Origin of the sequence: Ramlibacter sp. 2FC (assembly GCF_005503345.1) — a bacterium.
In the GTDB taxonomy this organism is placed as follows: Bacteria; Pseudomonadota; Gammaproteobacteria; order Burkholderiales; family Burkholderiaceae_C; genus SCMQ01.
Genome location: NZ_SCMM01000018.1, coordinates 1 through 53,395 on the forward strand (window position 1 = coordinate 1; position 53,395 = coordinate 53,395).

60 protein-coding genes and 1 pseudogene (1 of these 61 cut by a window edge) are annotated in these 53,395 nt (G+C 68.3%); 23 read left to right on the forward strand and 38 right to left on the reverse strand.

The window, feature by feature from the left end; all coding sequences use genetic code 11:
- Window positions 1-123 precede the first annotated feature (123 nt).
- The 7 genes from FFS10_RS09720 to FFS10_RS09750 all read left to right on the forward strand — a co-directional run bounded on the left by FFS10_RS09720 (window position 124) and on the right by FFS10_RS09750 (window position 5,072).
- The gene (locus tag FFS10_RS09720; RefSeq protein ID WP_137894021.1) at window positions 124-1,308 is read left to right on the forward strand and encodes a phage/plasmid replication protein, II/X family; all 1,185 of its coding nucleotides are present in this window, start codon (window positions 124-126) and stop codon (window positions 1,306-1,308) included.
- Window positions 1,309-1,317: 9 nt separating this feature from the next.
- Window positions 1,318-1,644 (forward strand): single-stranded DNA-binding protein, encoded by a 327-nt coding sequence (locus tag FFS10_RS09725; RefSeq protein ID WP_137894023.1) that lies wholly within the window; start codon window positions 1,318-1,320, stop codon window positions 1,642-1,644.
- 85 nt (window positions 1,645-1,729) lie between these two features.
- Window positions 1,730-1,939 carry a hypothetical protein gene (locus tag FFS10_RS09730; protein WP_137894025.1) on the forward strand — a complete coding sequence of 70 codons (210 nt, stop codon included), beginning with the start codon at window positions 1,730-1,732 and terminating at the stop codon, window positions 1,937-1,939.
- A gap of 16 nt (window positions 1,940-1,955) precedes the next feature.
- A complete protein-coding gene (locus FFS10_RS09735) occupies window positions 1,956-2,300 on the forward strand; it encodes a hypothetical protein (protein WP_137894027.1) in 345 nt (114 codons plus the stop codon).
- 2 nt (window positions 2,301-2,302) lie between these two features.
- On the forward strand, window positions 2,303-3,724 hold the full coding sequence (locus FFS10_RS09740; protein ID WP_137894029.1) for a hypothetical protein: 1,422 nt from the start codon (window positions 2,303-2,305) through the stop codon (window positions 3,722-3,724).
- The gene (locus FFS10_RS09745) at window positions 3,721-4,008 is read left to right on the forward strand and encodes a DUF2523 family protein (RefSeq protein WP_137894031.1); all 288 of its coding nucleotides are present in this window, start codon (window positions 3,721-3,723) and stop codon (window positions 4,006-4,008) included. Before FFS10_RS09740 ends, FFS10_RS09745 begins: the two co-directional genes overlap by 4 nt.
- Window positions 4,005-5,072 carry a zonular occludens toxin domain-containing protein gene (locus tag FFS10_RS09750; RefSeq protein WP_137894034.1) on the forward strand — a complete coding sequence of 356 codons (1,068 nt, stop codon included), beginning with the start codon at window positions 4,005-4,007 and terminating at the stop codon, window positions 5,070-5,072. Before FFS10_RS09745 ends, FFS10_RS09750 begins: the two co-directional genes overlap by 4 nt.
- Before the next feature lie 26 nt (window positions 5,073-5,098).
- On the opposite strand, the gene FFS10_RS09755 is transcribed toward FFS10_RS09750, so the two are convergent.
- From FFS10_RS09755 to FFS10_RS09775, 5 genes are all read right to left on the reverse strand, one after another.
- On the reverse strand, window positions 5,099-5,353 hold the full coding sequence (locus tag FFS10_RS09755; protein ID WP_137894036.1) for a hypothetical protein: 255 nt from the start codon (window positions 5,351-5,353) through the stop codon (window positions 5,099-5,101).
- Window positions 5,354-5,387: 34 nt separating this feature from the next.
- On the reverse strand, window positions 5,388-5,621 hold the full coding sequence (locus tag FFS10_RS09760) for a hypothetical protein (protein WP_137894038.1): 234 nt from the start codon (window positions 5,619-5,621) through the stop codon (window positions 5,388-5,390).
- Between the two features lie 393 nt (window positions 5,622-6,014).
- Entirely contained in the window at window positions 6,015-6,359 is a 345-nt protein-coding gene (locus FFS10_RS09765; RefSeq protein ID WP_137894040.1) for a hypothetical protein, read from the reverse strand.
- A 173-nt stretch (window positions 6,360-6,532) separates the two neighbouring features.
- Window positions 6,533-8,248, reverse strand: a complete 1,716-nt coding sequence (locus tag FFS10_RS09770; protein WP_171016083.1) for a methyl-accepting chemotaxis protein — start codon at window positions 8,246-8,248, stop codon at window positions 6,533-6,535.
- Between the two features lie 49 nt (window positions 8,249-8,297).
- Window positions 8,298-8,825 (reverse strand): chemotaxis protein CheW, encoded by a 528-nt coding sequence (locus FFS10_RS09775; RefSeq protein WP_137894044.1) that lies wholly within the window; start codon window positions 8,823-8,825, stop codon window positions 8,298-8,300.
- Window positions 8,826-9,201: 376 nt separating this feature from the next.
- Between FFS10_RS09775 and flhD (FFS10_RS09780) the strand changes: the two genes are divergently transcribed.
- From flhD (FFS10_RS09780) to FFS10_RS09800, 5 genes and pseudogenes are all read left to right on the forward strand, one after another.
- On the forward strand, window positions 9,202-9,534 hold the full coding sequence (flhD, locus tag FFS10_RS09780; protein WP_137894047.1) for a flagellar transcriptional regulator FlhD: 333 nt from the start codon (window positions 9,202-9,204) through the stop codon (window positions 9,532-9,534).
- A gap of 39 nt (window positions 9,535-9,573) precedes the next feature.
- Window positions 9,574-10,110 (forward strand): flagellar transcriptional regulator FlhC, encoded by a 537-nt coding sequence (gene flhC, locus FFS10_RS09785; protein ID WP_137894049.1) that lies wholly within the window; start codon window positions 9,574-9,576, stop codon window positions 10,108-10,110.
- Between the two features lie 505 nt (window positions 10,111-10,615).
- Window positions 10,616-10,702, forward strand: a pseudogene (locus tag FFS10_RS23850) (hypothetical protein); the annotation flags it as partial.
- A gap of 115 nt (window positions 10,703-10,817) precedes the next feature.
- Window positions 10,818-11,225: an EAL domain-containing protein gene (locus tag FFS10_RS09795; RefSeq protein ID WP_249931238.1), complete on the forward strand. Its 408-nt coding sequence runs from the start codon at window positions 10,818-10,820 to the stop codon at window positions 11,223-11,225.
- A gap of 108 nt (window positions 11,226-11,333) precedes the next feature.
- Window positions 11,334-12,545, forward strand: a complete 1,212-nt coding sequence (locus FFS10_RS09800; protein ID WP_137894053.1) for an HD-GYP domain-containing protein — start codon at window positions 11,334-11,336, stop codon at window positions 12,543-12,545.
- On the opposite strand, the gene FFS10_RS09805 is transcribed toward FFS10_RS09800, so the two are convergent.
- The 8 genes from FFS10_RS09805 to FFS10_RS09840 form a co-directional block, all read right to left on the reverse strand.
- Entirely contained in the window at window positions 12,546-14,663 is a 2,118-nt protein-coding gene (locus tag FFS10_RS09805) for a methyl-accepting chemotaxis protein (protein ID WP_249931239.1), read from the reverse strand.
- Between the two features lie 38 nt (window positions 14,664-14,701).
- The gene (locus FFS10_RS09810) at window positions 14,702-15,784 is read right to left on the reverse strand and encodes a protein-glutamate methylesterase/protein-glutamine glutaminase (protein WP_137894055.1); all 1,083 of its coding nucleotides are present in this window, start codon (window positions 15,782-15,784) and stop codon (window positions 14,702-14,704) included.
- A gap of 14 nt (window positions 15,785-15,798) precedes the next feature.
- Window positions 15,799-16,473: a chemoreceptor glutamine deamidase CheD gene (gene cheD / locus FFS10_RS09815; RefSeq protein ID WP_137894057.1), complete on the reverse strand. Its 675-nt coding sequence runs from the start codon at window positions 16,471-16,473 to the stop codon at window positions 15,799-15,801.
- Between the two features lie 50 nt (window positions 16,474-16,523).
- On the reverse strand, window positions 16,524-17,381 hold the full coding sequence (locus FFS10_RS09820; protein ID WP_137894059.1) for a CheR family methyltransferase: 858 nt from the start codon (window positions 17,379-17,381) through the stop codon (window positions 16,524-16,526).
- Between the two features lie 11 nt (window positions 17,382-17,392).
- Window positions 17,393-18,973 (reverse strand): methyl-accepting chemotaxis protein, encoded by a 1,581-nt coding sequence (locus tag FFS10_RS09825; RefSeq protein WP_137894060.1) that lies wholly within the window; start codon window positions 18,971-18,973, stop codon window positions 17,393-17,395.
- 26 nt (window positions 18,974-18,999) lie between these two features.
- Complete coding sequence (locus tag FFS10_RS09830) at window positions 19,000-19,491, reverse strand: chemotaxis protein CheW (protein WP_249931242.1); 492 nt, start codon at window positions 19,489-19,491, stop codon at window positions 19,000-19,002.
- Window positions 19,492-19,589: 98 nt separating this feature from the next.
- Window positions 19,590-21,638: a chemotaxis protein CheA gene (locus FFS10_RS09835; RefSeq protein WP_502702760.1), complete on the reverse strand. Its 2,049-nt coding sequence runs from the start codon at window positions 21,636-21,638 to the stop codon at window positions 19,590-19,592.
- A gap of 55 nt (window positions 21,639-21,693) precedes the next feature.
- Window positions 21,694-22,056: a response regulator gene (locus FFS10_RS09840; RefSeq protein ID WP_137894062.1), complete on the reverse strand. Its 363-nt coding sequence runs from the start codon at window positions 22,054-22,056 to the stop codon at window positions 21,694-21,696.
- A gap of 239 nt (window positions 22,057-22,295) precedes the next feature.
- Here FFS10_RS09840 and FFS10_RS09845 point away from each other — a divergent pair, with 239 nt between their 5' ends.
- Entirely contained in the window at window positions 22,296-23,393 is a 1,098-nt protein-coding gene (locus tag FFS10_RS09845; RefSeq protein WP_349654581.1) for a histidine kinase, read from the forward strand.
- Window positions 23,390-24,022: a response regulator gene (locus FFS10_RS09850; RefSeq protein WP_137894066.1), complete on the forward strand. Its 633-nt coding sequence runs from the start codon at window positions 23,390-23,392 to the stop codon at window positions 24,020-24,022. Before FFS10_RS09845 ends, FFS10_RS09850 begins: the two co-directional genes overlap by 4 nt.
- A gap of 100 nt (window positions 24,023-24,122) precedes the next feature.
- On the opposite strand, the gene fliR is transcribed toward FFS10_RS09850, so the two are convergent.
- From fliR to fliF, 13 genes are all read right to left on the reverse strand, one after another.
- Window positions 24,123-24,884 carry a flagellar biosynthetic protein FliR gene (gene fliR, locus FFS10_RS09855; RefSeq protein WP_137894068.1) on the reverse strand — a complete coding sequence of 254 codons (762 nt, stop codon included), beginning with the start codon at window positions 24,882-24,884 and terminating at the stop codon, window positions 24,123-24,125.
- A gap of 14 nt (window positions 24,885-24,898) precedes the next feature.
- Window positions 24,899-25,168 (reverse strand): flagellar biosynthesis protein FliQ, encoded by a 270-nt coding sequence (gene fliQ, locus FFS10_RS09860; RefSeq protein ID WP_137894070.1) that lies wholly within the window; start codon window positions 25,166-25,168, stop codon window positions 24,899-24,901.
- Window positions 25,169-25,182: 14 nt separating this feature from the next.
- The gene (gene fliP, locus FFS10_RS09865) at window positions 25,183-25,962 is read right to left on the reverse strand and encodes a flagellar type III secretion system pore protein FliP (RefSeq protein WP_137894072.1); all 780 of its coding nucleotides are present in this window, start codon (window positions 25,960-25,962) and stop codon (window positions 25,183-25,185) included.
- On the reverse strand, window positions 25,959-26,327 hold the full coding sequence (locus tag FFS10_RS09870) for a FliO/MopB family protein (protein WP_137894074.1): 369 nt from the start codon (window positions 26,325-26,327) through the stop codon (window positions 25,959-25,961). The genes fliP and FFS10_RS09870 overlap by 4 nt, the downstream gene beginning before the upstream one ends.
- Window positions 26,328-26,395: 68 nt before the next feature.
- On the reverse strand, window positions 26,396-26,842 hold the full coding sequence (gene fliN / locus FFS10_RS09875) for a flagellar motor switch protein FliN (protein WP_137894076.1): 447 nt from the start codon (window positions 26,840-26,842) through the stop codon (window positions 26,396-26,398).
- The gene (gene fliM / locus FFS10_RS09880; protein WP_137894078.1) at window positions 26,832-27,836 is read right to left on the reverse strand and encodes a flagellar motor switch protein FliM; all 1,005 of its coding nucleotides are present in this window, start codon (window positions 27,834-27,836) and stop codon (window positions 26,832-26,834) included. Before fliM ends, fliN begins: the two co-directional genes overlap by 11 nt.
- A gap of 23 nt (window positions 27,837-27,859) precedes the next feature.
- A complete protein-coding gene (locus FFS10_RS09885) occupies window positions 27,860-28,411 on the reverse strand; it encodes a flagellar basal body-associated FliL family protein (protein ID WP_171016082.1) in 552 nt (183 codons plus the stop codon).
- A gap of 159 nt (window positions 28,412-28,570) precedes the next feature.
- Window positions 28,571-29,725 (reverse strand): flagellar hook-length control protein FliK, encoded by a 1,155-nt coding sequence (locus FFS10_RS09890; RefSeq protein ID WP_137894082.1) that lies wholly within the window; start codon window positions 29,723-29,725, stop codon window positions 28,571-28,573.
- A gap of 5 nt (window positions 29,726-29,730) precedes the next feature.
- Window positions 29,731-30,210 (reverse strand): flagellar export protein FliJ, encoded by a 480-nt coding sequence (gene fliJ / locus FFS10_RS09895; protein ID WP_137894084.1) that lies wholly within the window; start codon window positions 30,208-30,210, stop codon window positions 29,731-29,733.
- Between the two features lie 34 nt (window positions 30,211-30,244).
- Window positions 30,245-31,675, reverse strand: a complete 1,431-nt coding sequence (gene fliI / locus FFS10_RS09900) for a flagellar protein export ATPase FliI (protein ID WP_502702766.1) — start codon at window positions 31,673-31,675, stop codon at window positions 30,245-30,247.
- Window positions 31,672-32,367, reverse strand: a complete 696-nt coding sequence (locus FFS10_RS09905; RefSeq protein WP_137894086.1) for a FliH/SctL family protein — start codon at window positions 32,365-32,367, stop codon at window positions 31,672-31,674. Before FFS10_RS09905 ends, fliI begins: the two co-directional genes overlap by 4 nt.
- Before the next feature lie 4 nt (window positions 32,368-32,371).
- The gene (gene fliG / locus FFS10_RS09910) at window positions 32,372-33,367 is read right to left on the reverse strand and encodes a flagellar motor switch protein FliG (RefSeq protein ID WP_137894088.1); all 996 of its coding nucleotides are present in this window, start codon (window positions 33,365-33,367) and stop codon (window positions 32,372-32,374) included.
- Between the two features lie 50 nt (window positions 33,368-33,417).
- A complete protein-coding gene (fliF, locus tag FFS10_RS09915; RefSeq protein WP_137894090.1) occupies window positions 33,418-35,127 on the reverse strand; it encodes a flagellar basal-body MS-ring/collar protein FliF in 1,710 nt (569 codons plus the stop codon).
- 243 nt (window positions 35,128-35,370) lie between these two features.
- Here fliF and fliE point away from each other — a divergent pair, with 243 nt between their 5' ends.
- Window positions 35,371-35,697, forward strand: coding sequence for a flagellar hook-basal body complex protein FliE (gene fliE / locus FFS10_RS09920; protein WP_137894092.1), 327 nt, complete (start codon window positions 35,371-35,373; stop codon window positions 35,695-35,697).
- Window positions 35,698-35,707: 10 nt separating this feature from the next.
- Here the strand turns inward: fliE and FFS10_RS09925 are convergent, their stop codons facing one another.
- The 5 genes from FFS10_RS09925 to FFS10_RS09945 all read right to left on the reverse strand — a co-directional run bounded on the left by FFS10_RS09925 (window position 35,708) and on the right by FFS10_RS09945 (window position 40,577).
- Window positions 35,708-36,031, reverse strand: a complete 324-nt coding sequence (locus tag FFS10_RS09925; protein WP_137894199.1) for a flagellar protein FliT — start codon at window positions 36,029-36,031, stop codon at window positions 35,708-35,710.
- A gap of 44 nt (window positions 36,032-36,075) precedes the next feature.
- The gene (gene fliS / locus FFS10_RS09930) at window positions 36,076-36,483 is read right to left on the reverse strand and encodes a flagellar export chaperone FliS (RefSeq protein ID WP_137894094.1); all 408 of its coding nucleotides are present in this window, start codon (window positions 36,481-36,483) and stop codon (window positions 36,076-36,078) included.
- Window positions 36,484-36,568: 85 nt separating this feature from the next.
- Entirely contained in the window at window positions 36,569-38,008 is a 1,440-nt protein-coding gene (gene fliD / locus FFS10_RS09935; RefSeq protein WP_137894096.1) for a flagellar filament capping protein FliD, read from the reverse strand.
- Between the two features lie 101 nt (window positions 38,009-38,109).
- Window positions 38,110-39,249, reverse strand: a complete 1,140-nt coding sequence (locus tag FFS10_RS09940; protein ID WP_137894098.1) for a flagellin — start codon at window positions 39,247-39,249, stop codon at window positions 38,110-38,112.
- A 191-nt stretch (window positions 39,250-39,440) separates the two neighbouring features.
- Window positions 39,441-40,577 (reverse strand): flagellin, encoded by a 1,137-nt coding sequence (locus FFS10_RS09945; protein ID WP_137894100.1) that lies wholly within the window; start codon window positions 40,575-40,577, stop codon window positions 39,441-39,443.
- A gap of 532 nt (window positions 40,578-41,109) precedes the next feature.
- On the opposite strand from FFS10_RS09945, the gene flhD (FFS10_RS09950) reads away from it, so the two are divergent.
- The gene (gene flhD, locus FFS10_RS09950) at window positions 41,110-41,439 is read left to right on the forward strand and encodes a flagellar transcriptional regulator FlhD (RefSeq protein WP_137894201.1); all 330 of its coding nucleotides are present in this window, start codon (window positions 41,110-41,112) and stop codon (window positions 41,437-41,439) included.
- Between the two features lie 39 nt (window positions 41,440-41,478).
- Window positions 41,479-42,015 (forward strand): flagellar transcriptional regulator FlhC, encoded by a 537-nt coding sequence (flhC, locus tag FFS10_RS09955; RefSeq protein WP_137894102.1) that lies wholly within the window; start codon window positions 41,479-41,481, stop codon window positions 42,013-42,015.
- Window positions 42,016-42,117: 102 nt separating this feature from the next.
- Here the strand turns inward: flhC (FFS10_RS09955) and FFS10_RS09960 are convergent, their stop codons facing one another.
- From FFS10_RS09960 to motA, 4 genes are all read right to left on the reverse strand, one after another.
- A complete protein-coding gene (locus FFS10_RS09960) occupies window positions 42,118-42,738 on the reverse strand; it encodes a protein phosphatase CheZ (protein ID WP_137894104.1) in 621 nt (206 codons plus the stop codon).
- A gap of 13 nt (window positions 42,739-42,751) precedes the next feature.
- Window positions 42,752-43,144: a chemotaxis response regulator CheY gene (gene cheY, locus FFS10_RS09965; RefSeq protein ID WP_137894106.1), complete on the reverse strand. Its 393-nt coding sequence runs from the start codon at window positions 43,142-43,144 to the stop codon at window positions 42,752-42,754.
- A gap of 69 nt (window positions 43,145-43,213) precedes the next feature.
- Window positions 43,214-44,131, reverse strand: a complete 918-nt coding sequence (motB, locus tag FFS10_RS09970; RefSeq protein ID WP_137894108.1) for a flagellar motor protein MotB — start codon at window positions 44,129-44,131, stop codon at window positions 43,214-43,216.
- A 25-nt stretch (window positions 44,132-44,156) separates the two neighbouring features.
- The gene (gene motA / locus FFS10_RS09975; protein ID WP_137894110.1) at window positions 44,157-45,020 is read right to left on the reverse strand and encodes a flagellar motor stator protein MotA; all 864 of its coding nucleotides are present in this window, start codon (window positions 45,018-45,020) and stop codon (window positions 44,157-44,159) included.
- Window positions 45,021-45,223: 203 nt separating this feature from the next.
- On the opposite strand from motA, the gene FFS10_RS09980 reads away from it, so the two are divergent.
- Genes FFS10_RS09980 through FFS10_RS10000 form a run of 5 tightly spaced genes read left to right on the forward strand, consistent with a single transcriptional unit; the run spans window position 45,224 to window position 51,314 of the window.
- The gene (locus FFS10_RS09980; RefSeq protein ID WP_137894112.1) at window positions 45,224-46,384 is read left to right on the forward strand and encodes an EscU/YscU/HrcU family type III secretion system export apparatus switch protein; all 1,161 of its coding nucleotides are present in this window, start codon (window positions 45,224-45,226) and stop codon (window positions 46,382-46,384) included.
- 17 nt (window positions 46,385-46,401) lie between these two features.
- Complete coding sequence (flhA, locus tag FFS10_RS09985; RefSeq protein WP_137894203.1) at window positions 46,402-48,486, forward strand: flagellar biosynthesis protein FlhA; 2,085 nt, start codon at window positions 46,402-46,404, stop codon at window positions 48,484-48,486.
- Window positions 48,483-49,793 (forward strand): flagellar biosynthesis GTPase FlhF, encoded by a 1,311-nt coding sequence (gene flhF / locus FFS10_RS09990; protein ID WP_137894114.1) that lies wholly within the window; start codon window positions 48,483-48,485, stop codon window positions 49,791-49,793. Before flhA ends, flhF begins: the two co-directional genes overlap by 4 nt.
- Window positions 49,786-50,583: a MinD/ParA family ATP-binding protein gene (locus FFS10_RS09995; RefSeq protein WP_137894116.1), complete on the forward strand. Its 798-nt coding sequence runs from the start codon at window positions 49,786-49,788 to the stop codon at window positions 50,581-50,583. Before flhF ends, FFS10_RS09995 begins: the two co-directional genes overlap by 8 nt.
- 17 nt (window positions 50,584-50,600) lie before the next feature.
- Window positions 50,601-51,314: an RNA polymerase sigma factor FliA gene (locus tag FFS10_RS10000; RefSeq protein ID WP_137894118.1), complete on the forward strand. Its 714-nt coding sequence runs from the start codon at window positions 50,601-50,603 to the stop codon at window positions 51,312-51,314.
- Window positions 51,315-51,338: 24 nt separating this feature from the next.
- Here FFS10_RS10000 and FFS10_RS10005 read toward each other — a convergent pair whose 3' ends face one another.
- The 3 genes from FFS10_RS10005 to flgA all read right to left on the reverse strand — a co-directional run bounded on the left by FFS10_RS10005 (window position 51,339) and on the right by flgA (window position 52,884).
- Window positions 51,339-51,692: a hypothetical protein gene (locus FFS10_RS10005; protein ID WP_137894120.1), complete on the reverse strand. Its 354-nt coding sequence runs from the start codon at window positions 51,690-51,692 to the stop codon at window positions 51,339-51,341.
- 15 nt (window positions 51,693-51,707) lie between these two features.
- On the reverse strand, window positions 51,708-52,028 hold the full coding sequence (gene flgM / locus FFS10_RS10010; protein WP_137894122.1) for a flagellar biosynthesis anti-sigma factor FlgM: 321 nt from the start codon (window positions 52,026-52,028) through the stop codon (window positions 51,708-51,710).
- Window positions 52,029-52,137: 109 nt separating this feature from the next.
- On the reverse strand, window positions 52,138-52,884 hold the full coding sequence (flgA, locus tag FFS10_RS10015) for a flagellar basal body P-ring formation chaperone FlgA (RefSeq protein WP_249931240.1): 747 nt from the start codon (window positions 52,882-52,884) through the stop codon (window positions 52,138-52,140).
- Between the two features lie 177 nt (window positions 52,885-53,061).
- Between flgA and flgB the strand changes: the two genes are divergently transcribed.
- Window positions 53,062-53,395, forward strand: the 5' portion of a protein-coding gene (flgB, locus tag FFS10_RS10020) for a flagellar basal body rod protein FlgB (RefSeq protein WP_137894126.1). The gene runs 65 nt beyond the window's last position; the window shows 334 of its 399 coding nt (coding positions 1-334); the start codon lies at window positions 53,062-53,064; the stop codon falls past the right edge of the window.

Sequence of the window (53,395 nt, forward strand, 5' to 3'; positions counted from 1 at the left end):
GCGCCGCTTCGGCCTGTTTTTCTGAGGCTCGCGCGGACCGGACTTTTTGTCAGGCGGGCGTGGTAGCACCGCCTGACAGTCTCAGCGCTGAGACTTCGCCCGTTTCGATGGGTGCCTGACCTGATGGCCTACGACACCATCAAAATCAAGTCGCCCCCGATGGACCAATCCATCATCAAGCGCATCGAGCAGCAGTGCATCCTGCGCTCCGGCTGTGACCTCAGCTCCGGTGAAGTCCTGTACGAACTCTTCACCGGCGAGCTGCTCGGCTCCTGGGATTCGCGCATCAGCGTCATCCCCAAGTACGAGGACTGGATCACCGACAAGAACGGCACGCCCAGGCTCCACGCCTGCGAGCCCTACCTGTTGATCGAGGCCAGCGTTCACAAGGCCATGCTCGGCCACAACGTGTATGGCGGGCCGACCAACTTCCAGGAGGCGGCCCGCTACCTGGTCGCCCTGGTCGAGAAGCTGCTCGACACCGAGCTGATGCCCGCTGACCTCTGGACCGTGCATCGCGTCGACGTGGCCCATGTCTACCGGCTCAGCAAGGCCAGCTGCAAGGAATTCTTCGACGGCATCCAGCTCATGAGCTTCCCACGCCGTCACAAGAACTCGGCCAAGTACGCCATGGCCGTCTACTTTGCCGGGAAGACCACGACCGTCAAGTTCTATCACAAGGGTTCCGAGTTCGCCGCGCACGATCGTTCACGCCTGCGCAGCTTCTTTCGTATCTTCTTCGAACACATCCACGGCGCCGACGACAGGAACCACGCGCGCGTCGAACGCAAGCTCAATGCCCTCCAGCGACTGGCCGACAACCGCCTGCGCGTCGAGGTCGAGATTCACAGCGACAAGCTCCAGTACGACCACGGCAAGAACCCGACCGTCGCCGAACTCACGGACGAATACCTGGAGCGCATTCACGACACCGAGATCGAGCGACTACTGCGAGAAGGGAAACAAGGCATGGACACCGTACGTACGACACGCGCCGTCCTGGCCCGTCTGCAAAACAACTACCCGAGCGCCATGGCGATGCGCCTCTATGGCTTCTGGACAAGCCTGTCCACGCTCGGCGATGAAGTGGCACGGGCGCAGTACACGAAGCCCACGTTCTACCGCTACCGCAAGGCCCTCGAAGAGGTCGGCATCAGCTGGCGCGGCTCCGACATCGTCGTCGTCGCCAACGATTCCCCCATCCACGATTTCACGCCGCAGCGCGTGGACAGACGGTTCTGCTTTTCACCGGCTCGGAACCGTCCTGAGTACCACGTCAGCCGGGATTTGATGCGGCTCGCCGCGTAAGGAAAAACCATGTCCGCTCTCTCCGTTTCCTCCCTGCCCACCAGCGTCAGCAAGACGCCGATGGAAGTCCTTGTCAAGGGCAAGATCGATGCCCGCCGCCGCCACGAGTCCACCTGGTACACGCGGCTGATCACGCCGGCCGCCGACGCCTACAGCCGCCCGCAGGTCGTCGAGATTCGCAGCAAGTCCAAGCTTGGCGAAGTGGGCGAGGAAACCACCGTGGGCTGCAAGCTCGGCGGCTACACCCGCAAGCCCTTCCGCAGCACCGACAAGGACACCGGCGAAGTGACCATGGTCACGCCCGTCGACCTGACCCTGGACGCGATCGAGCAGTGATTTCAGCCTGGAGCGCTTTCGCACGCGAAAACGCTCTGGGCTGGCATCCGCTGGCATTCAACCTCAATTTTTCAAAGGAATCGCAATGCGCAAATCTGTCGCTCTCCGCCTGGCCAGCATCCCGGCCGCCGTCCTGGCCTCCATGGGCTCCGCCCATGCCGCCCTGGATACCGCCGTCACCACGGCCGTGACCGCTGCCACCGACGACATGAAATCGGCCGTGCTGCTGATCATCGGCGGCATGGTGGTTTTCTGGGGCCTGAAGAAGCTCGGCACCAAGATGGGCTGGTTCTGAGCGGCTGGGGTAGCACATGGGCTTCCTTCATAAAGGCATCTGCTACCCCACCCAGGCCGACGCACGCGTAGCGGCCTGCGCCGACTACCCGGTCACCTGGGGCGATGGGGCCTCGGCCCATTCGCTCCAGTGTTCGGCCTCCATCGACTTCGCGGCCACGAGCATGACGCTCACCCGCACCACGGACGGGGCCAGCCCCGTCACCATCGTTCAGCCCTGGCCCACCCAGCCGGATTGCAACTTCGCGGGCACGACTGACTTTGCACTTGAGTGGTTCGGCCTGGCGCTCCTGTTGCTGGCTACTGTGTGGGGCGGCAAGCAGCTGATCCGCCTCTTCGACCAGCCGCATAACCCGGATTGATCATGTATGTCTTTCGCCGACTTTCACTTGCTCGAGCAGGCCTTGCTCTCTGTCTTGCTGTTGCTGGGTGTCTGGCTGCTGTTCAAGTGAACGCGGCGAAGCTCCCGGACTTCTCTCGCAGCGGCGTCAACTACACCGGCAAGACGGCCACCTTCGGGGCCACCGGCAACGGCACCACCTGGGGCTCAACCGTTCCGATCTCGCCGCCCCTGGGCGGTGGCTGGCAGTTCGCGGGCAACTACGGTATCCCGGCCAGCGCGACCGGTCCGACCATGACGATGAGTGCGAACGGCAACGTTTTTTTTGCTGGCACCAAGTATCCATTTCAGGCGGCCTATCAAGTCCCCAGCTCGGCTGTCACGGATGCGCTCAAGGGCATGGCGGGTCTTGCTGGCGGTCCGCTTGGTCTCGGGTTGGCGATTGCGGGCGGCGCTATGCCTTACGTCCTTGATTGGCTCCAGCGGTCGGGTGGTCGCGTGTTGCCAGATGGTTCTATTGAGCGTCGGGATCCTACTGTTTGCACGGTCTCGCCCTGCTACGAATTCAAGTCGGATTTAACGTGGTCGGTCTACCCGTACACCTATGAACCCTGGTCGTTGACTCGTCAGGCTGCTTGTACGGCGCAATTGAATTTCATGAATGCGCATCCTCCGAACAGCAGTACCAGCTATTCGGGTGGCACGCTGACTAATGCCGGGGCTACCTGTTATGTCATCAATTGCTATAACGGCAATTGCAACGCTTCGCAGTACGGGTACTCTGAGAAAACTATTTTGAGTCGGGAGCGGGCACCTAGCCCGGTGTCTTGGCTTCCCTCGAGCATGGATGACATTGCGCCCTATATGGACTCTGTCACACGTGACCCGCGTGTCATCAGCGAGATTCTGAACAAGGGCGGCGACATCAATTTGCCTGCCCCGACGGTCACCGGGCCCAGCTCGATCCAGGGGCCCGAGAAGGTCACCAACAAGCCCGACGGGTCCAAGGTGGTCGAGAAGACAACCTACAACTTCACGACCAACAACAACCAAGTCACGAACACCACGAACGTGACCACGAGCATCGTTTACAACCCCGACAACAGCGTCCAGTCCAGCACCACGCAGACCGAGACACCAACCGAGGAGAAGATCGAGCCGGGTGATTGTGAAAAGGACTCCTCGAAGATCAATTGCACCACGCTGGGCGAGCCGAAGGACGAGAACATGCCCAAGGCTGATCGAAACATCACATACACCCCCGAATCGTGGTTCGGTGGCGGCTCGTGCCCCGCTGACAAGTATTTCGACGTCCAGGGCCAGCACATCAAGCTGATCGACTGGCAAGAGAACTGCTACTACCTGGTCACCTACCTGCGCCCGGTGCTGCTCGTGCTGGCCGCCTTCTCGGCCCTCATGGTCCTGATCCCTGGAGTGAAGGAATGAACCTCGCGACCTGGCTCCTGGCGATGGTCCAGCCCCTGATCGGCCGTATCCTGGCCAGCCTGGGTTTCTCCATCGTCACCATCACCGGCATGCAGATCGCGGTGAATGCCGTGCGCGATCAGTTCATCGCGGGCGTCAACTCCCTGCCTGCCGACATGCTCAACGTCTTCTTGCTGTCGGGCGGCGGTGTCGGCTTCGGCATGGTCATGGGCGCTGTGACAACCCGCGTGGTGATCTGGCAAATCCAGTCCAGCACGCGCATCCTCGGAGTGAACCCGGGATGATCACTTTCGTCACGGGCCCGCCGGGTTCGGGCAAGACCCTGTACACGATCAGCAAGCTCTTGCAGCCGCTGGTCGGCACGACCGTCAAGCAGGAAACCGACGACGGCCTGACCGTCGAGCTGCCCAGGACGATCTACACCAACGTCAAGGGCCTGCTGATCGATCATGAGCTGATCGACGAAGCCTGCCTGAACACCTGGCACGAGTGGGCCAAGCCCGGCTCCATCATCTGCTTCGACGAGGTGCAGAAGCCCTGGCCGCCCAGGCCCAACGGCTCCAAGGTGCCCGACTACATCCAGCACTTGGAGACCCATCGGCATATGGGTATCGACTTCATCGTCATGACCCAGCACCCGCTCCTGGTTGACCGCAACCTGGTCAACCTGGTCGGCCGGCATCTGCACATGCGCCGGGTCGCCAATTTCGCTATGGCTGTGGTCTACGAGTGGGACCACGCCAGTAAGTCGCTGCTGTACAAGAACAGCATCACGAAAAGCCCCTGGCGCTACGACAAGAAGGTCTACAAGCTCTACAAGTCGGCTGAGGTCCACACCAAGCAGCCCCGCAAGGTCCCCGGCCTGGTGTGGTTCATCCTGGTCGGCCTCATCGGCGTGGCCGTGATGCTGCCGACGACATACGCCCGCATCAAGGAACGTGCCTTGGGGCCGACGCCCACGCCGGCCACGCTCGCGCAGCGCTCGCCCGCGGCGAACTCGGCCCAGGCCCAGCTGGTGCCGGCCTCGATGCAACCCGCCTCGGCTGCTGCTGGCCAGGTGCCTTCCCCAACCCAGGGAGTTCAGCCCGCCCGGGCCTTTGCTGGCTGCTCGATCTTCCGTGGCCAGTGCAGTTGCTTCGACGACGATGGCCGCCGCGCCAAGGTCGAGCCCGAGATCTGCGCGGCTGAGACCGATTTCGGCGACGTGAAGAAGCACGACTACCAGGTAGCCGCCCTGGTCGATGCCAGGGGCTACCCGGTGCCTCCAGCAGCCCCCAGCGAGGCCGAGCTCGATGCCATGGCCTGGATGTCCAGGAGCAGCCCGGCGCCCATGAAAAAACCGCCCTGAGGCGGTTTTTGCTTGGATTGCCGGTTTCAGTGCATTAGCTTGAGCAAGGCGGCCGTGATGCCGCCCACGGCGATGATGGTTCCGACGAACCATTTGACCATCTCGACTTTGAGCTCGGCCACCTCGCGGCGCACGGACTCGACATCGCCGCGCGTGGCGAGCTGCTGCCCGTGCATTGTGTAGCGCTCGTCGATTTCGCGCTTGACGGACTCGGCGGCCGCGCGTGCTTTGTCGGCCGGCACGTTGGCGGCCGTGAGGGCTTCATAGATTTCCAGTTCCATGATGTGAAGTCTACTCTTTCCCCAAGTTGGGGATTTAAATGATCGCCATGCAGGCCGCCTTCACCGCCTTCTCCAGTGCCAGGGCCCGGCGCTTCATCGCGGTCCACCAGGCCGGGGCGGTGACCTTGTTCACGATCACCCGGCCCGTGTTCATCAGCCATGTCCACCACGCATCGTGCTGGGGCTTCTCGGCACCTTCCACGACCAGGTCGAGCTCCAACTGCCGGATCATGGCGTCGGGATGCTTCCTGAGGTTGGCGGCGATCATGGTGTTTCTCTTTTGTGCGTACCTTCAGCAATGCTTCCTCGCTCCCCTCCCAGCGGGAGGGGCGGGGGGGTGGGGTGTAGGCATACAAAGAAAAAGCCGCATCGCTGCGGCCCGTCGAAAAAAAAGCACCCCCGTTACGCCCCTCACTTGTGAATGGGGTTAACGGGGGTGCTTTCGACGGGTTGCAGCGATGTGGCTTTTTCACAGCGCGAGCACCGACGAAAAGCGGGAGACGTGCCAGAGCGAAGCGTCAAGGCGAAGCCGACTGGCGCGGCTCCTGCGGTCGGTGCGGGGACAACGCCACGGACCCATGAGCGCGTCGGCGCATCGAGCGCCACCGGTTCCAGGCAAAGAAAAGCCCGGCTGAGCCGGGCTGCAAAAAGGGCAGGGCGCTTACTTCTTTCCCCAGCTTGGGGAGTTGGCCGCGCCGAAATCTCCGATCGCCTCGAGGTGTTCGACCTGGGCTCGCAGCTGGTTCACCTCGCGCTGCAGGCATTGGGAGAGCCCCCGGTGTACCTGGGCCTCGTTGTAGGCCACGGCATCGGCCAGGGAGCGGCCCCAGCGGGTTTCCCAGAACAGGGCCAGCATCGCCGGCCTGGGGGCTTGCTCGGCGGCTTTCCAGGCCCAGATGGTTCGCTCGGAGACGCCCAGGTACTTGGCGATGTGGCGCGGGTGGTTGGCTGGCAAGTCGTTGAGCATCAGGCTCAGCGGCGGCAGGAACTTAGGGGCTTGGAACATAGGACCTCCATGTGTCGTTATTGGGACGACGAACATGGGGTCTGAGCTGACGGGCCAAACGATTGAAAAGCGCCCGGATGCGACTTAACACAATTTGCATTACGTTAAGTCATGGGCATGAAAAAAACGGGACGGACCTTGCGGTCCTGCCCCGTTTGGCCGGCTGCAGTAACTCAGAAGCCGGTCCACTCCCCGTCGGTGCCGGTCTTGCGCGCGGCAGCTTCGGCGTCTGCAATGGGCTCGGCCCTGGCGCGGAACTGCGGGCGGGCCACGTTCCGCGCACGCTCCGGGCCGCGCCGCTCGAGGCCCTTCCAGGCGGCAGCGGCCGCCGCCGGCACGGGAGCAGTCGCTTGGCTGGCCTGCGCCAGCTTGAACACCGCGACACCCTGCACCAGCTGCTGTGCCTGCTGCTTCAGGCTTTCGGCCGCGGCGGCGCTTTCCTCGACCAGCGCCGCATTCTGCTGCGTGGCCTGGTCCATTTGCGTGACGGCTTCTCCCACCTGCGCCACGCCCGCGCTCTGCTCGGCGCTGGCGCTGCTGATCTCGCCCATGATGTCGGTCACGCGCTTGATCGCGGTGACGATTTCGTTCATGGTCGCGCCCGCCTGGTCGACCAGTTGGGTGCCCTGCTCGACCCGCCCGACGCTGTCCTCGATCAGTCCCTTGATCTCCTTGGCTGCTTCGGCGCTGCGCTGCGCGAGGTTGCGTACCTCGCCGGCCACCACCGCGAAACCCCTGCCCTGCTCGCCGGCGCGCGCAGCCTCCACCGCGGCATTGAGCGCCAGGATGTTGGTCTGGAAGGCGATGCCGTCGATCACGCTGATGATGTCGGCGATCTTCTTGGAGCTGTCGTTGATGCCCTTCATGGTGTCCACCACCTGGCCGACGACCTCGCCGCCCTTCACCGCGACCGTCGAAGCGCCCAGCGCCAGCTGGTTGGCCTGCCGGGCGTTGTCGGCGTTTTGCTTGACAGTCGAGCCGAGCTGTTCCATCGACGCGGCGGTCTCCTCCAGCGCGCTGGCCTGCTCTTCCGTGCGGCTGGACAAGTCGTTGTTACCCTGCGCGATCTGGGCGCTGGCCGTGGCCACCGATTCGGCGTTCTGACGCACCGTGCCCACCACATTGGCCAGGCCGGCCTGCATCTCCTTGAGCGCGATCAGCAGTTGCGCGGTTTCGCTTTTGCCGTCGGCTTCGAACTGCATGCTCAGGTCGCCTGCGGCCACGGCCCGCGAGACCTCCACCGCCTGGCTGATAGGGCGGGTAATCGAGCGGATGATCCAGATGGCCATCAGAACCGCCAGCACCAGGACGATCGATCCCGAGACCCAGATGGCGGTCTTGACGCCTGCCACGGCCGCGCTGGCGTCGGCGGCGGATTCCTTCAGCAGCTCGCCCTGGAACTTGAGCATGTCGTCGACCGTCGCGTTGTAGGCCTGCTGCGCCGGGCGAACGACCGTCAACAGGTGCGTCTGGGCGTCGTCGTGCTTGCCCGCGGTCACGAGCTCAATGAACTTGTTTTGGAGCGACACGAAGTTGGCGCGCGCCTCGACGATCTTGGCCAGGAGGGCCTTGCCCTTCTCGTTGCGGATCTCGGCCTGCAGCTTGTCCAGCGCGTCGCCTATGGTCTTCCTGGCGGACAGGATGCTTTCCTCCTGCCGCTTCACCTCGGCCGGGTCGTTCATGATGAGCATGTTGCGCATCGAGACCCGGATGTTGTCGACATTGTTCTTGACGGTATTGAGCAACGCGACCCGCGGTATGCGCTCGTCGATCACTTTTCCGAACGCTTCGTCCACGGTGGCCATCTTCGCGAGCGAGATGCCGCCCATCAAGATGAACAGCAGCGCCAGGATGCCGAACCCGAGCGTGAGCCGGGTGGAGATTTTCATGTCATTGAAATTCATATTGCCTTCCCTTTGAAAAATGGAGTCAGACCGCTTACTGCAAGGTCTTCTCGACCAGCCCCATCTCAGGGCTGGTCATGAGCTTTTCGATGTCGAGCAGGATCAGCATGCGGTCGGCGACCGCACCGATGGCCAACAGGTGTTCGCTTGCGACGGCCGAATTGAATTCGGGCACAGGACGCAAGTGTTCGGACGCCAGCGTGATCACGTCGGAGACGGCATCGACCACCACGCCCATCACGCGCTCGGCGATGTTGAGGACGATCACGACGGTGACGCTGTTGCAGTCGGCCCGCTCCAGGTTGAACTTAAGCCGAAGGTCCACGATGGGCACGATCACGCCGCGCAGGTTGACCACCCCCTTGACGAACGGCGGTGCGTTGGCGATGCGCGTCGGCGCCTCGTAGGAGCGGATTTCCTGCACACGCAGGATGTCGATGCCGTATTCCTCGGCGCCGAGCTTGAAGGCCAGGAATTCGCGTATGGAGGTGTGCGCTGCATCCGTGGCGACAACGCGAGGTGTCGCTGCGGTGCCGGCTTGCGTCGCGGTGGTCAGGCTCATTGGTGTTTCCTTTGTTACGGGATATTGGCCGATCGGCAAATTTGCACCTCTGGGTTTTCGTCAATTCCGCGCTCAACTTGAGCCTGGGACGGACTGGCGTATGACACGAGGCTGGCACAGCGTTTGCTTAATCTCACAAAAGACCCATAAAAGGGTCGTTTGAGTGGCGCGGCCCAACGGCGGGCCAGACCGCTCTCCCCCCGGACAAAGGCGTCCCCACCCGAACGCAACGCTGCTGACTTGCAGGCCTTGCGCGCGGTGAGGGCGCCTTTTGTTTTTTCTGTCGTTTGACCCAGATCACGCGATTGACACGGGCAAACGATAGGATTAATCCGCAGTCAATGCTGAATGGTTGCCAATTAACTACCAATAAATCATGACATCCAAGCACACCGACCAAATCTTGAGCGAAATTCGGGAAGCCAATCTTTCGTATCTGATGCTGGCCCAGCATCTGATCCGCACCGATCGCCCGCAAGCCCTGTTCCGCCTGGGCATCTCGGAAGAGACAGCCGACATGATCTCGGCACTGAGCCCCGCGCAACTCCTGAAAATCGCCGCGGGCAACACCTTGTTGTGCCGCCTGCGCATGGACGACGACTTGGTGTGGGGCCTGCTGACCAACCACGGCAAGCCGCAAGCCCGCCTGGCAAGCTCCCGCCTGCACGCCAGCCTCGTGATGGCGGGCCGGCACCAGGAAACCGCCTGAGCGCCCAGGCGCCGAGCTCGCACCATCCAATAGTCCGACATGGCAAGCAAAAGCATACTGTCCGAGGCCAGGCAGATAGAGACCGCCGTGGCGCTGATCCGGCTCGATGCCCGCCTCCAGGTTCTCGAGGCGGAAACCGACCTGTCCTACGAACGCCTGCTGCGCCTGTACAAGGAAGTCGCGGGCCGCTCGCCGCCCAAGGGGCAGCTGCCCTTTTCGACGGACTGGTTCATGACCTGGCAGCCGAACGTTCACGCCTCGTTGTTCATGAACATTCACGAGTACCTGAACAAGGTCACCGAGCTGGAAGAAATCGAGGCCATCATCAAGGCCTATCAGCTCTATCTGGAGCAAATCCGGACACAGGAGCTCAACCCCCATCTCTCGGTGACCCGCGCCTGGCGGCTGGTGAAGTTCATGGACAACGGCATGGTGGCGATGACCCCCTGCTCGAGATGTGGTGGGCGCTTCGTGACGCACCCGCACGAAATCGCCAGGCACTACGTCTGCGGCCTGTGCAATCCGCCGGGTCGCGCGGGCAAGGGCAAGGCGAACGGCGGCTTGCGGATGCATTGAGTGCCGCCTGGTCGCCGCTCAGTATCCCAGGCAGGTCGTCCACCGGCTGCTGGCGGATGAGCACATCGGTCCGCCCTTCGGGGCAAGACCCTCGGCCGCTCGCAAAGGGCTGCTCCCGCTTGTGGACCTGATCCGCATGCGCCACCTGAAGGTCGACGCATTCCGGTTCCCATTTTGTTCTGCCTGGCCCCATTTTGTATTTGCCCCATTTTGGACTTGACCATGGTGCACCCACAAAAATGACGCACAAATACAGTGCAAACCGAGGTGGGGTGACTTTAAGGCTTTTGCCGTCAACTAAAACAAAATGATTAATTCGGCCACTCAACTACTGCAACCGAACAGCCGTCCAAAGAGCCCTTGGCGTTTCGGTCTTCAGCATAAATTCAGCACAGCCTTTCTGATCCTGAGCTTGATGGCCGCGGGCAACGTCGCGGTTCTTCACCACATGGTCCGGCGTCTCGACGGTGTCGCGGAATCGGTCAACCTGGCCGGCGGGCTTCGCATGCTGAGCCGGGAAATCGCCTTTGAGCTGGGAGATTCGTTGCGGCAATCGCGCCACGACGGCGCCATAGAGGCAAGGCTGAATGAATATGAGCAGGGATTGACGGCGCTGGAAAACGGCGGAAGGCCGCCCGGTCTTGCCGCACGCCGGCTGTCTGGAACTGACGGAGAGCGCGCTGGTGCACCGCGTGAAGGAGACGGCCTTGGCGCTTTCCGAGCTCAAGGCATCGGGCGTCAAGCTGTCCCTGGACGACTTTGGAACGGGCTACTCTTCGTTGAATTACCTGAGGCACTTTCCGTTCGATACCCTCAAGCTCGACCGCTCATTCATCAGCGATGTGCCCGCGACGCCGCATGCCAGGACCCTGGCCAGGGCCATCATCACCCTGGCGCACAACCTGAATCTGAAAGTCGTCGCCGAAGGCATTGAAACGGAAGAACAGCAGGCCTTCCTGCGCGCCCATGGTTGCGACGAAGGCCAGGGGTATTACCTGAGCGCGCCGCTGCCGCCGGGGAGATTTTTCGAGTTCGCCTCAGCGGCGGCCTCTTTTCCGGGCGAGGAGGATGTTGGCGGAAGTGGCGTCGAGGTGCACGAACTGGAAGCGCATTGAATACCCGAGGGTAGAATTCAATGAACAACGAGCCCGGCGCGATGATTCGTTCTGACGTTTCCCAAGAGGCGCAGCCGTATGGCCCGCGCGCCAAACAGTGAATAGAAAGTGCTGAAACGGATCGCAGCCGCTGACTTGCGGCTTGGCATGTACATCCATGCCTTCGACATACCCTGGCTGGACCATCCCTTCTGGCGCAGCAGTTTTCTGCTCGAGCAGCCTGAGGACCTGGAGCGCATTCGCAACAGCACGATCGGCGCCTGCTGGATCGATACCGACATGGGCTTCGACACCGATCCGCCAGCGCCGCCGCAGCAGCCTCCCTCACCAGGGGCTGCCGCGCCGCCGCGCCGCGCCGTCAGCCACAGCCTGGAATCGGAGCTCGAACGCGCTTCGGGCCTGATCACACGCACGCGCGAAGCGGTCGCCTCGCTCTTTCAGGCCGTGCGCCTGGGCCAGGCCATCGCGGTCGAAGGCTGCCGCGAGCTGGTGGACGACATCACCGCATCGGTCAAGCGCAATCCGGACGCGTTCGTCAACCTGGCGCGCCTGAAGCGCCGCGACGACGTGACCTACATGCACTCGGTCGCCGTCTGCGCGCTGATGGTGGCGCTGGGAAGGGAGCTCGGCTTCGACGAGGACGCCTGCCGGGAGGCGGGCCTGGCCGGCCTGCTGCACGATGTCGGCAAGGCGCTGATGCCGCTCGAGGTGCTGAACAAGCCCGGCGCGCTCACGGACCAGGAGTTCGACATCATGCGCACGCACCCGGAACAAGGGCGCATGCTGCTGATGGCCGGCGAGAGCGCCACGGCCCACGCGCTCGACGTCTGCATGCACCACCACGAGCGCATGGACGGCAAGGGCTATCCCTCCCGCCTGCCCGCCGAACGGATCAGCCTGTTCTCGCGCATGGGTGCCGTCTGCGATGTCTACGACGCCGTCACCTCCGACCGCCCCTACCGCGACGGCTGGGATCCGGCCGACGCGCTGGCCCGCATGGCCTCGTGGAACGGCCAGTTCGACGACACCGTGTTCACCGCCCTGGTCAGAACCCTGGGCATCTACCCGATCGGCGCCCTGGTGCGGCTGAAGTCGGGCAAGCTCGCCGTCGTGGCCGAGCACAACCCCGGCAAGCCGCTCACGCCGGTGGTCAAGGCCTTCTATTCGACGCGCTCCGAGATGCCGATCAAGCCCCAGCGCATCGACCTCTCTCGGCCGGGCTGCAGCGACGCCATCACCGGGCGGGAATCCATCGAGCGCTGGGATTTCCCCTACCTGGACCGGCTGTGGGCCGGCGCCTCCACGCCTCGCTGGCGCTGATCAGAAGCTCGTCCAGTCGTCGTCCGTGCCGCTGCTGGCCAGGGCCGGCTCGGCGGCCCTGGGCGCGGACGGTGCGGGCTTGGCCTTGGCCGCCCTGGCGCCGAAGTCCGGGCTTGCCACCATGGCCGCGCGATCCGGCTCGCGGCGCTCCTCGGCGAGTGGCAACGGGGCCGCAGCCGCCGCGGGCTCGTCCGCCGACAGCTTGAACAGGGCGACGGCCCGCACCAGTTGCTGCGCCTGGTGGCTCAGGCTCTCGGCCGCGGCCGCCGACTCCTCGACCAGCGCCGCGTTCTGCTGCGTCACCTGGTCCAGCTGCGTGACGGCGTCGTTGACCTGGCCGATGCCCGCGGTCTGCTCGATGGTGGCGGCGCTGATCTCGCTGATCAGGTCGGTGACCTTGCGCACCTGATTGACGATGTCGCCCATGGTGCTGCCGGCCTCGTCGACCAGCTTGCTGCCCGCGTCCACCTTCTCGACACTGTCGCCGATCAGAGCCTTGATCTCCCTGGCGGCGGTGGCGGAGCGCTGGGCCAGGCTGCGCACCTCGCCGGCCACCACGGCAAAGCCCCTGCCCTGCTCGCCGGCGCGCGCAGCCTCCACCGCCGCATTGAGCGCCAGGATGTTGGTCTGGAAGGCGATGCCGTCGATCACGCCGATGATGTCGGCGATCTTCCTGGACGCATGGTTGATTTCCTCCATGGTCTCGACCACCCGGCCCACCACTTCGCCGCCCTTGGCCGCCACCTCGCTGGCCTGGCCGGCCAGGGTGCTGGCCTGGCGCGCGGTGTCGGCGTTGTTTCTCACGGTGCTGGACAGCTGCTCCATGGACGCGGCCGTCTGCTGCAGGTTGCTGGCCTGCTCTTCGGTGCGCTGGCTCAGGTCGGCGTTGCCGGTGGCGATCTGGCTGGATCCGGTGGCGATGCTGTCGCTGCTCGCGCGCACCGTGGTGACCACGCGCACCAGGCTGTCGTTCATCGCGCCGAGGGCGCGCAGCAGCTGTCCGACCTCGTCGCGGCCGCGTGCCCGGACCTGGGTCCCCAGATCGCCGGCAGCGACCGCTTCGGCCAGCTGCAGCGCCGCGCGGACCGACCCGGTCGTGGTGCGCGTGACGGTCCACATGACCCAGATGGTCAGCGCCGACAGCAGCACGATGCTGCCCAGCACCGCAATGAGGTGCTGGCGCGCCGTCGTCACGCCCAGTTGCAGCTGAGCGTCGAGCACCTTGAACGCGGCGTCGACCAGGGTGAACTGCGCATCGATGACGCGGGTGGTCGCGGCGAAGTACTCGCCCGAGGGGAAGTCCAGCGTGTCGGCACGCACGATCTTCTCGTCCGCCAGTTTCAGCCCCTCCTCTGCCGTGGCCATCGCCGCTGCCAGCGGGGCGGCAATGGCCTGGCGCAGCGCCACGTCCTGCTGGCTGGCCAGCGCCAGCACCTTGCCGGCGTCCTGGTGGTGGCCCCGCGCCTGCGTCGCCAGTGCCTCGAGCCGGGTCCTCTCCTCGGGCGTGGCCTCGCCGCGCGCCAGCAGCAAGGCACCGCGCGCGCGCATCTGGCCCAGCGCCTCGGTGAGCTTGGGCAGGTGGGTCAGCACGCCGGCCTGCAGGAAGTAGCCCGAGGCTTCGGGATGCAGCACGATGGCGGAGACATGGCTGACGTCCTCGAGCAGTGCCAGCTGGTCGGCGATCAGGGCCGTGTGGCGGGCAAAGCTCTGCGGACCGCTCACGCCCTTGTTGGCCACGCCATCGGCCAGCGACTGCCACTCGGCGGCAAGCCGGCCGGCAAGCGCCGTCAGCTTGTCGTCGCCCAGCGTCGCCACCGAGGCCCGGGTCCTGGCCAGGGCGCGCGTCACCTCGGCCTGCTTGTCCTGCCGCGCCGACGCCAGCGCTTCGTTGCCACCCAGCAAGGCCGCCGACTGCCCGCGGTGCTGCTGGGTGAGCTGGATGAGGCGCAGCGCATCGCGCGCCGGCGCTATGCCCGACAGCTCGGTGCGCGCCGTGCGCAGCTCTTCCAGCTTCCCGAGCACGAGCAGGGTGCTGGGCAGCGCGAGCATGAGCGCGGCGATGCCGCCGATGAACAGGAACTTGTGGGCCAGCTTCAGGTTGTCGATGAACGATTTCACGGGGAATCTCCTAGAGGCATGGGGGGCGGCGGCTCATTTCAGACACGGTTGTGGCTCATGCCGGTGGTTTCGCGCAGCCGCTGGACCAGGTGCGGGCCGATCTGCGCCAGAGGCAGGACCTGGTGTACCGCGTCCGCGGCGATGGCCGCCCTGGGCATGCCGAAGACCACGCAGCTGGCCTCGTCCTGCGCGACGCAGTAGGCTCCGGCCTCGCGCATCTCGCGCATGGCCAAGGCGCCGTCGGCCCCCATGCCGGTCAGCATCACGGCCAGGGCGTTGGGGCCGACCGCGCGCGCGGCCGACTTGAACAGCACCTCGACGCTGGGCTTGTGCCGGTTGACCGGCTCGCCGTCCAGCACGCGGGCGAGGTAGTTGGCGCCGCTGCGCGCCACGCTCAGGTGCAGGCCGCCCGGCGCGATGTAAGCATGGCCGGGCAGCATGCGCTCGCCGTCCTGGGCTTCCTTGACCGTGATGCGGCACAGCTCGTTGAGCCGGGCCGCATAGCTGCGCGTGAAGCCGGGCGGCATATGCTGGGTGATGGCCACGGCCGGCGCGTCGGCGGGCAGGCTGGCCAGCACCTCGCGAGTGGCCTCCGTGCCGCCGGTGGAGGCGCCGATGAAGATGATCTTCTCGGTCGACAGGCGCCCCAGTCGCGGCGCATCTGGCACCGCCCGGGGCACTTGTGTCGGCGGCGGGGCTGCCGCCGGGAGTTTGCGCACCTGGGCCCGGGCCGCGACGCGGATCTTTTCCGCGATCTCCAGGGCCAGCTGCTGCAGGCCGTCGGCGATGCCGATCTTGGGCTTGGCCACGAAGTCGACTGCGCCCAGCTCCAGGGCGCGCAGCGTCACCTCGGCGCCGCGCTCGGTCAGCGTGGACACCATGACCACCGGCATGGGGCGCAGGCGCATCAGCCGGGACAGGAAATCCAGGCCGTCCATGCGCGGCATCTCCACGTCCAGCGTGATCACGTCGGGATCGAGCTGGCGGATCAGGTCGCGTGCCGCGTAGGGGTCGGCCGCCGCGCCCACGCAGACCATGTCGGGCTGGCGGTTGATGATTTCGCCCAGCAGGCGGCGGACCAGGGCGGAGTCGTCGACCACCACGGTGCGAATCTTGGCCATCGGCTTCTTCCGTTTCAGAACAGGTCTATGGTGCCGGCGGCGCCGGCGGGCAATGCCGCGCGCAGGCGCGCCGCACGGTCCAGCTCGAGCATGGCCTCGGTCCGGCCACCGCCGAGCCGCTTGACCAGGGCCTTGCCGCTGGCCGGGAAGAACGCCACCTTGCGCGGCTGGCCGCCGAGCACGTCCTTGCTGACGACGGGAATGCGTTCCCTGCCCAGGTAGTCCATCACGAATTCCGTGTTGCGTTCGCCCACGTTGAGGCTGTGCATGCCGCTGATGACCTGGCCGCCGCCAAACACCTTGGCCTCCAGCGCGCCGCGCAGCGCACCCTTCTTCAGCAGCTCGTTGATCAGCAGCTCCATCGCGAAGCCGCCGTAGCGGCCGCAGTCCTGCGCGCCGCTGCCCTCGGGCAGCATGAAGTGGTTCATGCCGCCGACCCGGGCGCTGCGGTCCCAGAGGCAGACACTGATGCACGAGCCCAAGGTGGTCGTCAGCAGCAGGTCCTCGTGGTGGACGAAGTACTCACCGGGCAGGACCTTGACCGCGTCGCTCTGGCTGTGGGCATCGAAGAAGAAGAAGGACGCCTCCCCCGGTTTGCGCGGGGCGGCCCGCAGCCGGTCCAGGCGCGAGGGCGTCGCCGGTGCGCCGGCGGGCCGCACCGCACCGGAGAAGAGGAAACGCTTGGTCATGGCTGGTTTTCGGCGTCTGGCGGGGATTCTTGAGCGCCGGCTTCCCTGCGCTAGATGCGCTGGTAGACCGTCTTGCCATGCAGCCTGAACAGGTCCCGCGACTCGCTGAAGTTTTCCGAGTGGCCGACGAACAGCCAGCCCGACGGCGCCATCGCAGCATGCATGCGATCGAGCACGCGGCGCTGGGTCGGGCGGTCGAAATAGATCATGACGTTGCGGCAGAACACGATGTCGAAGGGCTCGCCCAGCGACCAGGCCGGGCTCATCAGGTTGAAGCTGCGGAACTCGATCAGCTTGGCCACCTCGGGCTTGATGCAGATCTGGCCGGCGTTGCGCCCGGTTCCGCGCAGGCAATGACGCTTGAGCCGATCGGCCGACAGGCCGCGCACCTCGTCCGGGTAGACACCGCGGCTGGCCGTCGCCAGCACCCGGGTGTCGATGTCGCTGGCCACGATGCGCACCGGCGCGCCAGGACCCAGCGTTTCGATGGCCGTCATCGCGATCGAGTAGGGCTCCTCGCCGGTGGACGCGGCATTGCACCAGATGCGTACCGGCTTGCCGACGGGGTGCTTGCGCAGCAGGTCGGCCAGCACCGGGAAATGGTGCTCCTCACGGAAGAAGGCCGTCAGGTTGGTGGTCAGGCAGTTGACGAACTCCTGCCATTCGAGCTCGGCCGCCGGCCCCTGCCCTGCTTCCAGCCACTGCAGGTAGCTGCTGAAGGAGCGGTATGGGGTCTCGCGCAGGCGGCGCGAGAGCCGGCTGTAAACCATGGCCTGCTTGCCCGGATGCAGGCTGATGCCGGCGCGCTGGTAGATCAGCCGGCACACGCGATCGAAGTCCTGCGGCGCGAAGCCGAACTCGCGCGCCGCCTCGCCGGCGGACGAGAGGACAGGAGGAGCGGCACCCATGGCGCAGGCGCTCAGGCCGCGGCCGGTGCCGGCTCGGCGCCGAGGCGAAAGACGCCGACCATCTGCGTGAGCTTCATCGCCTGCTCCCTGAGGCTTTCTGCGGCCGCGGTGGACTGCTCGACCAGGGCTGCGTTCTGCTGGGTCATCTGGTCGAGCTGAGCCACGGCCGCGTTGACCTGGCCGATGCCGGTGTTCTGCTCCATGGCCGCGGCGCTGATCTCGGCGATGGTGTCGGACACGCGCCTGACCGAGGCGACAATCTCGTTCATTGTCTTGCCCGCGTCGTGCACCAGGCGCGAGCCCGAATCGACCTTCTCCACGCTGGCGCCGATCAGGGTCTTGATCTCTCTGGCGGCGGTGGCGGAGCGCTGGGCCAGGCTGCGCACCTCGCCGGCCACCACCGCAAAGCCCCTGCCCTGCTCGCCGGCGCGCGCGGCCTCCACTGCCGCGTTGAGCGCCAGGATGTTGGTCTGGAAGGCGATGCCGTCGATCACGCCGATGATGTCGGCGATCTTGCGGGACGATGCATTGATGTCCTCCATCGTCGCCACCACCTGCGACACTACTTCGCCCCCGCGCCGGGCCACCGACGAGGCGGTCGAGGCGAGCTGGTTCGCCTGGGCCGCGGAATCCGCAGACTGGCGCACGGTGCCCGTGATCTGCTCCATCGAGGACGCGGTCTGCTGCAGGCTGGAGGCGGCCTGCTCGGTGCGGTTGGACAGGTCGTGGTTGCCAGTGGCGATCTCGGCCGATGCGGTCGTGATGTTCTCGGTGGCGTGGTTGACCTGGGACACGATGCGGCGCAGCGAGGCCTGCATCTGGCCCAGCGCGCGCAGCAGATCGGCCGCCTCGTCCTGGCCACCGCCATCCACCGCGGCGCTCAGGTTCCCCTCGGCGATGGCACCGGCCAGGGCGCGCGCCGCGCCGATCGGCCGGCAGATGCTGTGCAGGTTCAGCAGCGTCAGCGGCACCACCACGCCGATGGCGAGCAACACGGCGGCGCCATAGGCCAGCATGGTGAAGTCCACGGCCGCGGCATTGTCCTTCTCGGCCTGGGCCGCACGCTCGCGCAGTGCCTGCTCGAGCTGGGCCAGCTGTCTTTCAGTTTCTTCGAAGGCCTCGTTGGCCCGTCCCATGATGCGGTTGGCGGTTGTGGCCGAGTCGAAAGCGCCGCCCTCCAGCGAACGGGCGACATGGGCAAAGCTGTCCATGTACCTCAGCAGATGCGCCTCGATGGCCTGCACCAGCGCCCGGTTCTGGCCACCCTCCCGCATCGCCGCCAGCCGCTGGCGCAGCGTCTCGGCACTGGCCTTCCAGGCCGCATGGGCCTTCTGGATCTCCGCGGGTTTCTCGTACTGGATGATCATGTCCTTCTCGTGGCGGCGGATCATGCCCATGTCGTTGCGCAGGGCCGCCACGGCCGTGGATTGCGCGAACGCGGTCTGGATGAAGTCCTGGCCCAGGGCCTGGATGCGGTAGATGCCGAACAGGCCGGTCGCGCCGACCAGGGCCAGCAGCACGAGGACCATGGCGATGGCCCCCAGCATGCGGGTGCGGATGGTGAAGCGGCGCATGAGATCCATAAGTTGCATGTCGAGGCTCGCGAAAAGGGTGGGTTTCAGTCCGACAGTCCCATGTCGGCGCCGGACATCAGCTTCTCGATGTCCAGCAGGATCAGCATGCGGTCGGCCAGGGCAGCCAGGCCGACGATGCTGGCGGTGTCGACCGCGGAGCCGATTTCGGGCGCAGGGCGTATGTCCTGCGGCGCGATGCCCAGCACGTCGCTGACCGAGTCGACCACCACGCCCACCACCCGTCCGGCGACATGCAGGACCACGGTGACCGTGAAGGCGTTGTAGTCGCAGCGCTCGGTCGCGAAGCGCAGCCGCAGGTCGACGATGGGCACGATGACGCCGCGCAGGTTCACCACGCCCTTGACGAAGGCCGGCGCGTTGGCGATGCGGGTGGGCGCCTCGTAGGAGCGGATCTCCTGCACCTTGAGGATGTCGATGCCGTACTCCTCGTCGCCGAGACGGAAGGTCAGGTATTCCTTGGCCGGCGCCGATGCGGCCTCGCCGGCAGGTTTCAGGTGCTGTGCGGATTCCATCATGCCCATGGCGGGTCTCCTTTGATTGGGTGTTCGTTCGCCGACGCGCTGATCGGCACAAGGATGGGCCCGGCCCGCTGGCCCGGCTTGCATCGCTTGGCTCACTGGCGTGTCCGTCTGACCAGGCTGCCGACGTCGAGGATCAGGGCCACACGGCCGTCGCCCATGATGGTGGCGCCGGAGATATCGCTCACACGCCGGTAGTTGGTCTCCAGGTTCTTGACCACCACCTGCTGCTGCCCCAGCAGTTCGTCGACCATGAGCGCGACCCGACCGCCTTCGGCCTCGACCACCACCATGATGGCGCTGCCGCTGCCAGGCTCGCTGCGCGGCACCTCGAACAGCCGGTCCAGGTCCACCACCGGCAGGTACTCGGAGCGCACGTCGACCACGCGCCCGCTGGTGCCCACGGTCTTGACCATCTCGGGCGCGACCTGGAAACTTTCGACCACCGAGGGCAGCGGCAGGATGTAGCACTCGTCCCCGACGCGCACGCTCATGCCGTCCATGATGGCCAGCGTCAGCGGCAGGCGCACGGAGACGCGCATGCCCTGCCCTGGCCTGGCGTCGATCTCGACCGTGCCGCTCAGGGCGGCGATGTTCTTCTTGACCACGTCCATGCCGACGCCGCGGCCCGACACGTCGGTGATCTGCTCGGCCGTGGAGAAGCCCGGCTCGAAGATCAGGGCCCAGACTTCGGCGTCGCTCAGCGTGTCGGGCGCGGCCAGCCCGCGCTCGCGGGCCTTGCGCAGCAGCTTGTCGCGCGACAGCCCGCGCCCGTCGTCGCGCACCTCGATCACGATGGAGCCGCCCTGGTGCGAGGCCGACAGGGTGATGGTGCCGGTCTCGAGCTTGCCGGCCGCGAGCCGCTCCTGCGGCGACTCGATGCCGTGGTCGCAGGCGTTGCGCACCAGGTGGGTCAAGGGATCGGTGATCTTCTCGATCAGGCCCTTGTCCAGTTCCGTCGCCTCGCCCTGGGTGAGCAGCTCGACCTTCTTGCCCAGCCGCCCGGCCAGGTCGCGCAGCATGCGCGGGAAGCGGTTGAACACGGTGGACATGGGGATCATGCGGATCGACATCACCGCTTCCTGCAGGTCGCGCGTGTTGCGGTCCAGGTCGGTCAGGCCGGCCAGCATCTGCTGGTGCAGCACGGGGTCCAGGGCCCGGCTCTTCTGCGCCAGCATGGCCTGCGTGATGACGAGCTCGCCGACGAGGTTGATCAGCTGGTCGACCTTCTCCACCGCCACGCGCAGCGTGCTGGCTTCCGGCGAGGCCGCGGCCCTGGGCTCGGCGCGCGCGGCACGCGGCGCCGCGGATGCGGCCGTCTCCGGCGCAACGGGTGCGGGGGGGCGCTCGGGCAGGGGCTCGAACAGGCCCGAGTCGGCCGGCGTCGCGGCCAGGGGCTGAAAGCGCACCTGCTCCTTGGCCACGTGAAAGGCGAACAGGTCCAGCAGCTCCGACTCCAGGCTCGTCGTGACCAGCTTGAAGCGGCGCAGGCCGTTCTCGGCCTGGCCGCCATCGAGCGGCTCGATGCGGCCCAGGCCTTCGATTTCCGTGAACAGTTCGGCCAGGCTGTCGGCCACGGAGGCGTCCGCCAGCGGGCCCAGGACCAGCTCCAGGCTGCGCGCCTGCCCTTGCTCGGGCGGCGCCGGCGCCTTGGCATGGACGGCCTCGGCCTCGCGGTTTGCCACGACCGGCGCGGGCGCGGCGGCCGCCGTGGGCGGCAGCTGGCCCTGCACCAGCGCGCGCAGCGCGGACAGCAGCTGCGTCACCTCGACCTCCTCGCCGACGCCGTTCTGGTGGCGCGCCAGCTGGGCCTTCAGCGCGTCGCCGCAGGCCAGCAGGCAGTCGACCATGGCGGTGGCAGGCTGGAGCTCGTGCCGGCGCAGCTTGTCCAACAGGGTCTCCATCTCGTGTGTCAGCTCAGCCACGTCGCCGAAGCCGAAGGTGGCTGCGCCGCCCTTGATCGAGTGCGCGCAGCGGAAGATGGCATTGAGCGCCTCGTCATCGGCCGCGGCCACGTCCAGGGCCAGCAGCAGCTGCTCCATGCGGTCGAGGTTCTCGCCGGCCTCCTCGAAAAAGACCTGGTAGAACTGGCTCAGGTCGAAGCTCGCGCCCAGCTGGGCACCCTCGGTCGTCATCTCTCCCACGGCAGGCTCCTGTCGGGTTGGTCGGTGTGGTGGCGTGTCCGTTGCCTGGGGACGGTCATGGAATGACCTTCTGGATGAGCTCGATGAGCCGGGCCGGGTGGAAGGGCTTCACCAGCCAGCCCGTGGCGCCGGCGGCACGTCCCGCCTGCTTCATCTGCTCGCTGGACTCGGTGGTCAGGATCAGGATGGGCGTGTGCCTGAACGCCGGGATCTCGCGCAGCCTGCGGGTCAGGTCCAGGCCATCCATGTGCGGCATGTTCTGGTCGGTCACCACCAGGTCGAAGCCCCGCTGAAGGGCCTTGTCCACCGCGTCCCGCCCGTCCACGGCCTCGGTCACGCCGTAGCCGGCCAGGGTCAGCGTGTGCGAGAGCAGCTGGCGCGCCGAAACGGAATCGTCGACTGCAAGAATTGAAAGCATTTTTCCCTCCGAACTCGAGCTGAATATCGGCAGGCCATGGCGCTTCTTTAGCGCCCGCTCAAGAAACAGGCCGATCGCGGCGCGCTTTGCATCGACCCGGGTACGAGCAGGGCTTTTTTCGCAGACAATCCCCCCTTCGAAAACGATCCGCAGAATTTCTCGCCATGCCCCCCAACGGCAAGCGTCGACCCTTACGCCTGTTGCACCTTGAAAATTCCGACGCGGACCGCGAGTCGGCCGTGAGGCTGATGAAGCGTGCGGGCCTCGCGGTGCAGGCGCTGCGCGTCGACAGCGAGCGCGCCTACCTGGACGCGCTGGGCCGCGGCGGCGACGACGGTCCCTGGGACCTGGTCCTGTCGAGCTGCCGGCTGCCCGGTCTCACGGGCCTGGCAGCGCTGGAGCGGCTCAAGGCCCTTGGCCATATGATCCCCTTCGTCCTCGTGTCGGACGCCAGCGACGAGCCCATGGCCGTCGAGGCCATGCGGCAAGGCGCGAGCGACTACCTGCTCAAGGACAACCTGACCCGCCTGGTGCCCGCGGTCCTCAAGGCCATGGAAAGGCATGTGCAGGCGCGCGACAAGCAGCAGACCGAGCTGGCGCTGCTGAAGTCGAGACAGCAGCTGCGGGAGCTGGCGCAGCACCTGCAGAACAACCTGGAGCAGGAGCGCGCCGCCATCGCGCGTGAAATCCACGACGACGTGGGCGGCGCGCTGACGGCGCTGAAGTTCGACCTGGCCTGGATCGCGCGCCACACCACCAGCGCCGATGTGTTCGAGCGCACGCAGACCGCGGCGGACACCCTGACCCAGGCCTTCGACGCCACCAGGCGCCTGATCCACAACCTGCACCCTGCCATCCTCGAGGAGGGGCTGGTGCCAGCCCTGCAGTGGATCACCGGCACCTTCGAAAAGCGCACCGGCATTCGCGCCAGCTTCCACTCGAGCCACGCGCAGCCCGAGCTCGCGCGCAGCGTTCTGCTCACCGTGTTCCGGACGGCCCAGGAGGCGCTGACGAATGTGTCCAAGCATGCGCAGGCCAGCCAGGTCACGCTGGATCTGACCCTCACCGCCGGCATGCTGTCGCTGGAGGTCAGCGACAATGGCAGGGGAATGAGCCAGGCCGAATTGAACAAGACACAGTCGTTTGGCCTGCGCGGCCTGCGCGAACGAGCCGACACCATAGGGGGCTGGCTGGACATCAGCAGCGCACCGGCCGGCACCACGCTGATCCTGGCCCTGCCGCTCAAACACAAAGACAAAGCCAACGCCGACCCTTCCGCGTCCACGCTGCGCGAGGTCCGGTCGAAGGACGATCCGACTTTCTGGGGGGATCTTTGATTCAAGTCATGCTGTGCGATGACCACGCACTGATCCGACGCGGCATACGCGACACGCTTTCCGACGCACCCGACATCGAGATCGTGGGCGAGGCCAGCGATTATCCCGAGCTGCGCTCGCTGCTGCATGCCCAGGGCTGCGACGTGCTCGTGCTCGACATCCAGCTGCCCGGACGCAGCGGCCTGGACGTGCTGCAGACGCTGAAGGAGACGAATCCGGCGATCAAGCCGCTGGTGGTGTCGATGTACCCGGAGGAGCAGTATGCGATCCGGGCCTTCAAGGCCGGCGCCTTCGGCTACGTCAACAAGGGCGGCGAGCCGATCCAGCTGGTCGACGCGGTGCGCACCGTCGCTCAGGGCCGGCGCTATGTGACGCCGGTCATCGCCCAGCTGCTGGTCGAGGGCCTGAGCACCGAGCCCAGCGCCCAGCTGCTGCACGAGCGCCTGTCCGACCGCGAGCTGCAGACCCTGATCATGATCGCCTCGGGCAAGAAGCTTTCGGACATCGCGCAGCGGCTCGCGCTGAGCCCGAAGACCGTGAGCGTCTACCGGGCGCGCGTGCTGGAGAAGCTGGGCCTGTCCAACAACGCCGAGCTGACCGTCTACGCGATCCGCAACGGCGTGGTCTGAGCCCCCACGCTCGGCACTGCGTGTCCTCGCTGCCCCCCGAGGGGGCCCAGACCGGCTTGGGGCGGCCCGGCGCCGGTCTGAGGCCAGCACCCGCCTTGCCTCAGCGCAGCTGGCCCAGCATCTGCTCCAGCGCCTGGGTGAAGGGCTGCTCCAGCAGCGGCAGGGTCAGCAGCAGGCCGAGCAGGCCCACGCCCAGGGTCACCGGAAAGCCGATGGCGAAGATGTTGAGCTGCTGGGCCACGCGCGAGATCACGCCCATGACCAGGTTGGTGAACAGCAGCATGGCCAGCACCGGCAGGGCGAGCCACAGGCCGAGCCTGAACAGTTCCGCGCCCCAGCGTTGCACCGACACGGCCTGCAGGAAGGCCATGGGCGAAGGCGCGACGGGAAAGGCCTGGAAGCTCTGGACCACGGCGGCCACCAGCAACAGGTGGCCGTTCAGCACGATGAACAGCAGCGCCGCCAGAGTGCCGAGGTAGCGACTGACGGCATTGGCCTGGCCGCCCGCGGAGGGCTCGAAGAAGGCCGCGAAGCCCAAGCCCATCTGCAGGCCCACCAGTTCGCCGGCGTATTCGACGGCGGCTACCACGATGCGCGCCGCCAGCCCGATAGCGGCGCCGACCACCAGCTGCTGCAGCAGCACGCCCGGCGCTTCGGGGGCGTCCAGGGTGATCGCCGCGCCGGGCGCCAGGGCGGCCTGGGCCGCCAGCGTCACCAGGAAGGCCAGCGCGATCTTCAGGCGCATCGGCACGGCGCGCGAGGACAGCACGGGCGCGGTCATGAACAGCGCCAGGACGCGGAAGAACGGCCACAGCAGCGGGCTCAGCCAGGCCGTGATCTGGGCCTCGGAAAAGCTGATCACAGCCTGGCTGAGCCTCAGCGCACCAGGCCGGGGATGCCGGTCAGGGTGCGCTGTATGAACTCGATCAGGCTGCTCAGCATCCAGGGGCCGGTCACGGTGAGGACCAGCACGGCGCCCAGCAGCTTGGGCACGAAAGACAGCGTGGCCTCGTGAATCTGCGTGGCGGCCTGCACGATGCTGACCACCAGGCCGATGGCCAGCGCCGTGAGCAGCAGCGGCGCCGCCACCGTCAGCAGCAGGTACAGGGCCTGCTGGCCGAGGGTGAGAACCTGTTGGGCGTCCATGGCAGCAGTCTCCTTCAGCTGGCGAAGCTCGCGGCCAGCGAGCCCAGCAGCAGGTTCCAGCCGTCGGCCAGCACGAACAGCATGAGCTTGAACGGCAGGGCCACCAACACCGGCGAGAGCATCATCATGCCCAGGCTCATGAGCACGCTGGCCACGATCATGTCGATCACCAGGAACGGTATGAAGATCATGAAGCCGATCTGGAACGCGCTCTTGAGCTCGCTGGTCACGAAGGCCGGCACGATCACGCGAAATGGTGCCTGAGCGGCTTTCACCGCAGGGTCCAGGCTGGCCAGCCGGGCGAACAGCGCGAAGTCGGATTCGCGGGTCTGCTTGAGCATGAACTCGCGCAGCGGCTGCTGTGCCCGCTCGACGGCCAGGTCGAACTCGATCTGCCGCGCCGCATAGGGCTGGTAGGCCTCGGCATGGATGCGGTCGATGGTGGGTCCCATCACGAAGAAGGTCAGGAACAGCGACAAGCCGACGATCACCTGGTTCGGCGGCGCCGCCTGGGTGCCCAGCGCCTGGCGTAGCAGGCTCAGCACGATGACGATGCGCGTGAAGCCCGTCATCAGCAGCACGGCCGCCGGAATGAAGCTCAGCGCGGTGAAGAACAACAGGGTCTGGACCGGCACCGAGTAGCTGGTGCCCCCAGCGCCCTGGCCGATCACCAGGGGCAAGGCGCCTGCTGCGGGCTCGCCCAGGGCCGTGCCCGCCCAGCCGAGCAGGCCCAGCGCGAGCGCCGGCAAGCGCCAGGCCCGTCCGGCGCCAACCGTGAACACGCGCGCGCTCATCTTGCCCCTCCCGGCTGCTTCGGTGCCCAGCCGTGCGACAGCTTGTGAACGAGCTCGGCGAACGAGGCTCCGCTCGCGTCGGCCACCTCGCCAGCGGGCCCGGCCGGCGGCGGCGCGGACAGGCTGTGCACGGCCTGGATCTGCTGGGCGGTCACGCCCAGGACCAGCCAGCGGCGCTCGTCGCCCTGCCCTACCTCCACGGTGACCAGGCGCTGGCCCGGGCCCAACGTGGTCGATGACACGACCCGGGTCACCTCGGACTGGCCCGCGCGCGCGACGCCGGCGCGCCGCAGCAGCCACAGCGTCAGCGGAACCAGAGCGACGATCAGCAGGGACCACAGGGCAAAGGAAGCACTGGAAGGCATGGGGGGCGAGGCACTCGCGTGTCCTGGATGCGTTGAAACGATGAGGCGAAGGCGTCAGGGCGCGGGTCTCACATGCCGCGGCTCAGGCGCTTCATGCGCTCGGAGGGCGTCACGATGTCGGTCAGGCGGATGCCGAACTTGTCGTTGACCACCACCACCTCGCCCTGGGCGATCAGGTAGCCGTTGACCAGCACGTCCATGGGCTCGCCGGCCAGGGCGTCGAGCTCGATCACCGAGCCCTGCGCCAGCTGCAGGATGTGCTTGATCGGAATCCGCGTGCGGCCGAGCTCCACGGTCAGCTGGACCGGGATGTCCAGCACCATGTGGATGTCGTGGCCCACCGTGCCGGGGGCGGAGGGCGAGAGCTGGGCGAAGGCGGCCGGTCGCACCCGGTCGGGCAGCTTGTCGGGCGCGGCGGGCGGGCTCTCGGCCTCCTGTTGCTGGGCCAGCGCGGCCGCCCATTCGGCGGCCATGGCGTCCTGCGCGGGGTCGGGGCTTGCGGTCTCAGGTGGCATGGGGCTCTCCCAACCAGCCGAACTCGGGGCCGGTCAGCATGTTTTCAATCTTGATGGCGTACTTCCCGTGGGACACGCCGTAATGGCATTCGAAGACCGGAACGCCGTCGACCTTGGCCTCGACCAGGGGGTTGAGGTCCAGTTCGAGGAAATCGCCGGGCTTGAGAGACAGCAACTGCTCGACGGTGGCCGGCACGGCGCCCAGCTCGGCCACCAGCTGCACCTCGGCCGCCTGGATCTGGTGCGTGAGCAGCTTGACCCAGCGCCGGTCGGGCTCGGCCGAGTTGCCCTGCACGGTCGAATACAGCACGTCGCGAATCGGCTCCAGCGTGGCGTAGGGAATGCAGAAGTGGATGGTGCCGGTGGTGTCGCCGATCTCCAGCGTGAACGAAGTCGTGACCACGATCTCGCTGGGCGTGGCCACGTTGGCGAACTGCGGCTGCATCTCCGAGCGCTGGTACTCCAGCACCAGCGGGTAGATGCCGTGCCAGGCTTTCTGGTACTCGCTGCAGATCACCTCGACCAGGCGGTTGATGATGCGCTGCTCGGTGGGCGAGAAGTCGCGCCCTTCGATGCGGGCGTGGAACTTGCCGTTGCCGCCGAACAGGGCGTCGATCACGGCGAAGACCAGGGTCGGGTCGCAGACCACCAGGCCGGAGCCGCGCAGCGGCGTCACCGCGACGATGTTGAGGTTGGTCGGCACCACGATCTGGCGCAGGAAGGCGCTGTACTTCTGCACCTTGATGGCCCCGACCGAAATCTCGGGGCTCTTGCGTATGAAGTTGAACAGGCCGACGCGGATGTTGCGCGAAAAGCGCTCGTTGATGATCTCCATCGTGGGCATGCGCCCGCGCACGATGCGTTCCTGGCTCGCGATGTCGTAGTCGCGCACCCCGCCGAACTGCACCTCTTCCGGCTCGAGCTTCTGGCTCTCCCCGGTGATGCCGTGCAGCAGCGCGTCGACCTCGTCCTGCGAAAGAATGTGCTGGTTCATCGCAACCTGGTGCCGCGGTCCGGCTACTGGATGATGAAGCTGGAGAAATGCACGCGCACCACCGGGCCCGTGCTCTTGGCCTGCTCGCCCTTTGCCGCCTCGCTCTGGGCCGCGGGCCCGCCCCCGCCCTGCTCGCCGATGGCGCGCAGGGTCTCGCGCACGATGTCCGCGGCCAGTTGCTCCTTGCCGCTGCGCTCCAGCAGCTCGGCGGAGGTCTTGTGGGCCAGCAGCATCAGCACCTGGCTGCGTATGACGGGCGTATAGGCCTTGAGCTTGTCCGCCGTCGCTGGGCCGTCCAGCTCCAGCGTGATGCCGATCTGGGCGAAGCGCTCCCACTCCTTGTCGGCGAGGTTGACCACGAAGTTCTCCATGGCGAAGAACGCGGGCGGAGATTTCCTGGCGCTCTGCTGCGCCGACGCGCCGGCCTCGGACGCCGCATGGCCGTGCAGCCAGAGCCAGGCGCCCGCGCCACCGCCCCCGAGCGCGAGCACCAGCGCAAGAAGCACCAGCCGCTTCTTCATGCTGCGCTTCCTGGTCGGCGGGGCGGCCGTGGCTTCGGCCGTGGCGGTGCTCATGGTCATTTCCTCGGGATTCGGTCTACCGCCTGGCATGGGCCGGAAGGCGCATGCCGGACGACACTCAGCAAGGATTATTCCGGGGACGCCATCGGCGTAACGCCGGATAAGGCGCGCAAATACGGCCCAGACCGAAGCATCGAACGTGCCGCCTGTTGCTCAGGCGTAGAGGTCCAGCCGCCCGGCACGCTGGGCCACGGCCGGCGCCGGGCTGATCCCTTGGCTGCGCTCGCTGGCCCGGTCCGACGCCGCTGCAGCGCGTGCCGGCCGCTGCTGGCTGCTGCCCGGCGCCTGTTCCTGGGAGACGCCGCCGCCGGTGAGCGTCAGGCCTGCGGCCTGCAGCGCGCTGGCCAGTGCCGGCAGGCTGGCCTCGAGCGCCGCCCGCGTGCTGCTCACGGCCGCGGCGAAATCCACCTGGGCCTGCTGGCCCGCGACCGCGATGTGCACGTGCACCGGCCCCAGCTCGGCCGGGTTCAGCTCCAGGCGCGCCTCCTGCACCCCTTCGCGCAGCAGGTAGCTGATCTGGTGCGCCAGCGCCGCGGGAAACTCGGGCTGGTGCGGCGCGGCGGCGATGTTGTAGACCTGCACCGCGCCGGGATGCGCGGGCTCGGCGGCCGGCGGCGTCGCCGCGAGCGGGGGCCAGCCCGGCGGCAGCCAGGGGGTCTCGCCAGACGGCCCGGCCGCCGCCGGCGCGGGCGCCATCAGGCGCGTGAGCGCGGGGTCCAGCGCTTGCGCCCTCGCCTCGTCCCAGGCGGCCATGGCGCCCGGCCCGCCCGCAAGGCCGGCGGGCCCCTGCTCACTGTCTTGCGGGCCCGGCCCTTGCGCCTCGCGGGCCTCGGAGCCGCCCAGTTCCCGCTGCGCGGCAAGGGCCGCATCGCGCCGCGCCCCGGGCAGTCGCAAGGTCGGAACCATGGCCCGGTCCGCGGCGCCCTCGGACGCCGAACCCGTCGTGGCGGCGTGCGGCCAGGCGGGCCCGCCTAGGACCATGGCCTGCGCGGGCCAGTCCGGCGGTGGCGCGGCGCCCTGCGCTTCCTCGTCTTCGGGTTCCGGTCCACCGGTCGGCGCTTGCGTCTGCGCAGGCGGCACCTGTGCGGCGTCGGCGCCCGAGGCCGGCGGCGCGGCCGCATCGTCCGCAAGCCCCGCTTCGGGTGCCCCCGGCGCCGGCTGCGCCTCGGCCGAGCGCTGGAGGCACTGGGCGAAGCTCTGGCGGCCCTGGCCGCCAGCGGGCGCTCTGGGACGATCGGCCGCGGGCGCGCCCGCGCGGGCAGACATGGGAGCGGCCGTGGGCGCCGGCAGGGTGGCGAGCGTGGACATGGGACTCAGCCGACCAGGGCCTCGGGCCCGCCCAGGCGGGCCGACCAGGCCATGCGCGCGGCCTGCTCGTCGCTGCGTTTCTGGTCGCGGCGCGCCTCGGCCTGCCGCAGGGCCTGCTGCCGGCGCTCGATGAGCTTGCGGATGGCGGCGGCGCGCAACTCGTGCGCCTGTAGGCTGCGCGCCAGGACCTCGAGCCGGCTCGTCAGGGTTCCCAAGGCCTGCTGCTGCTGCGCGATGGCCTGGTGCAGCCGCTCCAGGAACGACTGGTAGCACCACAGCGTGCCTGCATCGCGCGGTTGTCCGGCCTGGCCGCTCCAGCGCCGCTGGTACTCGTCGCGGTAGGCGTCCAGCTGCAGGGCTTGCTGCTGGGCGGTCTCGAAGGCCTGCCGGGCCTGCAGGACCTGGGCCTGCGCGGCGTCGCGCTGTTGCTCGGCCTGGGTGAGAGCCAGCGCCAGGCTGTGGAAGGGATGGGACAGAGCTTGCATGGTGATCCGGGTGGCGGGCGATCGGAAGGGAGGTTCAGCGCGCCGAGACACAGGCGTTCAGCTGGGCGACGCTGTCGGCCAGCGTCGCCGTCTCGTGCATGTCCTGCTGCAGCAGCGCGCGCACGGCCGGCTGGGCCTGCAGGGCGGCGTCGAGCTCGGCGTCCTGGCCGCTCACGTAGGCGCCGAGCTGCAGCAGGTCGCGGCTGCGGCTGTAGCGCGCCTGCAGCTGCCGCAGGCGCCGCGCGGCAGCCTGGTGCGGCGGCGTGGTTACGTTGTGCATCACGCGCGAGGCCGATTTCTCGATGTCGATGGCAGGGTAATGCCCGGCCTCGGCCAGCTCCCGCGTCAGCACGATGTGGCCGTCGAGGATGGCGCGCGAGGCGTCGGCGATCGGGTCCTGCTGGTCGTCGCCCTCGCTGAGCACCGTGTAGAAGGCCGTGATCGAGCCCACGCCGTGCAGGCCGTTGCCGCTGCGCTCCACCAGCTGGGGCAGCTTGGCGAAGCAGCTCGGCGGATAGCCCTTGGTGGCCGGCGGCTCGCCGATGGCCAGCGCGATCTCGCGCTGGGCCATGGCGTAGCGCGTGAGCGAATCCATCAGCAGCAGCACATGGCGGCCTGCATCGCGGAACGACTCGGCGATGGCCGCTGCGTAGTTGGCGCCCTGCAGCCGCGCCAGGGGCGGCGCATCGGCCGGCGCCGCCACCACCACCGAGCGGGACAGGCCCTCGGCCCCCAGGATGTCCTCGACGAACTCCTTGACCTCGCGACCGCGCTCGCCGATCAGGCCGACCACGATCACGTCGGCCTGGGTGTAGCGCGCCATCATGCCCAGCAGCACGGACTTGCCCACGCCCGAGCCCGCGAACAGGCCGATGCGCTGACCGCGGCCCACGGTCAGCATGGCGTTGATGGCCCGCACGCCGGTGTCCAGGGGCTGGCGCACCGGGGCACGCTCCATCGCATTGATGGGCCGTCGGCCCAGGGCCTCGCTGCGCACCCCGTGCAGCGGCCCATGAGGGTCCAGGGGCTGGCCGTAGGCGTCGACCACGCGCCCCAGCAGGCCCTCGCCCATGGGCAGGCGCAGGCCAAGCGTGTTCGGGGAAATGCCGGCCTCGTCGGCCTGGCCCAGCTGCGCCGCCGTGGCGCGGCCGGCCAGCGGCTTGACGATGGCGCCGCTGACCAGGCCCTGCACGTCGCCGCCGGGCATGAGGTAGCTGCGGTCCCCGGCGAAGCCCACCACCTCGGCGTGCACCGGCGCCTGGCCGGCGACATGGACCGCGCACAGGGCGCCGACCGGCAGGCGGATGCCGGCCGCCTCGAGCACCAGGCCGGTGACGCGCACCAGGGTGCCCCAGCTCTCGAAGCGCTGGGCATTGGCGGCGCGCCGGCGCAGACCGTCCATGTAGCGCCGCCAGTCTTCGCTCAGGCCGAGGACCGCCTGTGGCTGCGCGGGCGCAGGGTTCATGCGCCGCTCCGGGCAGAGGGGTCGGCGGCACGCCAGGGGCTCTCCAGGCCCAGGGCAGCGAGCACGCGCCGCCAGCGCGCCGGCACCGAGGCGTCGACGCCCGCGATGTCGGACTCGACCACGCAGCCGCCACGTGCCTGTCCGGGATCGGCCAGCAGCACGGCCTGGCGCGACGCCAGGTCGAGGCTGCCCTGGGCCACCAGCCACTCCCGATCCTCGGGATGCAGCCGGATGCGCAGCTGGCGCGCCGAGTGGACCAGGGCCGCGAGGGCGTCCTGCGCCACGGCCTCGATCAGCTCGGGCCGGGTGGCGAGCTCGTGGTGCACGACCTGGCGCGCGATCTCGGTCGCGAGCACGGCCACCTGCGCGGCCAGGCCCTGCTCCAGCCCGGCCAAGCGCGACTGGAGGGCCGCCAGCAGCGGCTCCATGCGGGCGGCCGCCTCGGCTGCATGGGCCTGCTTGAATGCCTCAAGCGCCTGCAGACCCTCGCGATAGCCCTCCTCGTGCGCGGCTTCGCGCAGCGCCTGCATCTGCATCGCCTGCTGCGCCGCCAGCGCCTGGGCCGCGAGGGCGTCCGGCGCGGCGTCCGCGGGCGGGACGCGATCACGCTCGCCCAGGTTGCCGGGCTTCCAGGCCACATAGGCGCGCAGTTCCTCGCGCGGGATGAAGCGGTTGGGGCGTCGTTCGCTCATGGCCCTAGATGAAGCTGTCGTCCCCGCCGCCGCCCAGCGCAAGCTGGCCCTCGTCCGCCAGACGGCGCACGATCTTGAGCAGCTCCTTTTGCTGAGCCTCGACCTCGGAAACCCGGACCGGGCCGCGGGACTCGAGGTCGTCGCGCAGGCTCTCCGCCGCGCGCGTGGACATGTTGCTGAAGATCTTTTCCCTGAGGTCGGGCGTCGCGCCCTTGAGCGCGACGATCAGCGCATCGGACGGCGCCTCCCTGAGCAGCAGCTGGAGGCCGCGGCCGTCGATCTTGCGCAAGTCCTCGAAGGTGAACATGTTGTCCATGATCTTCTGCGCCAGCTCGCCATCGTTTTCCCGGATGTAGTCCAGCACCGAGCCCTCGACCTTGGATCCCATCATGTTGATGATCTCGGCCGCGGTCTTGGCGCCGCCCAGCGAGGCCTTGCGCAGCTTGTCGCCGCCCGCCAGCACCTTGGACAGCACCTCGTTGAGGTCTTTCAGGGCCGAGGGCTGGATGCCGTCCAGGGTCGCGATGCGGATCATGACCTCGTTGCGCTGCCGCTCGGTGAAATGCTTGAGCACCTCGGATGCCTGGTCGAACTCCAGGTGGACCAGGATGGCAGCGACGATCTGCGGGTGCTCGTTGCGCAGCAGTTCGGCGACCGAGTTGCCGTCCATCCATTTCAGGCTCTCGATGCCCGTGACGTCGCTGCCCTGCAGTATGCGGTCGATCAGCAGGCTGGCCTTGTCTTCGCCCAGGGCCTTGCGCAGCACGGACTTCACGTACTCGTCGGTGTCGCCGACCAGCATGCTCTGCCCGGACGCGTCGGCCGTGAACCGCTCCAGCACCGCGTCGACGCGCTCGCGCGGAATGACCTTCATCCTGGCGATGGTCTCGCCCAGGCGCTGCACCTCCTTGGGCGCGAGGTGCTTGAACACCTCGGCCGCCTCCTCCTCGCCCAGCGACATGAGCAGAATGGCCGAATCCTGGAGTCCGAGTTCATCCATGGCTAATGAGCTTCACAGGATGGTGGGGCGCAGTCTCGGGGGCCATGGGCTCAGCTCGCCTCCTGCGACACCCAGCTGCGCACGATGTTGGCCACCGCCACCGGGTTGGCGCGGGCCAGCTCGCGCACGGCGTCCAGCCGGTCAGCGCTCGCCGAGGCCGGGAGCAGCGCCACCTTGGCCGCTTCGGGCAGGGCCTGCGTCGGCGCCAGGCCGCCAGCCGCGCCCGGCAGCGCCGGCAGGCCTTCGGCGTCGCCGACCACCGCGTCCAGCGTCCTGGCGCGGGGCCGGGCGGACCCGGCGAACGCCCGCAGGGCCGGACGAACGACGGCCAGCGCGATGACCAGGGCCAGCAGCGTCAGCAGCATGGGCATGCCGAACTGGCGGGCCAGCTCCAGCACTTCGGGGCGCTGCCACAGGGGCAGCGGCGGCAACTCCACACTGACGGCCTCCCGGAAGGCGGCGTTCACCACCTGCACCGAATCGCCGCGGGCCGCGTTGAAGCCGATGGACTCGCGCACCAGGGCCGAGAGCTTCTCGATCTCCTCCGGCGCCAGCGCCGCCGTGCCGACCTTGCCCTGGCCGTCGCTGACCGCGCGGTGGTTGACCACCACGGCGACGCTCAGGCGCTTGATGCTGCCGCTGGCGTTGCGTGTCACGCGCACGGTCTTGTCGACCTCGAAGTTGGTGACCGTGTCGCGCTTCGCGCCGCCGCCGCCTGCCCCCGACGCCGCTGCCTGCAGGGCCTGCGGCGGGCCGTTGACCGGCGCCGAAGCCGGCACCGGCGGCTGGTTGCTGGCAGCGCCCGGAATGCCGGTTGCCGGGGCCGCGCCAGGCTGCGCGGACTCGGAGCTCTGCTGGCTGCGAACGGTGGCCGGCTCGCTCCCCTGGTTGGGCCTGAACTGCTCCGAGGTCGACTCGGTCTGGCTGAAGTCCACGTCGGCCGTGACCTGGGCGCGCAGGTTGTCGCGGCCCAGTACGGGCTCCAGGATGTCGGTGATGCGCCGGGCGTAGCTCGCCTCCAGGTTGGCGATGTACTGCAGCTGGCTCGAATCCAGGCCCAGCGCCTTGGCGTCGGCCGCCTCGGTCAGCAGGGCGCCGTTCTGGTCGACGATGGACACGGCCCGCGGCGACAGCTCGGACACGCTGGACGAGACCAGGTGCACGATGCCCGCGATCTGGGCGCGCTCCAGCGAGCGGCCGGCATGCAGCTTGAGCAGCACCGAGGCCGAGGGCTTTTGCTGCTCGCGGAAGAAGCCGTTCTGGCTGGGCAGAGCCAGATGGACCCGGGCCTGGCTCACGGCCGCCAGGCCTTCGATGGAGCGCGTCAGCTCGCCTTCCAGCCCGCGCTGGAAGGTCAGCCTCTCCTGGAACTGGGTGATGCCGAAGCGGGCGTTGTCCATCAGCTCGAAGCCGACCGTCGAGCCCTTGGGCAGGCCCGAGGAGGCCAGTTTCAGCCGGGTGTCGTGCACCTTGTCCGCCGGCACCAGGATGGCCGCGCCGCCGTCGGCGTGCCGATAGGGCACGTTCAGCTGCGCGAGCTGGGCGATGATCGCTCCGCCGTCCTTGTCGGACAGGTTGGTGTACAGCACCTTGTAGTCGGGCCGGCTCGACCACAGGAAGAGCGAGATGAGAACGGCCAGCAGCGCCGTCAGCGCGGTCCCCAGCCAGAGCTTGCGGCGCACCGGCATCGCCGCCAGGCGCTCCAGGTAGGCGGGCGGCGCAGCAGCGGGAGATTGCGGAAGGTTCACGACGTGGTCCATCGACGGGCTGGCGGGCGGTCCTGCATCGCGGCCGCCGGGCTCCGCCCCACTGGCCAAGGCCCCTTGCCGCGATGCTTGGGTTGATGCGATTGTTCGGCCAACTCAAGGCACTGGGTTCGCCAAACAACGGCCCAAACCCGGCTCAGTTCGGGCCATTGCCCCGGGCCGCCCGGCCTAAGATGAGACTGGCCGGGACCTGCGTGCCGGCAAACAGGTTCTGAGGCCCCAAGCTCGCCCCCAGCCATGAACGTTCAGCTCAAACCCTTCAACTTCGAACAGGCGCTCGCGCGCAGCGGCGTGGTCCTGCCGGGCCAGGTGGCGCGCGCGGACAAGTCCGCGGCCGCCGAGGCCGGCTTCTCGCAGGCACTGAACCAGGCGCTGGGCGCAGTCAGCCAGGCCCAGGGCCAGGTCGCCGAGATGCAGCGCCAGGTCCAGCTCGGCAACCCCGCCGTCTCGCTGGAGCAGACCATGGTCGCGATGCAGAAGGCGCAGATCGGTTTCCAGGCCACCCTGCAGGTGCGCAACCGCCTGGTCCAGGCTTACACCGACATCATGAACATGCAGGTGTGAGGCGCGGTCCTCAGTGCAAGGGCTTGGACGGGTCGGCCAGCAACCGCGCCAGGTCCTCCAGCCAGGGCTCGGTCAGGTGCCGGATCTCGGCGTCGTTGCGCAGGATGCGCAGCATCATCTGGTGCTTGAGCCGCGCGTCGTCGGGCGACAGCCTGAGGTCGCTCGCGGCGTGCCTGAGCTGGGAGATCAGCACCGCGCAGGCACCCTCCAGCCGCATCACCAGCTCCCAGTCGCCGCTTCGGGCCGCGGCCAGCATGTTCTCGCTGGCCTGCTCGATGGCGCTGTAGTAGCCGAGCAGGCCTGGCTTTTCCGGCTTCTCGGGAAGCGACGCCATGGGTTCGGGGGCGGGGTCCTGCTGCGCCATGGAGAAGGCCCTGCTCATGCTGCGGCCCGCTGCTGCGCCCGGATGGCCATCCAGGCTTCTCGGATCGGCGCGAGCAGCTCCTGACACTCGTGCAGCGCGGCGGCGTCGTTGCGCAGATTGGCCTGGGTCAGGCGCAGGTTGACGTAGGCATAGACGTCGTTGAGGTTGCGCGCCAGCTCGCCGCCCCGCTCCTGGTCGAGGGCGCAGCGCAAGCCTTCCTCGACGATGCGGACCGCCTTGCCGATGTGCTGGCCCTTGGCGCCGATGTCGCCGCGCTGCAAGGCGCCGCGCGCTGCGGCGATGGCGCTCAGGACGCCGTCGAACAGCATGGCGACGAGCTGGTGCGGATCGCCCGCGCTCACGCCGGTTTGCAACTGGATTTGTCCGTAGGCGCTGGCCTGGCTTCTGAAAGTGGCGAACATCGATGGGCCTCCTCAAATGAATCAGTCATTGGAGTTATCGGCCGCATGGGCGCCGACTTGAAGCCTTTTGCGGCCCGGGCCACGCTCACTCGCTGCTCTTGTTCCAGTTGGCGACCTGCTGGGACACGTAGCTGCTCAGGCTGCTGAGACGGCCGAGCTGGCCGTCCAGCGCGCCGTACTGGCGCAGCAGCCGCTGCTGCACGGCCTGGACCCGGGTCTCCACGCGGGCCTGGGCGTCCTCGTTGCGCTGGACAGCCGCCTGCAGGCCGCTGCTGCGCTGCGTCAGCAGGCCGTCCGTGCCGATGGCGGCGTCGGCCAGGCTCTTGAAGCGCAGGGCCATGCCCTGGTTGGCAGGGTTGCCGGCATCGATCTGACTGAAGGCCTTGGCCAGTTCCTGGGGGGCGGCCAGGGCCGCGGCGAGCCGCGTCTCGTTGAGCTTGAGCGTGCCGTCGCGCTGCGTCTCAAGGCCGATGGCCGACAGCGTGGAAAAGCTGGCGGAGGCCGAGGTGTTCTGCTGCACCAGGCTGCGCAATCGCCCCTGCAGGTTCAGCGCCGTGGCGTCGCCCTGCAGCGAGCCGGCCAGCTTGGTGCCGGCGTCGTAGCGGGTCTGCGTGCTCAGGAAGCGGCTGAGCTCGTTGTAAGCGCCGACGAAGGCCTCGACGCCCTTCTTGAGCGTCGCCTGATCGGTGCCGACGCCTATGGTCACCGGGCTCGCCGTGGCCTTGTTCAAGGTGAGGCTCACGCCCTGGATGGCCTGGTCGAGCAGGTTGCTGGACGACTCCACCGACAGCCCATTGACCGTGGCCTGGGCGTTGCGCGCGGCCTGGGTCTGGAGCATGCCGGTCGGCGGCGGCGTGGCGCTGGTGGCCGGCGGGTTGGCCACCAGGGCCGACAGGCCGCCGTTGTCCACCGGGGCGGTGACCTGGAAGCCGTTTTGCGCGCCGGTCGCGGTCGAGGTGAGGACCAGGCGAGCGCCCTGCACGTCCTGGACGATGCTGGCGCTCACGCCGGCATTCGCGGCGTTGATCTTGGCGCGCAGGCCTTCCAGCGTCTGGTCGCCGCTGCCGATCTCGATGTCCACCGCGCTGGTGCCGCTCTTGGCCGTGAAGCTGCCCATGTCCGCGCTCCAGCTGCCGAGCTGGATGCGCAGCGTGCCCGTGCCGACCACGGCCTGCGCGCTCGAGAACGCGGGCGAGGCCAGGGACTGGGCCTGGGCCAGCTGGGTGACCGTCACGCTGTAGCTTCCGGACGGCGCTCCCGCGCTGGCCGTGGCCCCGACTGAGGCCGTGTCGCTGCTGCTCGCGCTCACCGCGCTCCAGAACTCGGGCTTGGCCAGCTGCGCTGCGGCGGACTGCAGGTTGGACATGTAGCTCTGCATCAGGCCGAACGAGGACAGCTGGGCGCTGAGCTTGGACTGTTGCTGCGCCAGCAGCTCGATCGGCCGGCGCTCCAGCGCGACCAGCTGCGACACGATGCTGCCCACGTCCAGGCCGCTGCCGATGCCGGGAGAGGAAATGCCTGCCATCCGAAGACTCCTTGTGATCGCCCTGCTATCGGCACTCCAGGCGCAAAACTTGAGGGGCCGCGCGGCGCCGGCCGCTCAGGCGCGCTGGCCTCGGGCGACCATCAGCCCTGCAGCAGCTTGAGCACCTGCTGAGGCAGCTGGTTGGCCTGGGCCACCATGGCCGTGCCCGCCTGCTGCAGGATCTGGGTCTTGGACAGCATGGCCGTCTCGGCCGCGAAGTCGGCGTCCATGATGCGGCCGCGCGCCGCCGAGGTGTTCTCGGCCGTCACCTGGATGCTGGCGATGGCGTTCTCGAAGCGGCTTTGCAGGGCGCCCAGCGTGGCGCGCGAGGAGTTGATCTGGTCCAGCGCGCTGTCGATCTGCTTGAGCGCCAGGTTGGCACCGCCGTAGGACGAGATGTCCAGCGTGGTGACGCCCGTGGTGGTGGCTGCCGTGGCGTCCTCGCTCAGGTCAAAGCCCAAACGCGCGGCGTCCGCGGTGCCGGTCAGCGTGATGTTGCTGTCCGAGGTCAGCACGATCTTGGCGTTGGCCGTGTCGAAATAGGCGTTCACCCCGGTGGTCGTGGCCACGCGGTTGATCGCGTCGACCACCTGCGCCTGGCGCTCCTGCGTGGTGCCCGCCGCCGTCAGCGCGCCGATGTCCGTGCCGTTGATCAGCAAGCCGCCCGCGGCTGCCGCCGTCAGGTCGGTGATGGCGGTGGAGTTCTGCGTGGACGCCGAGCTCACCGAGCCCAGCTGCGCGAGGTTGGCGTCGGCGATCGAGGCCACGTCGATGGTCTCGCTGGCATTGGCGCCGACCTGGAACTTCTCGGCCAGGAAGCTGCCGTCCAGCAGCTTCTTGCCGTTGAACGCCGTGGTGTTGGCCACGCGGTCGATCTCGTCCTTGAGCTGGCTGACCTCGGCCTGCAGCGCGTCGCGGTCGCTCTGGCTGTTGGTGGCATTGGCCGACTGCACGGCCAGCTCGCGGATGCGCTGCAGCATGTCGCCGACCTTGCCCAGGGCGCCCTCGGCGGTCTGGGCCAGCGAGATGCCGTCGTTGGCGTTGCGCGCGGCCACGTTCAGGCCGCGGATCTGGGTGTTCATGCGCTCGGCGATGGCCAGGCCGGCGGCATCGTCCTTGGCGCTGTTGACGCGCAGGCCCGACGACAGCCGCTGCATGGCCGTGGCCAGCGCGCTCTGACTGGTGTTCAGGTTGCGCTGGGCATTGAGCGAGATGACGTTGGTGTTGATCGTCTGGGGCATGGCAGCTTTCCTTGAGAAATCGATGACTTCCGGCGTGGTGGCCGGCATACCTTTACGGCAGCATCGATTCTTGGACAGGCGCCAGCGCGGGCATCGCGGGAAAAAGCCCCCCTTTGCCCGCCATCTCGCGAAAAAGCCCCGGGGGGCCGCCAGGCGCGGCCCCCCGGGGCGGCCCTCCGGTGCGAGCCGGATCAGCGCAGCAGCGAGAGCACCTGCTGCGGCAGCTGGTTGGCCTGGGCCACCATGGCTGTGCCGGCCTGCTGCAGGATCTGCGAGCGCGACAGGTTGGAGGTTTCGGTGGCGAAGTCGGCGTCCACGATGCGGCCGCGCGCCGCCGAGGTGTTCTCCGCCGTCACCTGGATGCTGGCGATGGCGTTCTCGAAGCGGCTTTGCAGCGCGCCCAGCGTGGCGCGCGAGGAGTTGATCTGGTCCAGCGCGCTGTCGATCTGCTTGAGCGCCAGGTTGGCGCCGCCGTAGGACGAGATGTCCAGCGTGGTGACGCCCGTGGTGGTGGCGGCCGTGGCGTCCTCGCTCAGGTCGAAGCCCAGACGCGCGGCGTCCGCGGTGCCGGTCAGCGTGATGTTGCTGTCCGAGGTCAGCACGATCTTGGCGTTGGCCGTGTCGAAATAGGCGTTCACCCCGGTGGTCGTGGCCACGCGGTTGATCGCGTCGACCACCTGCGCCTGGCGCTCCTGCGTGGTGCCCGCCGCCGTCAGCGCGCCGATGTCCGTGCCGTTGATCAGCAAGCCGCCCGCGGCTGCCGCCGTCAGGTCGGTGATGGCGGTGGAGTTCTGCGTGGACGCCGAGCTCACCGAGCCCAGCTGCGCGAGGTTGGCGTCGGCGATCGAGGCCACGTCGATGGTCTCGCTGGCGTTGGCGCCGACCTGGAACTTCTCGGCCAGGAAGCTGCCGTCCAGCAGCTTCTTGCCGTTGAACGCCGTGGTGTTGGCCACGCGGTCGATCTCGTCCTTGAGCTGGCTGACCTCGGCCTGCAGCGCGTCGCGGTCGGTCTGGCTGTTGGTCGCGTTGGCCGACTGCACGGCCAGCTCGCGCATGCGCTGCAGCATGTCGCCGACCTTGCCCAGGGCGCCCTCGGCGGTCTGGGCCAGCGAGATGCCGTCGTTGGCATTGCGCGCGGCCACGTTCAGGCCCCGCACCTGCGCGTTCATGCGCTCCGAGATGGCCAGCCCGGCGGCATCGTCCTTGGCGCTGTTGACGCGCAGGCCCGACGACAGCCGCTGCATGGCCGTGGCCAATGTGTTCTGCGAGGCGCCGAGGTTGCGCTGGGCGTTCATCGAGACGACGTTGGTATTGACAGACATACCCATGTTGAGACTCCTTATTGAAATGACATCCGGCTTGCACACCGGCGTTCCCGCGACAGGCAGGCTGTGGCCGCCCTGTCCTGCCGGCTTGCGCCGGCGACACCCGGATCAGCTCGCCGCGGGACGACGCGGCGCAAGCGCCCTCGCCGCCTCCCTGGAGGCCATTCCGGTTTTCGAAGCCCGATCGCTCGAACCTCTTGCATGGCTATCGACAGGCAAGGGCTCGGGCTTTAGCGGTTTGTCCTGCGAAGCGGATGCGCCGCAGGTCGATGGCGACGGCGAAGGCCGCGGCGCCTCTTCTATGGGGCGCGCCTCGGGACAGCGGCCGCGCGGGCTGGCGCGGCATCGGAGACCGTTTGTCGGAATTTGCCTTACAGGCGTGTCGGACAAATTCCAGGCCAAAATCAGACAGCGCCGGGTGCTGGAACCCTGTCGGCGAGCTGTACAGTTAGTTTCAAATTAAAACCAACATTGACAAACCCGGGCGCGACTTGAGGAGCCTCCAGGTCAGCCCGCCGAAGCCGCCGAGAGCATGATGTCCAGCCAAACCGACCAGATCCTGAATGAAATCCGCGAGGCCAATCTCTCTTATCTGATGCTGGCCCAGCACCTGATCCGCAGCGACCGTCCCCAAGCCCTGTTCCGCCTCGGCATCTCCGAAGAATCGGCCGACATGATCGCCGCGCTAAGCCCGGCCCAGTTGCTCAAGATCGCCTCCGGCAGCACCCTGCTGTGTCGCCTGAGGGTTGACGACGAGCTCGTGTGGCGCCTGCTGACCAACCACGGCAAGCCCGAGTCCCATCTGGCCACCTCACGCCTGCACGCCAGCCTGCTGATGGCCGGACGGCACCAGGAAGCGGCCTGAGCCCGCACCCGCCGGCCATCCGCTGTCCGCGAGCGCCTCATGTCGCACAAGAGCATCCTCTTCGAAGCCCGGCAGATCGAAACGGCCGTGGCCCTGATCCGGCTCGGCGCCCGCCTGCAGGTACTGGAGGCCGAGACCGACCTGTCGTACGAGCGCCTGCTGCGCCTGTACAAGGAAGTCGCCGGCTGTTCCCCTCCGAAGGGACAGCTGCCGTTTTCGACCGACTGGTTCATGACCTGGCAGCCCAACATCCACGCCTCGCTGTTCATGAACATCCACGAGTACCTGAACAAGGCCACCGAGCTCGAAGAGATCGACGCCATCATCAAGGCCTACAGTCTCTACCTCGAGCAGATCCAGGCCCAGGACCTGAACCCGCAGATCTCGGTGACCCGCGCCTGGCGCCTGGTCAAGTTCATGGACAACAAGATGGTGACCATGACGCCCTGCTCCAAATGCGGCGGGCGTTTCGTGACGCACCCGCACGAGATTGCCCGGCACTTCGTCTGCGGCCTGTGCAACCCGCCCGCGCGCGCCGGCAAGGGCAAGGCCAGCGGCGGCCTCAAGCTGCACTGAACGTCGGCGCCCAGGCCTCCTGCCGGGCCGCCCCAAAGGAGGCCTGCACCCCCTCGGGGGGGCAGCGAATACACGCAGTGATGAGCGTGGGGGCACTACATTTCAAAAGCCCAGACTGGCCAGCAGGTCGTCGACCTGCTCCTGGTTGGTGACCACGTCGGTGCGGCCTTGCGGACTGACCACGGGGCCGTTGAGGAACTGCTGCTCCACCTTGTGCACCTGGTCCGAGGGCGCCGTCTGCAACAGCAGATGGACCAACTGGTCCTCGATGTCGGCGGCCAGGGCCACGACCTTGGCCACGACCTGGCCGGTGAGGTCGTGAAAGTCCTGGGCCAGCATGATGTCGGTCAGGTGGCGGTCGATGCGGATGGTGGCGGCCTCGACGTCGCCGACGAAATTCATCACGCCGCCGCTGGCAACGGCCTTGACCGGATCGGCCACGATGGCCTGGGCCATGCGGCGGGTCTCGCTGGCGATGTGGTCGTGCTCGGCCTTGGCCTGGTCGACCAGGTTCAGCACCTTCTCGGCGGCCGTGCCGGTTTTCTCGGCGATGTAGCTCAGGCGGCTGCGCGCGTCGGGCAGGCTGTCGGCGATCTCGCCCAGCCGGGGCATGACGCCGAGCTGAACCAGGGTGTCGTGCAGGCTGCGCGTCATCTCGCCCAGCTTCTGGAACACCTCGGGCGAGGCGGTGGCGTGGGCGCTGGCGGCGGTGTCTGAAGGCATGTGCGCGCTCATTTCAGTGCCCCATCTTCTGCATGATCTTCTGGATCTTCTCCTCCAGCGTCGCCTTGGTGAAAGGCTTGACGATGTAGCCCGCGGCGCCGTTCTGTGCGGCGCGCACGATGTCCTCCTTGCGCGCCTCGGCGGTCACCATGAGCACGGGCAGGCGCTTGAGCCGCTCGTCGGCTTTGACCTGGGCCAGCAGATCGAAGCCGTTCATATTGGGCATGTTGATGTCGCTGACCACGAAGTCGAAGCTCCCGCTCTGCAGCATCTGCAGGGCCACGGCCCCGTCCTCGGCCTCCTCGGCATTCTGGTAGCCGATTTCCTTGAGCAGGCCGCGCACGATGCGGCGCATGGTTGAGAAGTCATCGACGATCAGAAACTTCAGGTCGGCAGCGGTGCTCATGAGGGTTCCTTGCGGGCGAAGTGGGCGTTGACAGGCTTATCGGCGGCGGGCGGAAAAACTTGAGCCGGATCAATCGGCGGGTCCGGGGTGCAGCGCCGGGCCGACCGCCGCGGCCGAGCCGATCTCGACGTCGCCGTCGCGGTCGAAGCGCCGCTCGGCGTCCCGGTTCATGACGATGATGCTGATGCGGCGATTGACCGCGTTGCGCGGGTCCTCCTTGTCCAGCAGCGCGCTGGAGGCCAGCCCCAGCACGCGAACCACCTGTCCCTCCTGCAGCCCGCCCGCCACCAGTTCGCGCCGCGAGGCATTGGCACGGTCGGCCGACAGCTCCCAGTTGCTGTAGCCGCGCTCGCCGCGCTGGTAGATCGCGGCATCGGTGTGGCCGGTCAGGCTGATCTTGTTGTTCACCTCGGCCAGCACCGCGCCGATCTCGCGCAGGATCTCGCGCATGTAGTCCTTGACCTGCGCGCTGCCCGTGTCGAACATGGGGCGGTTTTGCTCGTCGACGATCTGTATGCGCAGCCCGTCGGGCGTGATGTCGATGCGGATCTGAGGCAGGAACTGGGCCAGGCGCGGATGCTGGCTCAGGACCTGCACCACGCGGCGCTTGAGCGCGGCCTGCTCGGCCGCCTCCTGCATGGCCCGCAGGTGGCTGGAGCTCTGGGGCGACAGGACGTCGCCGCGCCTGACTTGGCCCATGCTGCGCGTCAGGTCGGTGCCGCCGCCCTTGAGGACATGCGAGCCGTCGCCCAGGCCCGAGCCTCCCTCGACGCGCGCCAGCTTGGGCGGCGTCGAGAAATAGTCGGCGATGCCCTTGCGGTCGCCTTCGGTCGTCGCGCCCAGCAGCCACATCAGCAGGAAGAAGGCCATCATGGCCGTGACGAAGTCGGCGTAGGCGATCTTCCAGGCGCCGCCGTGGTGGGCGTGGGCCTGTTTGCGCACCCGCCTGACGATGATGGTCTGGTGTTTCTTCGGATCAATGGCCATCTCGGCTCCTTGTCGCCCTGCCCGCTCAGGCCTTGCGTCCCTTGACGTGGCCTTCCAGCTCGGAGAAGCTGGGACGCTCGGTCGAGTACAGGACCTTGCGGCCGAATTCCATGGCCACCTGCGGGGCATAGCCCTGCATGCTGGCCAGCAGGGTGGTCTTGATGCATTGCAACTCCTTGGTGCCCTCGTCGTTCTTCTGCTCCAGCAGGCCGGCCAGCGGCTCGACGATGGCGTAGGCCAGCAGGATACCCAGGAAGGTCCCCACCAGGGCCGAGCCGATCATCGCGCCCAGCACGGCCGGGGGCTGGCCCACCGAGCCCATGGTGTTGACCACCCCCAGCACCGCAGCGACGATGCCGAAGGCCGGGAGGCCGCCGGCCACGCGCTGGATCGCCGCCACCGGGGCATGGGCCTCGTGGTGGTGGGTCTCGATCTCGCTGTCCATCAGCGACTCGATCTCGTGGGCGTTGAGGTTTCCCGAGACCATCATGCGCAGGTAGTCCGTGATGAATTCCACGACGTGGTGGTCGCTGCCGACCGTCGCGTACTTCTTGAACAGCGGCGACTCGTGCGGCGCGTCCACGTCCTTCTCGACGGCCATCAGGCCTTCCTTGCGGGCCTTCTGCAGGATCTCGTAGAGCAGGGCCATCAGCTCCATGTAGCGTGCCTTGGTGTACTTGGAGCCCTTGAGCAGCTTGGGGATGGCGCCGAAGGTGGCCTTGAGTACCTTGGGCTGGTTGTTCACGACGAAGGCGCCAAACGCGCCGCCGCCGATCACCATCATTTCGGTCGGCAGCGCGGCCAGCACGACACCTATGCTGCCGCCATGGAGGATGAAGCCGCCAAAGATGCAGCCCAGTGCCACGAAGTAGCCAACGATGACGAGCATGCCGTAAGTCTTTCCCTGTGCCGGGCCGCCGTGAGGAACGGCCTTCGAGCCCTGCAAACCCTTATCGGCGCCCCCGCCGGGAACTTGAGCGGGGCGCCCCGGCAGACGGCGCCACGGCGGGAACAGGGGCGGTTCTGCCCCGCTTTTCCGGCTTAAGTGCGCGCACGGGCTTTCCATAATGGCCTGGTCAGCTTTCGCCGCCCATGTCCACCGACTCCCAAGACCGCAACCTGCCGGCCTCCGCGCGCAAGATCCGCAAGGCGCGCGAGCAGGGCCAGGTCGCACGCTCGCGGGACCTGGGCCATTTCATGCTGGTGGCCACCGGCGCGCTGCTGCTGGCGACGGCCAGCCCCTGGCTGGCGCGCTGGCTGCTGGACATGGTGGCGAGCGACTTGCGCTTCACGCCGTCCGAGCTGCGCTCGACCGCGGCCATGGGCGAGCGTCTGGCCCAGGGTGGCGCCCGGATGCTGCAGGTGATCGTGCCGGTGGGCCTGGTGATGGGGCTCGCCGGCGTGCTCGGCGCGCTGGCCGGCGGCGGCTGGAACTGGAGCCTGAAGGCCGTCGCGCCCAGCTTCTCCAAGCTCAACCCGATCGCCGGACTGGGGCGCTTCTTCTCCACGGAACAGCTGAGCCAGGCGCTCAAGGCCAGCCTGCTGAGCCTGGTGCTGGGCGCGGTCGGGGCCGCCTACCTGTACACGCGGCTCGACGCCTTCTCCGGCATGCTGGCCCTGCCCTTGCCGGCCGCCGCGAGCGGGATCGGCGGGCTGTTGCTCGGCGGCCTGGCCCTGCTGCTGATCGCCCTGGGCCTGTTCGCCGCCGTCGACCTGCCGCTGCAGCGGCAGCTGCTGCACCGGCGCCTGAAGATGAGCCAGCGCGAGGCGCGCGACGAGCACCGCGAGCTCGAAGGCAATCAGGAAGTGAAGGCCAAGATCAGGGCGCTGATGCGCGATCAGGTGCGCCGCCGCATGATGGCGGCCGTCCCCGGCGCCGACCTGGTGGTCATGAACCCGACGCACTACGCGGTCGCGCTCAAGTACGAGGAAGGCCGCATGGCCGCGCCGCGCGTGGTCGCCAAGGGGCTGGACCTGCTGGCCATGCGCATCCGTGACCTGGCCCAGTCCAATGGCGTGCCCGTGCTGCAGGCGCCCGCCCTGGCGCGCGCGCTGTACGCCCATGGCGAGGTCGACTGCGAGATTCCCGCCGCGCTCTACGCGGCCGTGGCGCAGGTGCTGGCCTATGTCTACCAGCTGCGTGCCTCCGCAGCCGGGCGCGCGCCCATGCCCGCGGGCCTGCCCGAGCTGCCGGTGCCGGCCGCGCTCGATCCCCAACACGAACCGCCCTCGCCCCCAGCACCCGACCGATGAACACCCCCCCGCCTCTCATGCCCGGCCTGCAGCGACTGCAGCCCCTGCTCGCCGCGCTGCCGCTGCGGGCCCTGGCCGCCCCGCTGGTGGTGGTCATGATCCTGGTCATGATGGTGCTGCCGCTGCCGCCCTTCGTGCTGGACCTGCTGTTCACCTTCAACATCGCGATCGCGCTGATGGTCATGCTGGTGTCGGCCTACATGGTGCGGCCGCTGGACTTCGCGGCCTTCCCCTCGGTGCTGCTGTTCACCACCATGCTGCGCCTGTCGCTGAACGTGGCGTCGACCCGGGTGGTGCTGCTGGAGGGCCATACCGGCACCGGCGCCGCGGGCCAGGTCATCGAAAGCTTCGGCCATTTCCTGATCGGCGGCAATTTCGCGGTCGGTCTGATCGTGTTCGCGATCCTGGTGGTGATCAACTTCATCGTCGTGACCAAGGGTGCCGAGCGCATCGCCGAGGTCGGCGCGCGCTTCACCCTGGATGCGATGCCCGGCAAGCAGATGGCCATCGACGCCGACCTCAACGCCGGGCTGATCGACGAGAAGGAAGCGAGGCGGCGGCGCGCCGAGGTCGGCGAGGAGGCCGGCTTCTTCGGCGCCATGGACGGCGCCTCCAAGTTCGTGCGCGGCGACGCGGTGGCCGGCATCCTGATCCTGGCGATCAACGTCGTCGGCGGGCTGATCGTCGGCGTGGCCCAGCACGGGCTGCCGGTGCAGCAGGCCACCAACGCCTATGTGCTGCTGGCCGTCGGCGATGCCCTGGTGGCCCAGATCCCGGCCCTGCTGATCTCTATCGCCGCCGCCATGGTGGTCTCCCGCGTGGGCAAGGACCAGGACGTGGGCCACCAGATCACCGGCCAGCTGTTCGGCTCGCCGCGGGCCCTGGGCATCGCGGCGGCCGTGATCGGCACCATGGGCGTGATTCCCGGCATGCCGCACCTGACCTTCCTCGCCATCGCGGCGGCCATGGGCTGGGGAGCCCATGTGCTGCACCAGCGCCAGGCGCGTGCGCAGCTGCAGGCGCAGCACAGCCCGGCGCAGGCCAGCCCTGCCCACCCCAATGCCGAGGCCAGCTGGGACGACCTGCAACCAGTGGATCTGCTGGGCCTGGAGGTCGGCTACCGGCTGATCCAGCTGGTGGACGCCGACCGCCAGGGCGACCTGCTGGCGCGCATCAAGGGTGTGCGCCGCAAGTTCGCCCAGGAGGTCGGCTTCCTGCCGCCAGCCGTGCACATTCGTGACAACCTGGAGCTCAAGCCCAGCGCCTACCGCATCAGCCTGCGCGGCGCGGTCGTCGGCGAGGGCGAATGCTTTCCCGGCATGTCGCTGGCCATCAACCCGGGCCATGCCGCGACCGCGCTGGCCGGCACCCACACCACCGACCCGGCCTTCGGCCTGCCCGCGGTCTGGATCGAGGAGCGCCAGAAGGAAAACGCGCAAATGGCCGGTTATACGGTGGTTGATTCCTCGACCGTGGTCGCGACCCATCTTTCACACTTGATGCAGGTCCACGCCGCCCGCCTGCTGGGACGCACCGAGGTGCAGCAGCTGGTGGAGCATGTGGCCCGACTCGCCCCGAAACTCATCGAGGATGTGGTGCCGAAGATGGTCAGCATCCCGGCCTTGCAGAAGGTGCTTCAGTTGCTGCTGGAAGAATCCGTACACATCCGTGACATGCGGACCATCGTCGAAACCCTGGCCGAACACGCCGGCGCGACGCCCGAGCCGGCCGAGCTCGCCAGGCGCATCCGCATCAACCTGGCGCCCGCCATCGTCCAGCAGATCTACGGCCCTGTGAAGGAGCTGGACGTAATCGCCATCGCACCGGACCTGGAACGCCTGATCACCCAGGCCCTGACCTCGCCGCACGGCGCGGCGCTGGATCCCGGAGTGGCCGAGACCGTGACCCAGTCGGCGGCCAGCGCCAGCAAGAAGCAGGAGGACCTCGGCGTGCCTGCCTGCCTGCTGGTGCCCGACGCCATCCGCCCCCCCATGGCGCGGTTGCTGCGCCGCGCCGCGCCGCGCCTGGCGGTGCTGGGCCATAGCGAGATCCCCGACACCCACACCATACGCATAGGCTCGCTGATCGGAGGTGCGGCATGAACGTCAGGCGCTTCATCGCCGCCACCGCGCGCGACGCCCTGACCCAGGTGCGCGCCGCCTTCGGCGACGACGGCATGGTGCTCGCGACGCGCCCCTGCGCCGAGGGCGTCGAGGTGCTGGCCATGGCCGCCGAGGGCGCGCCGCGGCACGAGACCACCGACGCCGGCCAGGCCGCTTCGCGGCACCCGCCGGCCAGTTCGGTGAGCGAGGACGTGCAGCAGCTGGCCATGAGCACCCTGTCCTTTCAGGACTACGTGCGCGAGCGCATGCTCAAGCGGCGCCAGGCCGCGCCGCTGCCCTCACCCGCTGAACTCGAGCCGCCCGCGCCCGCCGGGGCCGACGCCGTTGCGGCGCGCCTGGGCGCCGAGCATGAGCGCGCCGTGCTCGACGAGTTGCGCAACGTCAGGACACTGATCGAGTCGCGCTTTGGCGCGATGGCGTTCATGGACGGGCTCAGGCGCAGCCCTGCCCAGTCTCAGCTGGCGGCCCGGCTGCTGCAGGTCGGCTTGTCGCCGGCCCTGGTGCGCACCCTGGTGCAGCGCCTGCCGGCGGACGCGGGCGACGGCCTGGCCTGGGCCCGCGAGGTGCTGGCGCACAACCTGCGCACCGGCGAGACGGAGCCGGCGCTCGAGGACCAGGGCGGCGTTTTCGCTTTGGTAGGCGCGACCGGCGTCGGCAAGACCACGGGCACGGCCAAGCTGGCGGCGGCCTTTGCTGCCAGGCATGGCGCCGCGCAGCTGGGCCTGATCACGCTGGACGCCTACCGCGTCGGCGCCCACGAGCAGTTGCGCGCCTACGGCCGCATCCTGGGCGTGGCGGTGCACACCGCCCACGACCGCGCGGCGCTGGATGACCTGCTGGACCTGCTGTCCGTCAAGAAGCTGGTGCTGATCGACACCGCCGGCCTGGCCCAGCACGACGACCGCACGCAGGAGCTGCTGGAGATGCTGGGCGATGCGCGCATCCGGCGCCTGCTGGTGCTGAACGCGGCGGCCCAGGGGGAGACCCTGGAGGATGTGGCGAAGGCCTACCGCGCCAGCGAGTGCCACGGGGTGGTGCTGTCCAAGGTGGACGAGGCCGTGCACCTGGGTACCGCGCTCGACGTGCTGGTGCGCCACAAGCTCAAGCTGGTGCAGGTCGCGGACGGGCAGCGCGTGCCCGAGGACTGGCATCGCCTGTCTGCCCAGGCCCTGGTGCAGCGCGCGCTCGGCCGCGAGGGCCGTGCGGCCTACCGCATGGACGCCGAGGATCTGCAGCTCATGTTCGGCCCGGTGCCCGGCCCGGCTAGCGAGGGCCTGCATGCTTGAGGAGATCGCCGATCAGGCCCAGGGCCTGCGCCGCCGCTTTCAGCGTCCGCAGTTGCAGATGCTGCCGCTCGTGGCCAATCCCCATGTGGCCGGCACGCACCGCCTGCTCGATGCCCTGTGCCGGGCGCTGGGCCGCCATGGGCTGCGCTGCCTGGTGGTCGACGCCGTGCCCGGCGCCGGCGGCCAGGACCGCGCCCTGACGCAGGCCCTGGCGCGCGGCGCCGGCCTGGAACGCTGGATCGAGCATGTCGAGACCCATGTGGCGGTGCTGGCCGCCGACCCGGCGGCCTGGTGCGCTGGGTCGGACAGCGAGCTGCTGGCACGCTGGTCCAGGGCCTTGCAGCAGGCCGCGCCGGACACGGACGTGGTCGTCTTCCACGCCCAGGCCGAACTGCTGAGCCGCCTTTTCGCCCGGCACGAGGTCTGTCCGCTGGTGCTGTGCGGCGACACGCCGGACAGCCTCACCCATGCCTACGCCGGCATCAAGACCCTGAGCCTGCAGGCCGGCCTCAGGCGCCAGGCCGTGCTGCTGGACCTGCCGCGCCACGAGGCGCAGCTGCCAGCAGCGGCCGCGCGCCTGGCGCGCTGCGCCAGGGACTTCCTCGGTGCCCAGTTGCACCCGCTCGCATGGACGCATGCCATGGGCGCCAGCGAGCAGGCCCTGGCGCACCAGCTGAGCGGGCTGTCGATCGGCCTGCTGCGCGAGGCGCTCGAGCCGCCACCGCGTGCGCCTGGCCACGCCACGCTGTCGACCCGGCCGGCAGCCGCACCGGCCCGCGTTCTGCACTGACATTCCCGGAGCTTTCCATGTACACCGCCAAAGGCCGCCTCGACCACAGTTCGATGCTCAAGCAGTACAGCCCGCTGGTGAGGCGGCTGGCCCACCAGATGATTGCCAAGCTGCCGGCCAACGTCGAGATAGACGACCTGATCCAGGTCGGCATGATGGGGCTCAACGACGCGCTCAGCCGCTTCGACGCGGCGCAGGGCGTGCAGTTCGAGACCTTCGCCTCCCAGCGCGTGCGCGGCGCCATGCTCGACGAGCTGCGCGGCACGGACTGGATGAGCCGGGGCGACCGAAAGCAGCAGCGCTCGATCGAGCAGGCGGTGCACAGGCTCGAGCAAAAGCTCGGGCGGGCGCCGCTCGAGAGCGAGATCGCCGCCGAGATGGGCATCGCCCTGGCGCAGTACCAGGAATTGCTGGGCAAGGTGCGCGGCACACAGCTGGTCTACCTGGAGGACATGGGCAGCGAGGACGGCGACAGCGATTTCCTCGAGCGCCACATGGCCGACCGCGATGCCGATCCCCTGAGCCGGCTGGACGACTACCGGCTGCGCGCAGCCCTGGTCGATGCCATAGCCCAGCTGCCCGAGCGCGAGCAGTACGTGATGAGCATGTACTACGAACAGGGCATGAACCTCAAGGAAATCGCCGCAGTGCTGGGCGTGACCGAGTCGCGCGTCTGCCAGCTGCACAGCCAGTCGATCGCCCGCCTGCGCGTCAAGCTGCGCCAGTGGTGAGCCCCCTACAGGAGGCCTGAACGATCAGGGCGCTGCGTACACCACGGCCGGCGTCGCGGGCATCAGCACATTCATGGCGCGCTGCACCGCGGCACTGGCACGGGCCAGGCTTTCACGCTCGGCAGCCACGGCGCCCTGCAGCTTGGCCAGGCGCGGCCGCAGGCCGTCAGGCAAGCCACCGCCCTGCGCGGTCGCCGAGCTCAGCACTGCCATGGCCTGCTGCAGGCTGCGCTGCAGCCGCGCCGAGCCGGCGGAGATGGCTTCGCTGTCGCGCTCGCGCAGGGCCTGGGCCAGGGACTCCAGTTGCGACTCGAGCGACCGAATCAAGGCTTCGAGCGGCTGGGCGGGGCGTTCGATGGCGGGGGCGGGCGTTCTCATCGGATGCGGGCGGCGTCAGTGGGTCGGGCCGGTCAGCAACTCGCGCGCATTGGCGATCAGCTGGTCGGCGATCGCTCCGGGGTTGGGCTTGAAGCGGCCTTCGGCAATGGCCTGGCGCATGGCCTCGACCTTTTCGGCGTTGAACTCGGGCGTGCCGGACATCAGCTCCCTGGCGGTGCCGGACAAGTGCACCGTGGCGCTTTCGGGGCGGCCTTCGGGCGGGGCCAGTGGCGGCTGCGCCGCGTCGCTGCGCCCGGTCTCGCGCGCGCCCGCGGGGCTTGTGCCGCCAGCGGTGCCGGCGACCGTCGTGGCTTCAATGGGTTGACCGATTTTCATGGATATGTCCTCGCACGGAGTGGATGCGGCAAGCGCCTTGCCGCCATGATCGCTGTATCGGCCGCCCAAGGCAAAAATTTAGCCCTGTTTGACGCATCGCCGCCACGGCTCACAACAGCACCTCGACGGTGCGCTCGGCGCGCGCGATGCCGCTGACCACCCGGCCGCCTTCCACCATCACGCGCACGGTCTGGCCGTCCAGCCCCGGGCCCAGGGCCCGCCCCTCGCTGCGGATCGCAAATCCCCGCCCCTGGGCCAGCAGCCTGACCGTCTCGCCGACGCCGAACCACTGCCTGGGCCGCAGGTGATGCTCGCGCAGGACCTGGCCCGCCGCCAGGGGCCGGGCCAGGCTGCGTCCGCGCAGCGCGTCGGCGTCGACCAGGGCCGGCGAGGCCTCGGCCGCCAGGTCGACCTCGGCCAGGCGCAGGACCTCGGCAGACAAGGCCCGCCCCGGCGCCAGATCGGCGCTGGCCGTGAGGGCCTGGCCGAACACCCGCACCGTGGCCGGCAGGTAGACGTTCCAGCGCGTGGCGCCTTCCAGGCAGCGCAGGCCGATGCGTATGCGCCCCCAGGGCCGGGTGCCCGGCGGCAGATAGGGCTCCATCCGAAGGCAAGGCGCGAGCCGGATGCGCTCGTCGAGCGCGCCCAGGCTGACCTCCACGCGCGGCCGCCGGCCCGCCGGGCCCGCGACCGCCGCCCCACCGGCATGGGCCTGGACCCACTCGGTCAGCCGACCGGCAAGCGGTGCGGCATCGGGCGTCGTGTCCGCGGCTGCGCCGCGCAGGGCGCACAGCAGCATCAGGCCGGCGCACAAGGTGCGTCGCCAGTCGCCAGGAATGAAGCGCGGTTTGGACATGCGGGCAAGGGGAAGCTCCATCGTGACTGTAGGCGCAGCGGCCGCCGGCCTGGCTTCGAATTGAGCGTTTTTTGGCCGCTTATTCGCGTGAACGGGGCAGCCGCAGATTCCGACAATGGGTCCCGACTGCCCGGCCGCCCGTCGCGACCTGTGCCGCAGACACCAGGAGCCTTCGTCATGCTAGACCGCCTCACCCAATCGCTGAGCTTCCAGTCGGACGCGCTGGTGCTGCGCGCCGAGCGGCAGCGCCTGCTGGCGAGCAACATCGCCAATGCCGACACCCCCGGCTACGTGGCGCGCGACATGGACTTCGCCGCGGCCATGCGCCAGGCCAGCGGGGCCGGCGCCGCGGCGCTGGCGGCCACGGCCCCCGGCCACATGGTCCAGACCGGCGCAGGCCGGTCCGCAGCAGCGTTGAACTATGCCCAGGCCGCGCAGACCAACCTGGACCGCAACTCGGTCGACATGGACCGCGAGCGTGCCAACTTCGCCGACAACGCCGTGCGCTACG

What these genes read in the sequence shown, in the direction of transcription:
- fliQ (WP_137894070.1), bottom strand. Translation starts at nt 25,168, where the DNA reads ATGGACGCCCAACAGGTTCTCACCCTCGGCCAGCAGGCCCTGTACCTG.
- FFS10_RS09775 (WP_137894044.1), bottom strand. Translation starts at nt 8,825, where the DNA reads ATGAGCCTGACCACCGCGACGCAAGCCGGCACCGCAGCGACACCTCGC.
- flhD (WP_137894047.1), top strand. Translation starts at nt 9,202, where the DNA reads ATGACATCCAAGCACACCGACCAAATCTTGAGCGAAATTCGGGAAGCC.
- FFS10_RS09830 (WP_249931242.1), bottom strand. Translation starts at nt 19,491, where the DNA reads ATGATGGAATCCGCACAGCACCTGAAACCTGCCGGCGAGGCCGCATCG.
- fliF (WP_137894090.1), bottom strand. Translation starts at nt 35,127, where the DNA reads ATGGACCACGTCGTGAACCTTCCGCAATCTCCCGCTGCTGCGCCGCCC.
- FFS10_RS09770 (WP_171016083.1), bottom strand. Translation starts at nt 8,248, where the DNA reads ATGAAAATCTCCACCCGGCTCACGCTCGGGTTCGGCATCCTGGCGCTG.
- FFS10_RS09980 (WP_137894112.1), top strand. Translation starts at nt 45,224, where the DNA reads ATGTCCACCGACTCCCAAGACCGCAACCTGCCGGCCTCCGCGCGCAAG.
- flgM (WP_137894122.1), bottom strand. Translation starts at nt 52,028, where the DNA reads ATGAAAATCGGTCAACCCATTGAAGCCACGACGGTCGCCGGCACCGCT.
- FFS10_RS10005 (WP_137894120.1), bottom strand. Translation starts at nt 51,692, where the DNA reads ATGAGAACGCCCGCCCCCGCCATCGAACGCCCCGCCCAGCCGCTCGAA.
- FFS10_RS09890 (WP_137894082.1), bottom strand. Translation starts at nt 29,725, where the DNA reads ATGTCCACGCTCGCCACCCTGCCGGCGCCCACGGCCGCTCCCATGTCT.
- FFS10_RS09750 (WP_137894034.1), top strand. Translation starts at nt 4,005, where the DNA reads ATGATCACTTTCGTCACGGGCCCGCCGGGTTCGGGCAAGACCCTGTAC.
- FFS10_RS09810 (WP_137894055.1), bottom strand. Translation starts at nt 15,784, where the DNA reads ATGGCCAAGATTCGCACCGTGGTGGTCGACGACTCCGCCCTGGTCCGC.
- flhC (WP_137894049.1), top strand. Translation starts at nt 9,574, where the DNA reads ATGGCAAGCAAAAGCATACTGTCCGAGGCCAGGCAGATAGAGACCGCC.
- FFS10_RS09885 (WP_171016082.1), bottom strand. Translation starts at nt 28,411, where the DNA reads ATGAGCACCGCCACGGCCGAAGCCACGGCCGCCCCGCCGACCAGGAAG.
- FFS10_RS09735 (WP_137894027.1), top strand. Translation starts at nt 1,956, where the DNA reads ATGGGCTTCCTTCATAAAGGCATCTGCTACCCCACCCAGGCCGACGCA.
- FFS10_RS09725 (WP_137894023.1), top strand. Translation starts at nt 1,318, where the DNA reads ATGTCCGCTCTCTCCGTTTCCTCCCTGCCCACCAGCGTCAGCAAGACG.
- motB (WP_137894108.1), bottom strand. Translation starts at nt 44,131, where the DNA reads ATGGCCATTGATCCGAAGAAACACCAGACCATCATCGTCAGGCGGGTG.
- flhA (WP_137894203.1), top strand. Translation starts at nt 46,402, where the DNA reads ATGCCCGGCCTGCAGCGACTGCAGCCCCTGCTCGCCGCGCTGCCGCTG.
- FFS10_RS09940 (WP_137894098.1), bottom strand. Translation starts at nt 39,249, where the DNA reads ATGCCCCAGACGATCAACACCAACGTCATCTCGCTCAATGCCCAGCGC.
- cheD (WP_137894057.1), bottom strand. Translation starts at nt 16,473, where the DNA reads ATGACCAAGCGTTTCCTCTTCTCCGGTGCGGTGCGGCCCGCCGGCGCA.
- fliI (WP_502702766.1), bottom strand. Translation starts at nt 31,675, where the DNA reads ATGAACCCTGCGCCCGCGCAGCCACAGGCGGTCCTCGGCCTGAGCGAA.
- fliS (WP_137894094.1), bottom strand. Translation starts at nt 36,483, where the DNA reads ATGTTCGCCACTTTCAGAAGCCAGGCCAGCGCCTACGGACAAATCCAG.
- FFS10_RS09925 (WP_137894199.1), bottom strand. Translation starts at nt 36,031, where the DNA reads ATGGCGTCGCTTCCCGAGAAGCCGGAAAAGCCAGGCCTGCTCGGCTAC.
- FFS10_RS09755 (WP_137894036.1), bottom strand. Translation starts at nt 5,353, where the DNA reads ATGGAACTGGAAATCTATGAAGCCCTCACGGCCGCCAACGTGCCGGCC.
- FFS10_RS09745 (WP_137894031.1), top strand. Translation starts at nt 3,721, where the DNA reads ATGAACCTCGCGACCTGGCTCCTGGCGATGGTCCAGCCCCTGATCGGC.
- FFS10_RS09720 (WP_137894021.1), top strand. Translation starts at nt 124, where the DNA reads ATGGCCTACGACACCATCAAAATCAAGTCGCCCCCGATGGACCAATCC.
- cheY (WP_137894106.1), bottom strand. Translation starts at nt 43,144, where the DNA reads ATGAGCACCGCTGCCGACCTGAAGTTTCTGATCGTCGATGACTTCTCA.
- FFS10_RS09840 (WP_137894062.1), bottom strand. Translation starts at nt 22,056, where the DNA reads ATGCTTTCAATTCTTGCAGTCGACGATTCCGTTTCGGCGCGCCAGCTG.
- fliD (WP_137894096.1), bottom strand. Translation starts at nt 38,008, where the DNA reads ATGGCAGGCATTTCCTCTCCCGGCATCGGCAGCGGCCTGGACGTGGGC.
- flgA (WP_249931240.1), bottom strand. Translation starts at nt 52,884, where the DNA reads ATGTCCAAACCGCGCTTCATTCCTGGCGACTGGCGACGCACCTTGTGC.
- FFS10_RS09960 (WP_137894104.1), bottom strand. Translation starts at nt 42,738, where the DNA reads ATGCCTTCAGACACCGCCGCCAGCGCCCACGCCACCGCCTCGCCCGAG.
- fliN (WP_137894076.1), bottom strand. Translation starts at nt 26,842, where the DNA reads ATGCCACCTGAGACCGCAAGCCCCGACCCCGCGCAGGACGCCATGGCC.
- flhD (WP_137894201.1), top strand. Translation starts at nt 41,110, where the DNA reads ATGTCCAGCCAAACCGACCAGATCCTGAATGAAATCCGCGAGGCCAAT.
- FFS10_RS10000 (WP_137894118.1), top strand. Translation starts at nt 50,601, where the DNA reads ATGTACACCGCCAAAGGCCGCCTCGACCACAGTTCGATGCTCAAGCAG.
- flhF (WP_137894114.1), top strand. Translation starts at nt 48,483, where the DNA reads ATGAACGTCAGGCGCTTCATCGCCGCCACCGCGCGCGACGCCCTGACC.
- fliP (WP_137894072.1), bottom strand. Translation starts at nt 25,962, where the DNA reads ATGAGCGCGCGCGTGTTCACGGTTGGCGCCGGACGGGCCTGGCGCTTG.
- FFS10_RS09730 (WP_137894025.1), top strand. Translation starts at nt 1,730, where the DNA reads ATGCGCAAATCTGTCGCTCTCCGCCTGGCCAGCATCCCGGCCGCCGTC.
- FFS10_RS09995 (WP_137894116.1), top strand. Translation starts at nt 49,786, where the DNA reads ATGCTTGAGGAGATCGCCGATCAGGCCCAGGGCCTGCGCCGCCGCTTT.
- FFS10_RS09740 (WP_137894029.1), top strand. Translation starts at nt 2,303, where the DNA reads ATGTATGTCTTTCGCCGACTTTCACTTGCTCGAGCAGGCCTTGCTCTC.
- FFS10_RS09820 (WP_137894059.1), bottom strand. Translation starts at nt 17,381, where the DNA reads ATGGGTGCCGCTCCTCCTGTCCTCTCGTCCGCCGGCGAGGCGGCGCGC.
- motA (WP_137894110.1), bottom strand. Translation starts at nt 45,020, where the DNA reads ATGCTCGTCATCGTTGGCTACTTCGTGGCACTGGGCTGCATCTTTGGC.
- FFS10_RS09905 (WP_137894086.1), bottom strand. Translation starts at nt 32,367, where the DNA reads ATGAGCGAACGACGCCCCAACCGCTTCATCCCGCGCGAGGAACTGCGC.
- fliM (WP_137894078.1), bottom strand. Translation starts at nt 27,836, where the DNA reads ATGAACCAGCACATTCTTTCGCAGGACGAGGTCGACGCGCTGCTGCAC.
- FFS10_RS09945 (WP_137894100.1), bottom strand. Translation starts at nt 40,577, where the DNA reads ATGGGTATGTCTGTCAATACCAACGTCGTCTCGATGAACGCCCAGCGC.
- flhC (WP_137894102.1), top strand. Translation starts at nt 41,479, where the DNA reads ATGTCGCACAAGAGCATCCTCTTCGAAGCCCGGCAGATCGAAACGGCC.
- FFS10_RS09870 (WP_137894074.1), bottom strand. Translation starts at nt 26,327, where the DNA reads ATGCCTTCCAGTGCTTCCTTTGCCCTGTGGTCCCTGCTGATCGTCGCT.
- fliJ (WP_137894084.1), bottom strand. Translation starts at nt 30,210, where the DNA reads ATGCAAGCTCTGTCCCATCCCTTCCACAGCCTGGCGCTGGCTCTCACC.
- FFS10_RS09825 (WP_137894060.1), bottom strand. Translation starts at nt 18,973, where the DNA reads ATGCAACTTATGGATCTCATGCGCCGCTTCACCATCCGCACCCGCATG.
- fliE (WP_137894092.1), top strand. Translation starts at nt 35,371, where the DNA reads ATGAACGTTCAGCTCAAACCCTTCAACTTCGAACAGGCGCTCGCGCGC.
- FFS10_RS09765 (WP_137894040.1), bottom strand. Translation starts at nt 6,359, where the DNA reads ATGTTCCAAGCCCCTAAGTTCCTGCCGCCGCTGAGCCTGATGCTCAAC.
- fliG (WP_137894088.1), bottom strand. Translation starts at nt 33,367, where the DNA reads ATGGATGAACTCGGACTCCAGGATTCGGCCATTCTGCTCATGTCGCTG.
- FFS10_RS09760 (WP_137894038.1), bottom strand. Translation starts at nt 5,621, where the DNA reads ATGATCGCCGCCAACCTCAGGAAGCATCCCGACGCCATGATCCGGCAG.